Here is a 55,139-nt window from a genome sequence, read left to right as displayed (position 1 = left end):
CGGGCTCGCGGCAACGGCAATGATCACGTGATCGAACAGGCGCGAGGCGCGTTCGACCAGATCGCCATGGCCCTTGGTAATAGGGTCGAAGGTACCTGGGTACAACACTCGGTTCATCGCGTCGTCCTGGCGGGAATCCGTTGGGGAGTCGGATGGTATCGCAGCCTTCCCGGTCGGCCAAGTCGCCTGTTGGATAAGAAAGCACTATAGACGATAGGAATTATCGTCATTTTCATGGATTTTTTAAACGTTCGGCCAGGGATGTCGCCAGTTGCGCCGTCAGTCCATAGACCGACAGCTGCGGATTGGCGCCAATGCTGGTGGGGAACAGCGAGCCGTCGTGGATCGACAGATTGCCCAGTTGATGATGCCGGCCGAGGCTGTCGGTCACCGCGTTTGTCGGGTCTTCACCCATGGCGCAACCGCCCATCACATGGGCACTGCCCAGGCGTGTGCGATACAACTCCAGGCTCAGGCCATCGATCAGCGTGCGGGCTTCGGCGAGTGTCTTCACGTAACTGGCATCGGCGTGCATCGGCATGATTGCCTTGGCGCCACCGGCAAACTGGATCTCGGCCATGGTATGGAACGCCCGGCGCAATCCATCCCAGGCGTAAGGCGAGAGCTGATAATCCAGCACCGGTGTGTCATCGCTGCGCAATTCGACGCTGCCACCGGGGCTGTCCGGGTGAAAACCGTCCCGCAGTAACGCCAGCATGGCGTGGGTATGCGGCAGATTGGCCATGTGCTGCGAGTTTTCCTGGCCGAAACCACCGAGCAACGTCGTGGCCAGCGCCGGGTGCAGGGGTGGGACTTCCAGTTTGAAGGACATCTTGCCGGTGGTGCCGTCCTGCCATTGGAAATGGTCGGAGTAAATCGACTGCGGCGCGCCGTAGAACGGGTTGACCACTTCGTCGAACAGCGCGGCGGACATGTTCACCGGGTGCAGGAAGGTGCGTTTCCCCAGGCGCTTGTGCGGGTCGGGTGCCCCGGAGCGCATCAGCAAGGCCGGGCTGTTGATGCCGCCACCGGACAGCACGAAATGCCGCGCCTTGACCGTGATGGTGCGCCCGGTCGGTGCGACGCAGTGTTCATCCATCGCAGAACATTGCAGGCCGGTGACCTTGTCACTGCTGATCGTGAGTTTTTCGGCGCGGGCCAGGTAAAGCAGTTCACCGCCTTTTTCCAGGGTCGCCGGAATGGTGGTGACCATCATCGATTGCTTGGCGTTGGTCGGGCAGCCCATGCCGCAGTAGCCGAGGTTCCAGCAGCCGCGAACGTTGCGCGGGATGACGTGCCATGAGTAATTCAGTGCTTCGCAGCCCTTGCGGATTACATCGTTGTTGGCGTTGGGGGGCACCATCCACGGCGCGACACCGAGGCGTTGCTCCATTTTTTCGAACCACGGCGCCATTTCCGCCGGGCTGTGGCCCTTGACGTTGTGCTCTTTGGCCCAGTGTTCCAGGGTCGGCTCCGGAGTGCGGAAACTGGAGGTCCAGTTGATCAGCGTGGTGCCGCCCACCGCCCGGCCCTGGAGGATGGTGATCGCGCCGTCTTTGCTCATGCGGCCGATGCCTTCCTGATAGAGGCTGCTGTAGGCCTGGTCTTCGAGCAACTTGAAGTCGCTGCTGGTCTTGAGTGGGCCTTCTTCGATCAGCAGCACTTTGTAGCCGGCCGCGCTGAGAATTTCGGCGGTGGTGCCGCCACCGGCTCCGCTGCCGATGATCGCCACGTCCGCTTCGAGTGTCAGGTCCTGGGTCAGTTGCGAGCCGTTGTAGGTTTTCCAGCCTCGGGCCATGCCTTCGCGGAACGGATCAGGTACGGGCATCTTCGGGTTCTCTTTTTATTATCGGGGTACACGGTCAAGTGTGGGAGCGAGCCTGCTCGCGATAGGGGCGACTCGATTTCAGACTGTTGGCGGCCCGGGATACCCGCAATGCGCCCACGATTCCTTGCGGCCGTACCAGGCCATCATCACCAGTTGCAGCAGGGAACTGTGGCCCATGCGCAGCAGGCTCAACGAGCTGTTTTCCCAGCGGTCCAGAAACTGCCGGGTATCATCGGCGCTGGCGTTTTCCCAGCTGCCCCAGATCCCGGTCAGCGGTCCGCGGGTCACGGCCATGCCCAGTACATCGAACAGTTGCCTGGTCAGCTTGAGCATTTCCGGTGACAAGTGAGCGAGGTTGTAATCCAGGCTTTTCAGTGTGCCCTCGACAGCCTCGGGCATCCGTTCGGCGGTCACGGCACCTTCGAGCATGACCGGTATCAACGCCCGCAAAAACAGCAGGTCGCCGCTGCGTAACGTGACGAAACCATTGGCCGGGACGCTCGACGAGCAACCGCTGAGGCTGGCTCCGAGCCCGGCGGTGGCGAGGAATGCTGTGGCGCCGAGGCTGAATTTAAGTAGCCCGCGCCGTGACAGCGCGGGTGTATCGGACAGGCTGGGGTTCATTATTGTTATTACCCGACGGTGAGATCGTTAGCGGATGAACAGCTTCTGGATCAGCTTCTGGATCGATTTGCCATACGGCGGGTAAATCAGTTTCGCCGCGTTGAAGCGCTGCTTGATCAGCACGCCCTTGGCCTTGCTGAAGGTCAGGAACCCTTCATGGCCATGATAATGACCCATGCCCGAGGCACCGATACCGCCGAACGGCATGTCGTCCTGGGCGACGTGCAGCAGCGTGTCGTTCAGGCACACGCCACCGGAATGTGTTTCGTGCAGAACGCGCTGTTGTTCGCGCTTGTCGTAGCCGAAGTAATACAGCGCCAGTGGGCGAGGGCGCTGGTTGATGTAGGCAAATGCCTGGTCCAGATCCTTGTACGGCACGATCGGCAGCAGCGGCCCGAAGATTTCGTCCTGCATCACCGTCATCTCGTCGGTGACATTGAGCAGCAGGCTATGGCTCATGCGTCGGCCCTGGCTCTGGTCGAACAGCGGCATCAGCAACGCACCCTTGCTGGTGGCATCGCTGACGTAGCCGTTTAGGCGCGCCAGTTGTCGCTCATTGATGATCGCGGTGTAGTCCGGGTTGTCGGCCAGCGTCGGATAAAACCCGCGGACGGCTGTGCGATAGGCTTCGACGAAACCTCCGACGCGATCCTCCGGCACCAGTACGTAGTCAGGGGCCACGCAGGTCTGGCCGGCGTTCAAGGTTTTGCCGAAGGCGATGCGCTCGGCGGCGTCCTTGAGCGGCACGTCACGGGAAACAATGGCCGGGGACTTGCCGCCCAGTTCCAGGGTTACCGGGGTCAGGTTTTCCGCGGCGGCGCGCATGATGTGTTTGCCGATGCTGGTGGCGCCGGTGAACAGCAGGTGATCGAACGGCAGGCGTGAAAACGCCACGCCCATATCAGCCTCGCCCAGGACCACGCAAACCAGGTCTTCGGGGAAGATTCGCGCCAGCAGTTGCTTCATCAGCAGGCCGGTCGCGGGGGTCGACTCACTGAGCTTGAGCATCACCCGATTGCCCGCCGACAGCGCGCCGACCAGCGGGCCGATGGCCAGGTACAGCGGGTAGTTCCACGGCACGATGACCCCGACCACGCCCAGCGGTTGGTAAACGACTTTGGCCGAAGCCGGCTGGAAGGCGGCACCGACCTTGCGCCGCGACGCTTTCATCCAGCCTTTGAGGTGTTTGCTGGCGTAATGGATGCCGTGCAGGCTGGGCATCAGTTCGGCGAGCAGGGTTTCATCGGCGCTGCGATGGCTGAAGTCCTGGCTGATCGCATCGATCAGGGCCTGGCGTTCCTTGTTCAACAAATCCTTCAGCGCCTTGAGCCATTGTTGGCGCTGCGCGGCGGGTGGCATCGGGTTGGCGGCGTAGGCGGCACGCTGGGCGTCGAACAGGGCCTGAAGCTCTTCCAGCGGCTGCTGTAGTTTCTGCAGGTAGGAAATTTCAGCAGTCATGGTCGGCTCCGGATTTATTGTAATGAGGCATTTTTTAGAGTCTATGCTCTAAAAAGTCAAATGACATCCTGAAACAGCTTTGTTTTATCCGCTCGCGGATAGATCTAAGATGCCCGTCAACGCACTCTGAATTAAAGCTCAAGCCATGGCCCCACGGATCAAAACCAGCGAGCGCATCGTGCAGAACAGCCTGGAGCTGTTCAATCAACAGGGCGAGCGCAGCATCAGTACCAACCACATTGCTGCCCACATGGAAATTTCCCCGGGCAACCTGTACTACCACTTCCCTAACAAGCAGGCGATCATCGCTGTGCTGTTCAGCGAGTACGAAAGCCTGGTGGACAGCTTCCTGCGCCCGCCCCAGGGCCGTGCTGCCACGGTGGAAGACAAACGCTTCTACCTCAAGGAGCTGCTGGCGGCGATGTGGCGTTACCGGTTTCTGCATCGCGATCTCGAACATTTGCTCGACAGCGATCCGGACCTGGCCGACCGCTATCGACGCTTCTCCCAGCGCTGCCTGATCCAGGGTTCGGCGATCTACGAAGGTTTTGTCGCCGCCGGCATCCTGAAGATGGACAAGGTGCAGATCGAATCCCTGACCCTCAATGCCTGGATCATCCTCACGTCCTGGGTGCGCTTCCTGTGCACCACGCGGGAGAATTCCAGCCACCTCAGCGAGCAGGCCATTAAACGCGGGGTGTATCAGGTGCTGGTGCTGGAGGCCGGGTTCGTCACGGATGAGGCCCGCGATGCGGTCAACGCCTTGTTCGAAGAGTTTTACGTGCCCCTGGCCCAGGCGCTTGAGGAAGTGTCGTAGGATCGAAGTCCGATAAAAATCACAGGAGCCTGTTATGCCCATTGCGCAACTGATCACCCCGCAAGCACTGGACCTGAAAAAGGATCAGCCGGGGCTGGTGATTCTGGATTGTCGTTTTGCCCTCGAAGACCCGGATTACGGTCAGCGCAGCTATGCCGAAGGGCACATTGTCGGTTCGAGCTATGCCGACCTTGAGCGTGATCTGAGTGGCGCTGTGGTCAAGGGTGTGACCGGACGTCATCCGTTACCCGAACCGGCGCAACTGATCGAGCGCCTGCAAGCCTGGGGTATCAACGCCGACAGCGAAGTGGTTCTGTATGACGACGGTCCGGGTGCCTATGCGGCGCGGGCCTGGTGGTTGCTGGCATGGCTGGGCAAGCGCGATGGCGTATTCATCCTCGATGGCGGGCTCAAGGCCTGGCATGCGGCGGGGTTGCCGTTGAGCCTGGATACGCCGGCGATCACCCGTGGTTCCTTCACCGGCAGTCCTGACACGGCGTTGCTGATCAGTGCCGAGCAGTTGCAAAAGCGCCTCGCCCGGCCGGAACTGACCCTGCTCGATGCCCGCGCACTGCCGCGTTTCAAGGGTGAAGTGGAGCCGATCGATCCGGTGGCCGGGCACATTCCCGGCGCCCAGTGTGCGGCGTTTACCGACAACCTGGGCAGTGACGGGCGCTTCCTGCCGGCCGATCAGCTCAGGCAGCGTTTCGCTGCGAAACTGGGTGATCGTTCGCCGACCGATTTGGTGGCGTACTGCGGCTCCGGCGTGACGGCGTGCCACAACCTGTTTGCGTTGTGCCTGGCCGGTTATCCGTTGGGTTCGTTGTATGCCGGGTCGTGGAGCGAATGGATCAACGAGCCTGCGCGGGGCATTGCCACTGGCGAATGAGACAAAAGAAAAATCAAAAGATCGTCCGAACGCGGCCCGAGCCTTCGGACGATCTTTTTGTGTCTAAAGCCGGGCTGTGCGATACGCCCCCGGCCCAACCCCATACACTTGCTTGAACTGCCGGCTCAGATGGCTCTGGTCGGCAAACCCAAGTTGCATTGCGACCTCCAGCGGTAAACAACCACGTTGCAGCAACGTCCGCGCCCGGGCGATGCGCTGTTGCATCAGCCAGGTGTGCGGCGGCATGCCGGTGGCGCGGCGGAACACTCGGGCGAAATGGAATGGCGAGAGATTGACCGCCGCCGCCAGCGCCTCCAGTGAGGGCGGTGCTACCAGTTGCGCCTGCAGCAATTCCTTGGCCAGGCTCACAGCCCGGTGTTCCTTGCCGGGTTTGCCGGCATCGGGCACCGCCGCATGACGCTGCAACAGCGACAGCACCAGTTCGCGCCAGACCGTTTGTTGCTGCAATGCCGTGGCGGGGCTTTCCAGCAGGCGGTGGAGTTGGCAGAAACCGTTCACCAGATCCTGATCGCGATACAGTGTGGCACCGAAGGCCGGCAAGTGGTGGGTTGGCAATTCGAGTTCGGCCAGCAGCGAGGTTATCTGTCCGCTGTCCGGATAAAACGCCCGGTAAAGCCAGCCATCCTCGGTACCTTTATGGCCGGTGTGCAATTCATCGGGGTTGATCAGCACCAGCGTGCCGCTGCCCGCCAAGTGTTCGGCACCGCGATAACGATAACGCTGGGCGCCGGCCATGATCATGCCGATCACATAGCCGTCATGCACATGGGGCGCGAAACGATGATCGATGTAGCGGGCGGACAATAATTCGACCCCGGCCAGTGGCGCGGTTTGCCAGAAATGAATCGACTCGCCCTGATCGCTGACCATGGCTTTACTCGCGAGCCACGGCGGCCAGCCACTCGGGGATGCGCCGTTCCAGGTAGTAACCCGGTTGCCTGAGCGTGCCGTCTACGAAACCGACGTGCCCGCCCTTGGCTTGCAGTTCAAATTGCGTACAGGCGGACAATTCATCGACGTGCGGCAGGCTGTGGGGAAATACGAAGGGGTCGTCGGCCGCCTGAATCATCAGGGTCGGGGTGCGAATTTCGCCGAGGAAGTAGCGGCTCGATGCGCGGCGATAGTAATCCTCGGCATCGACAAAGCCGTTCAGCGGTGCGGTAACCCGGCCATCGAAATCCCAGAACGTGCGCATGTTTTCCAGCGAGCCAAGTGCGGCCAATGCGGCCAGGCCATCCTCGTGTCCGTCATGCTGGAACTGCCGCTGTTTGTTCTTGATGTAGGCGAGCATCTCGCGCATGAAATGCGCCTGATAGACCTTTGAGAAACCCTGGTCGATACGGTCGGCGCACTGGTCCAGGCGGAACGGCACCGACACCGCCACGGCGCCCATCAAGTCGCTGTCGCTACCGGTTTCGCCCAAATGCTTGAGCAGGATATTGCCGCCCAATGAGTAGCCGACAGCATACAGCGGAGCGAGAGGCCGTTTGGCCCGCAAGTGTTTGATGGTTTCGGCCAGGTCTTCGCTGGCACCGGAATGGTAGCTGCGCGGCAACAGGTTGGGTTCGCCCGAACAGCCGCGCCAGTTCAGCGCAACGCTGGCCCAGCCTCGGTCGCCCAAGGCTTTTTGCATGCCGGCGACATAAGGCGAATTCGAGGAGCCGGTGAGCCCGTGCAACACGAGCACCAAGGGTGCATCGGCGCTGTGCGGGCCGTGCCAGTCGAGATCGAGAAAATCGCCGTCTTCAAGCCAAAGACGTTCGCGTTCGCGGCCGATGTGCACGGTTTTACGCCACAGAGGCCCCCACAAGGTTTGCAAGTGCGGATTGCCGATGCCAAAGGCGGGGGTAAAGGACGGCGGTGAGGCCAGTGCGGGGTGCGGTTGCACAGTCATTCTCGGTGGAAGTGTTCATGAGTCTGCCCGAAGACGCGGCGCGGCAGCGCTGCGACCGCGTCATCATGGCTGTCTAACTTGCCACAATCTCGCCAGGTGCGCGACACATGGAATTGGTTGTGCTTTCGCTTGGAGCCGGCAGCGGTTGTTGATCTGTCTTCGGCCCCAGGATGACAACGCGCCATTGGTCGGCGTGGTAATGCCGGTTGAGTGCGTTTTTGATTGATACAAGGTTCAGCTTCAAGGCTGCTTGCGTGGCAAAGTCGAGGTCCAGTGGCAGATTGTGAGCGCTGATGGCGTACAACTGTCTCAGAATCTGCGCATTGGTAGCGCTGTTCAACGGCGCGCTACCGGTCAGTTGCTGTTGGATGTCTTCGAGTTCCTGTTGGGTCGGCCCTTGGGCGAGGAAGTCGGTGAACATCGTCTTGATATGGGTCAGCACGGCATCGGCCTGCTCTGGTCGGGTCTGCAATTCAATGGTCAACAATCCTTGTGCCTGAAGGGCTGAAAGGTCGGCTTCAACGTGGTATGTCAGGCCTCGGCGTTCACGCAATTCATTGGTCAGTCGGTTGGTGAAAATCCGCATGGCCATCTGTAGCACGACGTAGTCCGGACTGTTTCGCAGGACACTTGGCTGGGCAAGGCGCAGGTAAGCCTGGGTCGATGGTCGATCAACGCGCAGCAGACTTGGAGCGGCTGGACTTGTCACTGGCTGGATCGCGGCAGTGGCCGGTCCCGGGGGCAAGGCCGCGGATATCTGCGCACCGATGCGTTGGGCTTCTTCCTCAGTGAGGTCGCCGACCAGTGTGATCTGGGCATTGCCCGCGGTATAAGCCTTGCGATAAAAGTCTTGCACCTGGGTGCGGGTGATGGAGGCAAGCCCGGCCCGGGTTCCGTAGAAGGACTGAGCATAGCCGTGGTCGGGATACAGCTGGCCGAGATTGGCTTCTCGGGCTTGAGCGGCATGAGACTGATCTTCACGGTCCAGCAAGAACTGCAATTGGGATTTCACTGTAGGCAGGGACTCTTGCGGCAACAGCGGCTTGCCGAGTAATTGGGCAAACAGTTCCAGGGCTGGAGCGCGCCGGGCTTCGTCGCTCAGGCTGCGCAGGGAAAAAAGGGTCCGATCCTGGCTGATACCCATACCCAACCTGGCACCCAGATTATCGAACGTCGCCAGTATGGCATTGACGTCCTTGCCAGCCACACCCTCATTCAAAAGGCTGAAGGTCACCGCTGCCAGGCCGGGTTGATGCGGGGTTTGGGCGCTGCCTGCGGCAAAACTCACCAGGGCATCGAACATCGGCAGGCCAGGGGTGCGGATGAACAGGATCTTCGTTCCACTGAGCGTTTTGTAACCCTTGATCGACAGCGCGCGGTGGATCGTCGGAGACTGTGGTTCGTTGAGCGATTGCAGCACTGGTTTCTGGGGCGCCGTGGTTGCAACGGCAGGGGCCTGTGCGCTCAACAGCATGCCGGCCAGGATCAATCCATTGATGAGGCCTTTGAGCTTATCCATTGTTTTTCTCCGGCAGGATTTTCGCGGTACTCAGGCGCTCACGCGTCAGGTAAGTCTTTGCGACTTGTTGAATATCCAGGGGAGTGACCTTGTTCAGCTCATCCGTATCCTGATCGGCCAGCCGCCAGTCCAGGCCGATGGTTTCCAGCAGGCCCAAGGTGTTGGCCTGTCCTTCCAGATCATCCTGCGCATAAACCGAGTTAGCGATCACAAGGTTTTTCGCACGCTCCAGTTCTGCCGGTTCCGGTGCCTTGCTCTTCAGTGATTCGATCACTTGCCACAGTCGGGCGAGGGCTTCGTCAGCGTCATTGAGCTTGTCCGGGTTGAGCTGGGTGCTGATGGTCAGCAACGAATCGCCGCGATTGAAGGCGTCGTACTCTGAGTCGGCCTCAGTGAATATCGCCTCGCTCAGTTGCAGTTGCTGTTTGATCCGCGCGCTATTGGATCCGGCCAGTAACATATCGAGCAAGCGCAGGGCATGGGCGGTCCGACGATCCAGTGCCGTGGTCAGACTGGGCGCGTTGAAACTCATGATCAGGCGTGGGGACGCTACCGGCGCGCGCAGGGTCAGTGACCGTTCACCGGCAGAGGCCAGTTCGACGGGGGCTGGCGCCATGGGTGTTGCGCGCCGCTCAAGGTGGCCGAAGTGCTGCTGTGCCAAGGCCTTGATCCGCTCAGGTGCAACATCGCCAACGACCACCAGCGTCGCATTGTCCGGCGAATACCAGGCCTGATACCACTGCTGTAATTGCACGGCGTTCATGCGTTGCAGATCGTGCATCCAGCCAATCGTCGGGGTGCGGTAGCCGCTGGCCGGGTGGGCGATGCTGTTCAGTCGTTCGTGAGCCAGCGCGATGATTTCATCATCAACGCGCATCCGACGCTCCTCCTGAATGACCTTGAGCTCCGGTGTGAAGTCCTGTGCATTCAGCTCGGCCGTACTCATCAGATCGGCCAGTATTTCGAACGCGACGCCAGTGCGGCCGGAAGGCAGTGTCTGGTAAAAAACCGTGAAATCAGTGCCGGTAAATGCGTTTTGGCTGGCGCCCAATTTCTCCAGTATCGCCTCGAACTCTCCGGCGCAGGCCTTGCTGCTGCCTTTGTAGACCATATGTTCGAGGGCGTGGGACAGGCCGGACTGGCCGGGCGGTTCGTAGCTTGAACCGGCCTTGATCCAGAGTTGGGCGGTGACGATGGGGGTGCGGTGGTCCTCGCGCACGACAACCTTGAGACCGTTGTCCAGTACGAAGTCTTGCGTCGCTGGGGGTGTCGCCGCGCTGGCAATGAGCGGTAGCCAGGCGATAAAGGGCAGCATAAACAGGCTGCGGGAGATGTTCATCCGTGTTCATCCTCAGTGGTTTGCAGGTAATTGCGCAAGCCACTGTGGATGATCCGTAAGGATGTCAGGCGGTAACTATGTAGTGCACCTCACAACCAGGCTGGGGCAGTCGTCTCGCTGAAATGTCAGGCGCTGCGCTGCCACAACGAGTAATACACGCGTCCGGATTTCTGCTCCCGGTGCAGGCGCCAGTTCTCCGGCAGGCCCAGGGTCGACGGCGCCGACTCGCTTTCGGTGTACACCCAGGCGTCTTCGGCCAGCCATTGGCGCTCTTCGAGCAACTTGCAAACGGCGGGCAGCAGGTTCTGGTTGAACGGCGGGTCGAGGAACACCAGGTCGTAGGCCGTCGCGGTCTGGGTTTCCAGGTAGCGCAGGGCATCGGCGGTCTGGACCTGGCCGTTGGTGCACCGCAACGTCCCCAGGTGCTCTTTCAGGCTGGACACCGCGATACTGCTGGCGTCCAGCGCCTGACCCATGGCTGCGCCACGGGACAGGGCTTCGAGGAACAGCGCGCCACTGCCGGTGAACGGGTCGAGCACCTTGGCGCCCGGCACGTAAGGCGCGAGCCAGTTGAACAGGGTTTCACGCACGCGATCCGGCGTCGGGCGCAGGCCCGGGGCGTCGGGGAAGCTCAGCTTGCGGCTGCGCCATTCGCCGCCAATGATGCGCAGCTGGTTCACGCCGTTGTGGACGTTTCTGGCGGGTTTTTTTGGACTTGCCATTAATGCTCCGGAACCCCGAGCGGTTGCTCGGAAGGTTTGTCAGTAGGGGCCGGTAACGGCTTTTGCGGCACGGTCGGGCCAACGCTGACGATGACCAATTTTTCCGTGCCCAGGTGTTTGTTCATGGCGGCTTTGACCTGCTCGACGGTCAAGGCCTGGGACTGTTGCATGAAATCTTCCAGATGACTCAACGGCAGGTTGTAGAAACCGATGGCGCCCAGTTGGCCGACGATATCGGCGTTGCTCGCGGTGGACAGCGGGAAACTGCCGGCCAGCTCGCGCTTGGCGTCGTCGAGCTCTTTTTCGGTCGGGCCGGTTTCAAGGTAGTCGGCCAGTACATCCTGCACCAGTTTCAGGGTGCCTTCGCTCATCTCGGCGCGGGTCTGCAGGTTGATCATGAACGGGCCGCGCGCCTGCATCGGGGTGAAGCCCGAATACACGCCGTAAGTCAGGCCACGCTTCTCGCGCACTTCGCTCATCAAGCGGGTACCGAAGCCGCCGCCACCGAGAATCTGGTTCCCCATGGACAACGCTGCGTAGTCCGGGTCGTCGCGGTCGATGCCCAATTGCGCGAGCATCAGGTTGGTCTGCTTGGACGGGAACTCGATATGGCCGACGCTGGCCTTGGGCTCGACCGGTTGCGCGATTTTCGGCAAGGCCGGACCTTTGGGCAGGGCACTGGAAACCTGCGCGGCAATCGCGTCGGCTTCTGCACGGGACAGGTCGCCGACCAGCGCGATCACCACGTTACCGGCGGCGTAGGCTTTCTCGTGGAAAGCACGCAGTTGGGCCACGGTGATCGCCGGGACGGTTTTCGCCGTGCCGTCGCTGGCGTGTGCGTACGGGTGATCACCGTACAAGCGGTTCATCAGTTCCAGGCTCGCCAGTTTGCCCGGGTTCTGTTTCTGGTACTCGAAACCGGCAAGCAACTGGTTCTTGATGCGGGCCAGCGAATCGGCAGGGAAAGTCGGCTTGCCGATGACTTCGGCGAACAGCTTCAGGGCCGGCTCGCGCTTGTCCTTGGCACTCAGGCTGCGCAGCGAAGCGATTGCCATGTCCTTATAAGCGCCGTTGCCGAAATCGGCACCCAGGCCTTCGAAGCCCTGGGCAATGGCACCGACGTCTTTGCCGGCCACGCCTTCGTTGAGCATGGCGTTGGTCAACACCGCCACACCCGGTGCGTCGCCGTCCTGGCTACTGCCGGCGGCGAAGATCAGGCGCATGTCGAACATCGGCAACTCATGGGCTTCGACAAACAGCACCTTGGTGCCTTCGGCGGTGTTCCAGGTCTGCACGTCCAGCTTGCGGTGGTCCGGTGCCTTGCCGTTGAGCTCGGTCAGCGACTGCAGTTTCTGGCTGGCCTTGGCCTTGTCCAGGGCTTCGCTGGCATTGGTTTCGCCAGGGCGCGACAAATAGAACGCGGCGGAGCCGATAACGGCGACGGCGACCAGGCCGATCAGGGCCAGGCGGGAGGGTTTACGCTCACTCATGAGTCGTCTCCAGAGGCAGTACATGGGCGACGCTGAGACGTTCGCGGGTGAAATACAGCTTGGCGGCTTTCTGGATATCTTCCGGCGTGACGCTTTCCAGGTCGGCCAGTTCGGTGTCCATCAACTTCCATGACAGACCGACGGCTTCCAGTTGGCCGATGGCGGTGGCCTGGCTGGTGATCGAATCGCGCTCGAAGACCAGGCCGGCGATGACTTGTGCGCGTACGCGTTCCAGTTCTTCAGCGGTTGGCGCCGTGGTCTTCAGCTGGTCGAGCAGCTTCCACAAACCGGCTTGCGCCTGGGCGATGGTCTTGTGTTTCTGCGAGTTTGGCGATGCCGACAGGGTGAAGAGGCTGTCGCCACGGGTGTAGGCGTCGTAACTCGACGAGCCGCCGGACACCAGTTCTTCTCCGCGCTCCAGTTGCGTCGGGATGCGTCCGCTGTAGCCGCCGTCGAGGAGTGCCGAGATCAGGCGCAGGGCATTGACCAGACGCTCGTCTTCGGCGGTGGCGATGCTCGGCACGTTGAAGGCCAGCATCAGGCTAGGCAGTTGGGTCTGCACGTGCAGGGTGATCTGGCGCTCGCCCGGTTCGGCCAGTTCCAGCGGTTTTTTCGCGGCGGGCACTTCACGCTTGGCGATCGGGCCGAAATAGCGTTGGGCCAGGGTTTTGACTTCGTCCGGGGTGACATCGCCAACCACCACCAGCGTGGCGTTGTTGGGCACGTACCAGGTTTCGTACCAGTGGCGCAGCTCTTCGACTTTCATCCGCTCAAGGTCGGCCATCCAGCCGATGGTCGGCGTGTGGTAACCGCTGGCCGGGTAGGCCATGGCCTTGAAGCGCTCGTAGGCCTTGGACATCGGCTTGTCGTCGGTGCGCAGGCGACGCTCTTCCTTGATGACCTCGATTTCCTTGGCAAACTCGTCGGGCGGCAGGCGCAGGCTGGCCATGCGGTCGGCTTCCAGTTCGAAGGCTACGCCCAGGCGATCCCGGGCCAGCACCTGGTAATACGCGGTGAAGTCGTCGCTGGTGAATGCGTTCTCTTCGGCGCCGAGGTCGCGCAGGATCAGCGAGGCTTCGCCGGGGCCGACTTTCTCGCTGCCCTTGAACATCATGTGTTCCAGCGCGTGGGACAGGCCGGTATTACCCGGCGTCTCGTAGCTGGAGCCGACCTTGTACCAGACTTGGGAAACCACCACGGGCGCTCGGTGGTCTTCACGCACGACCACCTTCAGGCCATTGTCGAGGGTGAATTCGTGGGTGGGTTGCGGGTCGGCAGCCAGGGCCGAAAGGGGCAGGCAAACTGTGCTGAGCAGCAGGCCAGCGGCGCGGCGGGCAAGAGCATTCATTCGTTTTCAAACCTTTGGGGCTGCCCGCTTGTTCTTAGCGTCAGCGGGCGAGAGGGTGCTAGGATACTGATCCGTTTTAGCGGCGGCCACGCCTATCAGGCCTTTATGCTTGATCAGGTTGAATGGGTTTGCGACGGAAGGTGGATATTTATCAACTGAATTCCGCGTTTTCGCCGATTTTGCTGCTTTAGTCCTATGAGAAATCGATTGCTTGGGGTGCCGTTGAGCACTTCGACAAAATGTTGCGCGTGAACAAGCTGGGTCAATCGCAGTCTGTTCTGCATCGAATATTTATTTGCCGGGGCGCCATTGGCGCGTCGCTACCGTGAGATAGCCGTCCTCCATGTTTGGTTCCAACGACGACAAGAAGACCCCAGCTGCGGCTGGCGAGAAAAAAAGCCTGTTCGGATGGCTGCGCAAAAAGCCGCAGGAACCCGTCGTCGAACAGCCACAAGCCATTCCTGAACCAGCGCCGACGCCGGTCCCGGTAATAGAAGAAGCGCCCGCGCCGGTTGTTCTGCCGATTGCCGAGCCATTGCTGCAACCCAAGGTTGAAGCCGCTCCCGAACCCGTCAGCGAAATCGTCACCGAACAGCCACTGGCCCCGACAGCCGAACCGTGGTTGACCCTGCCGGTAGCCGAAGAGCCCGTGGCATTGGTCGAAAATGACCTGGCTCCTCACGTGACGCCACCGATTCCGGCTCCGGCAGCGTTTACACCGGCACCGATTCATGTGCCTGTGGCCGAAGCGATTGTTGAACCAATCGTCGTGGCCGAGCCTGTTCCCGTTGTCAGCCAGCCAGAGGTTCCGGTATTCGTTGCTCCGGTTGCTCCGGTTGCTCCGGTTGCTCAAGCGCCTGCACCCGCTCCGATTCCTGAGCCGATCGCCGCGCCCGTCGAACCCCCGGTAGAAACCGTGCGCACCGAAGAAACCAAAGCCGGTTTCTTCGCCCGTCTCAAGCAGGGCCTGTCCAAGACCAGCGCCAGTATCGGCGAAGGCATGGCCAGCCTGTTTCTGGGCAAAAAGGTCATTGATGACGAACTGCTCGAAGACCTCGAAACCCGTTTGCTGACCGCCGATGTTGGTGTCGAGGCCACCTCGGTGATCATTCAGCGTCTGACGCAGAAGGTTGCGCGCAAGGAGCTGGCCGATGCCGATGCCCTGTACAAATCCCTGCAAGCCGAGCTGGCGGCGATGCTCAAACCAGTCGAACAGCCGCTGAAAGTCACCTCGCAGAACAAGCCGTTCGTGATTCTGGTCGTCGGCGTCAACGGTGCCGGCAAGACCACCACTATCGGCAAGCTGGCGAAGAAACTGCAGCTGGAAGGCAAGAAAGTCATGCTCGCCGCCGGCGATACCTTCCGTGCCGCGGCGGTGGAGCAATTGCAGGTCTGGGGTGAGCGCAACAAGATCCCGGTGATCGCGCAGCACACTGGCGCCGACTCGGCCTCGGTGATCTTCGATGCCGTGCAGGCCGCCAAGGCCCGTGGCATCGATGTGCTGATCGCCGACACCGCCGGTCGCCTGCACACCAAAGACAACCTGATGGAAGAACTGAAAAAGGTTCGCCGGGTGATCGGCAAGCTCGACGCCGACGCACCTCACGAAGTGCTGTTGGTGCTTGACGCTGGCACCGGCCAGAACGCCATCAACCAGGCCAAACAATTCAACCAGACCGTCGAACTGACCGGCCTGGCGCTGACCAAGCTCGACGGCACCGCCAAGGGCGGGGTGATTTTCGCCCTGGCCAAGCAATTCGGCCTGCCGATCCGCTACATTGGCGTCGGCGAAGGCATCGACGATTTGCGTACCTTTGAAGCAGAACCCTTTGTCCAGGCATTGTTTGCCGAGCGGGAGCGTTCATGATTCGTTTCGAACAGGTCGGTAAGCGCTACCCGAACGGTCACGTCGGCTTGCATGAGCTGAGCTTTCGAGTCCGTCGTGGCGAATTCTTGTTTGTCACCGGCCATTCCGGTGCCGGTAAATCCACACTGTTGCGCCTGTTGCTGGCGATGGAGCGCCCGACCAGCGGCAAGCTGCTGCTCGCCGGGCAAGACCTGAGCACCATCAGCAACGCGCAGATACCTTTCTTGCGCCGGCAGATCGGAGTGGTTTTCCAGAATCACCAGTTGCTGTTCGATCGCACGGTGTTCAATAACGTCGCGTTGCCTTTGCAGATCCTGGGCCTGTCCAAGGCCGAGATCGCCAAGCGCGTGGACTCGGCACTGGAGCGCGTGGCACTGTCGGATAAAACCGACTTGTACCCGGGCGACCTGTCCACCGGTCAGCAGCAGCGAGTCGGCATCGCCCGCGCCATCGTCCACCGTCCGGCCTTGCTGCTGGCGGATGAACCGACTGGTAACCTCGACCCGCGTCTGGCCGCCGAGATCATGGGTGTGTTCGAAGACATCAATCGCCTGGGTACCAGCGTGCTGATCGCCAGTCACGACCTGGCCCTGATCGCCCGCATGCGCCACCGCATGCTGACCTTGCAACGTGGTCGATTGATCGGCGACGGGGAGGCCGCGGTATGAGTGCAACACGTAGCCCCAAGGTTTCCGAGCGTGTGGCCCCGAAGGCCGCCGATCCGCAGCCGCAAAAGAAAAAACGCGATGATGACGACGGTCCGGACTTTGCCACGTTGTTCCGTGCCTGGATCGAAAGCCATCGCGCCAGTCTGGTGGACAGTCTGCGCCGCCTGGGCAAGCAGCCCATCGGCAGTTTTTTCACCTGCATGGTGATGGCGGTGGCCCTGAGCTTGCCCATGGGCCTGTCACTTTTGCTAAGTAACGTCGAGCGTCTGGGCGGTTCCTGGCAGCGCGCGGCGCAGATTTCCCTGTATCTGGACCTTGAGGCCAAGCCGGCGGAAGGTGAATCGCTGCGCGATCAGATCAAGGGCATGCCTGGCGTGGCCGATGCCGAATACGTTGGCCGGGAGCAGGCGCTGGAAGAGTTCCAGCAACAGTCCGGGCTGGGCGAGGCGCTCAAGGAGTTGCCGGAGAACCCGCTGCCAGGCGTGGTGCTGGTGACGCCGAACGAAGTCGACAAGCCGGCTCTTGAAGCATTAAGACAAAAACTATCCGAGCTGCCGAAGGTACAACAGGCGCAACTTGATTTAGTCTGGGTCGAGCGTCTGGCAGCCATCCTCAAGCTGGGTGACCGTTTTGTCTTCGGTCTGACCGTGCTTCTGGTTTCTGCATTACTTTTGGTGATAGGCAATACCATTCGTCTTCATATTGAAAACCGCCGCATAGAGATAGAAGTGATTAAACTGGTCGGCGGCACTGACAGCTATGTACGCAGGCCCTTTCTGTATATGGGCGCACTGTATGGCTTCGGTGCGGGGATTCTGTCCTGGGGCGTACTGGCGTTCGGCCTTGATTGGCTGAACGACGCGGTGGTGGGGCTGGCCGGTTTGTACGGCAGTGATTTTGCGCTGGCTGGAGTGCCAGTTGCCGACGGTCTGTCTCTCTTGCTTGGCGCGGTGCTGTTGGGGTATATCGGTGCATGGATTGCAGTCGCACGCCACCTGAGGGAGCTTGCGCCTAAGTAGTATCATTTTGCTCGTATTGACCTTTCAGCGTTTTTAGGTTTTGGGAACTTGTCTTTCGGTTTCCGGTCAATTTTCGCAGTGCTGAACTGCACGAGTTTGTAAGTCGGAGGTTTTTTCGTATGACCAATTCTTTGCAACCTGCATATGCTCTGGTCCCGGGTGCGAACCTGGAGGCCTATGTGCACACCGTCAACAGCATTCCACTGCTGTCGCCGGAGCAGGAGCGTGAACTGGCCGAGAGTCTCTATTATGAGCAGGATTTGGGGGCGGCTCGGCAGATGGTGCTCGCCCACCTGCGTTTTGTCGTACATATCGCCCGTAGCTATTCCGGCTACGGCCTGGCTCAGGCTGACCTGATCCAGGAAGGCAACGTCGGCCTGATGAAGGCCGTGAAACGCTTCAACCCGGAAATGGGCGTGCGCCTGGTGTCCTTTGCCGTGCACTGGATCAAGGCGGAAATCCACGAATTCATCCTGCGCAACTGGCGCATCGTGAAGGTCGCGACCACCAAGGCCCAGCGCAAGCTGTTCTTCAACCTGCGCAGCCAGAAGAAACGCCTGGCCTGGCTGAACAACGAGGAAGTCCATCGCGTAGCGGAAAGCCTCGGTGTAGAGCCTCGGGAAGTGCGCGAGATGGAAAGTCGCCTGACCGGCCATGACATGGCCTTCGACCCGGCTGCCGAAGCGGACGACGACAGTGCATTCCAGTCGCCGGCCAATTATCTGGAAGACCACCGGTACGACCCGGCCCGTCAACTGGAAGATGCCGACTGGAGCGACAATTCCAACCACAACCTGCACGAAGCGTTGGAAGTGCTGGACGACCGCAGCCGTGACATCCTCTACCAGCGCTGGCTGGCGGAAGAAAAAGCCACGCTGCACGACCTGGCGCAGAAGTACAACGTGTCGGCCGAGCGTATTCGTCAGCTCGAGAAGAGCGCGATGAACAAGCTCAAGTTGTCGATCGCTGCTTAACTGGCGACCTGGCAATAAAAAACGCCCCGATCATTGATCGGGGCGTTTTTATTTGAAAATCAAAAGATCGCAGCCTTCGGCAGCTCCTACATAGGATCGCGTACCCCTGTAGGAGCTGCCGAAGGCTGCGATCTTTTGTTACTGCGCCCAAGGTGCCCGACGCGAATCGTTCAGCCCGACCAGATAGCTGTCCCCGCCCAACTGACTCATCTGCTGTCGAATCCAGCCAGCTCGGCGCGAAACGTAAGAAGTCGGATGGCCGGCACTCCAGACCCGCGGGTTGGGCAGGACGGCGGCGAGCAGGCTCGACTGCTGACGGCTGAGGCCTTTTGCACTCACGCCAAAGTGATGCCGGGCGGCCGCTTCGGCACCAAACACGCCGTCATCCCACTCGACGCTGTTGAGGTACACCTCAAGAATTCGCTGCTTGGGCCAGAACACTTCGATCAATCCGGTGAACCAGGCTTCCAGGCCTTTGCGCAGCCAGCTGCGGCCAGACCACAGGAACAAGTTTTTCGAAACTTGCTGACTGAGGGTGCTGGCGCCACGGATCGAACCGCCGCGCTCGTTATGGGCAAACGCCGCCTGAATCGCGCCGATATCGAAGCCCCAGTGCTCCGGGAATTTCTGGTCTTCGCCGGCAATCACCGCGACTTTCAGGTCATCGGAGATCTCATCCCAGGGTTTCCAGGTCCGTTGCAGGTCGATGGGTTCGCCATCGAACCAGGACTCGATCTTGCGCTCGACCATCAGCGTCGTCCCCGGTGGCGGCACCACGCGAAAGATCAGCACCAGCAATACGCTGCCACCCATGAACCAGAGCACGGCCTTGGTGAAATGACGGAAATAGATACGCAGCATAGAGATGGCTTGGCCGAACCCGTTGAGCGGGCCATTATACAGACCCTTTGGATCGAAACTGACTGGAGTTCTGCATGCTGCGTGGCTTTCTGATGCTGGCCGCTTTTTTCGGTTTCACCGGTGTCGGCCTCGGCGCCTTTGCCGCCCATGGCCTGAAAAACCGCCTGAGTGCCGAGTACATGGCGATTTTCCACACGGGCGTCACCTATCAACTGGTGCATACCCTGGCATTACTGGGTGTCGCATTCCTGTCCACGCAGATTCCCGGCCGCCTGATCACCTGGGCCGGCGCGTCGTTTGCCATCGGTATCCTGTTGTTCTCCGGCAGCCTGTACATCTTGACGCTGACCGGCATCAGCAAGCTCGGCATCATCACCCCGTTCGGTGGCCTGGCCTTCCTGGCGGGCTGGTTTTGCCTCGGACTCGCCGCCTGGCGGTTGAGCTGACCCTGTAGGAGCTGCCGCAGGCTGCGATCTTTTGATCTTAAAAAATCAAAGTCAAAAGATCGCAGCCTGCGGCAGCTCCTACAGGATCGAGTTTCAAGACGAATGGCTTGGGTCGGCCTGACTGATCGGGCTAGAATGCCTGCCCCTAAAAATGATGGCGGCATCCGGCATGCGCATTCAGTTGAACGGCGAATCCTTTGAACTGCCCGACGGTGAAACCGTTGCGGCCCTGCTGAACCGTCTGGACCTGACCGGACGCCGGGTGGCGGTGGAACTCAATCTGGATATCGTCCCGCGCAGTCAGCATGCAGACACCGCGTTGAACGACGGCGACAACGTCGAAGTGGTGCACGCCATCGGCGGCGGCTAGTAGCCTCGGCCGCGTGGCCACAGAATTCTGCAAGTACCTCACCCCTACAGAGGATTTCCCATGAGCATCGTTCGCAGCGACAAGCCTTTCGTCCTGGCCGGTCGTACTTACCAGTCGCGTTTGCTGGTCGGTACCGGCAAGTACCGTGACATGGAAGAAACCCGCCTGGCAATCGAAGCCTCAGGTGCCGAGATCGTCACTTTCGCCGTGCGCCGCACCAACCTTGGCCAGATCGAGGGCGAGCCGAACCTGCTCGAAGTGCTGTCGCCGGATCGCTACACCTTCCTGCCGAACACCGCCGGTTGCTACGACGCCATCGAAGCCGTGCGCACCTGCCGCTTGGCCCGTGAGCTGCTCGATGGCCACAACCTGGTGAAGCTGGAAGTGCTGGCCGACCAGAAAACCCTGTTCCCCAACGTGATTGAAACCCTCAAGGCCGCCGAAACGCTGGTCAAGGAAGGCTTCGACGTGATGGTCTACACCAGCGATGACCCGATCATCGCCCGGCAACTGGCGGAAATCGGCTGCATCGCCGTCATGCCGCTGGCTGGTCTGATCGGTTCGGGCCTGGGGATCTGCAACCCGTACAATCTGCAAATCATCCTGGAAGAAGCCAAGATTCCGGTGCTGGTGGATGCCGGTGTCGGTACTGCGTCCGACGCCACCATCGCCATGGAGCTGGGCTGTGATGCAGTGCTGATGAACTCGGCCATTGCCCACGCCCAGCAGCCGGTCATGATGGCTGAAGCCATGAAACATGCGATCGTCGCAGGCCGCCTGGCTTACCTCGCCGGCCGCATGCCGAAAAAACTCTATGCCAGCGCCTCTTCGCCGCTGGATGGTCTGATCAAGTAAGAGCCATTGATGACTGAATCGAACGACACGCCAATCCAGACGGAAGAAGGCGACGAGCGCCAACACCGCCGCATCAAGAGCTTCGTGATGCGCGCCGGGCGCATGACCGAAGGCCAGCAAAAGGGCCTGGAGCAGGGCACTCCGCTGTTCGTGCTGCCGCTGGCAGACGCGCCAGTGGATTTCGACCAGGTGTTCGGTCGCTCGGCACCGCGCTCGCTGGAAATCGGTTTCGGCATGGGCCATTCGTTGCTGGAAATGGCAGCGGCTGCGCCGGAGCAGGATTTCATCGGCGTCGAGGTTCACCGTCCGGGTGTCGGCGCGCTGCTCAATGGTGTGCTGACGCAAGGCCTGACCAACCTGCGGGTCTACGATTGCGATGCGATCGAAGTGCTCAACCGCTGCGTGGCCGATAACAGCCTCGATCGCTTGATGCTGTTTTTCCCGGACCCGTGGCACAAGAGCCGTCACCACAAGCGCCGTATCGTTCAGGCGTCCTTCGCCGAGTTGGTGCGCAGCAAGTTGAAGGTCGGTGGCATTCTGCACATGGCCACCGACTGGGAACCGTACGCCGAATACATGCTGGAAGTGATGAGCGTCGCGCCGGGCTACCGCAACCTCGCTGAAGACGGCAAGTGCGTTCCGCGCCCGACCGAGCGGCCGATCACCAAGTTCGAACGCCGTGGCGAACGTCTTGGGCATGGCGTGTGGGATTTGAAGTTCGAGAAGCAGTCGTAGGAGCAGCCGGTCGACGCTCGATTGCTCGCGAAAAACTACAGAACAACGCGGGGCTTCAGATGCCCCGCGTTTTCGTTAACGATCATCGCTAGCAAGCTCGCTCCTACAGTGGTTTTGTGGCGTATTTGGGATCAGCGGCGGTCTGCCACGACGCCAATCAGCACCAACACCACCAGCAACACCGGCGCCAGGCTGTAGTTGTTGAACTGGCTCAAGCCGCGCACGACCCATGGCGTGGCGTAGATCAGCGCCGCACCGCTGCCGATCATGCACAGCAGGGACATCAGTGGCACGCGCAACGCGCCGGCGATGCTGCCCAGACGCTGCTCGACCCAGCCTTTGAAATCCGCACCAAACAGCACCAGCAGGCAGCCCACCAGGGCCAAGGCGATTTCCGAGAGGTTGCTGCGGCTCCAGCGAGACACGGTGGCAAGCAGGTCGAGTACCAAATCCATTCGATTTCCTTATGTCAGAAATTTCTGCAGCAAGTCGTTGAGGAAGAGTTGTCCGCGCATCGTGGCTACCAGACGTGACGGTTCGACCTGCAACAGGCCGCTTTGTTCGGCTTCACGGCGGCCTTCAGCAAGGCTTTTCAGCGTCATGCCGGTACGTTCCGGGTACAGCCGCGATTCGACGCCTTCAGTCAGGCGCAGCGCGTTCATCAGGAATTCGAACGGCATTTCATCGTTGCCCAGCGCTTTCTCGCCAGCCAGGAAGCTCTTAGCCGGATTCAGGTAATCCTTCGGCAGACGGGTCTTCCAAGTGCGAATGATGCGCCCGTCCGGATGGCTGAGCTTGCCATGGGCGCCGGCGCCGATGCCAATGAAGTCGCCAAAACTCCAGTAGTTGAGGTTGTGGCGCGCCGGGCGACCGGGCAGGGCGTAGGCCGAGACTTCGTATTGCGCGTAACCATGTTCAGCCAGCAGCGCTTGTCCGGCTTCCTGGATGTCCCAGAGCGTGTCGTCTTCCGGCAGCGTCGGCGGCTGGTTCCAGAACACCGTGTTCGGTTCCAGGGTCAGTTGATACCACGACAGGTGTGTCGGTTTCAGGGCGATGGCTGTGCGCAGGTCCGCCAGGGCATCGTCCAGGGACTGATTCGGCAAGCCATGCATCAAGTCCAGGTTGAAGTTGTCGAACCCGGCCTGCCGCGCCATGCCGGCGGCACGTACGGCTTCGTCGCCGTTGTGGATCCGCCCCAGGGCCTCGAGCTTTTCTTGCTGAAAGCTCTGGATGCCGATCGACAGGCGATTGATCCCCAGTTTCCGGTACGCCACGAACTTGTCTTGCTCGAACGTCCCCGGATTGGCTTCCAGCGTGATTTCGATGTCGCTGGCAAACGGGATGCGTTGTTCGACGCCTTTGAGCAAGCGACCCAGCGAATCAGCGCTGAACAGGCTTGGTGTGCCGCCACCAAAGAAAATCGAGCTCAGCTCACGACCATAAACGGCGTGCAGGTCCTGATCGAGATCGGCCAGCAAGGCGTCGACGTACTCTTCTTCCGGCAGCACGGGGCTGGCGGTGTGGGAGTTGAAGTCGCAATAAGGGCATTTGCGCACGCACCACGGGATATGGATATACAGCGCCAGCGGCGGCAGCACAGACAGGGCTGCCCGAGGCGATTGTGCATCGCCGCCGAAGATCAGCGGCGACGCGGATGATTCACGGGTCATTTCAAGCCCAGACGCTGGCGCAGCAGATCCATTGCACGGGCGCGGTGGCTGATCTGGTTCTTGTCGCTTGGGCTAAGTTCGGCGCTGGAGCAATCACGCTCAGGCACCCAGAACAGCGGATCGTAGCCAAAACCGTGTTCGCCGCTGGCCTGGGTCAGGATTCGCCCGTGCCACAAACCTTCACAGAGGATCGGCAGCGGATCATCGGCGTGGCGCACCAAGGCCAGCACGCATACGAACTGCGCGCCACGTTCGGCTTCGGGTACGTCTTTCAACACGTCGAGCAACTTGGCGTTGTTCGCCGCATCGCCCTTGCCGTCGGCATAACGCGCCGAGTAGATGCCTGGCGCGCCGCCCAGGAAATCCACCGCCAGCCCGGAATCGTCGGCCAGCGCCGGCAGGCCGGAAATGCGCGCGGCATTGCGGGCCTTCAGGATGGCGTTTTCGACGAACGACAGGCCGGTTTCTTCAGGCTCGACGCTGCTGAACTCGCCAATCGAGCGCAGATGCACCGACTCGCCGAGCATGGCCTGGAGTTCCTTGAGTTTGCCGGCGTTATGGCTGGCCAATACGAGCTGCGTGAAGTTGATCATTGGCCGGGGAAGAGCTCTTGGTTGAAATTGATGGTGTTGATCTTGTCGCCGGTCTGCACCTTGATGTCGAAGGTGCGGACTTCCTGCTGATCCACTGGATATTGCGCAATGTAGTAGATCGCGCCTTGTTCGGTGATCTGTTTGAACTGCAGTGGCACGGTCTGGCTGGTCAGGTCTTTGATCGAGCCGCTCACCTGGGCCATCTGTGGCTTGCCTTCCTTGAGGACCGAAATGTTGATCACGCCCTGATTCTTGCTGCGGATCAGTTCGGCGGACTTGGCAATGTCCGGTGTCAGATAGGTGGAGTTGAAGGTGTTGTAGTGCACTGTCACGTCGCCGAAGGTTTCCTGGCGCTCGCCTTTGATGGCGTCAGCGGCCATGGCGGTGACGCTCAGGCAGGCAGTGAGTAGAAACAACGCTAGACGACCCATGATCGTTCTCCTTGAAATAGGGTGGATCAGACTGCGACCTTGTGGTCGGAAAGTCCCGGGCTGCTGACCCGGTAGATTCCGATCTCACCTAACAGATTAGGCCATAGCTTACTGGCCCACCCGTGCCGATGCTGTTGATCCACGGCAAGCCGATCAATGACCTTCGCTTCACGTTCGCGACACAAGGCTTCAAAGTCCGCGAAGGTGCAGAAGTGAATGTTCGGCGTGTTGTACCAGGTGTAGGGCAGGAACTCGGAAACCGGCATGCGGCCCTTGCTCGCCAGGTACCAGCGGCAGCGCCAGTGACCGAAATTCGGGAAAGTGATGATGCACTGCCGGCCCACGCGCAGCATTTCCTCGAGGATCTTGTCCGGGTAGTGCACAGCTTGCAGCGCCTGGGTCATGACCACGATGTCGAAACTGTTGCTGGCAAAGTTACCCAGGCCCTTGTCCAGGTCCTGTTCGATGACGTTGATGCCCTTGGCCACGCACTCGGCGATGTTGTCGGCGTCGTTTTCCAGGCCATAACCGGTGACTTGCTTGTTATCGCGCAGCCAGGTCAGCAGTTCGCCATCGCCGCACCCGAGGTCGAGCACGCGGCTGCCGGCGGGGATCCATTCCTGGATGATTTCCAGATCAGCTCTCATGGCTTTCTCACAACGTAATGCGGTTCATGTAATTGCCGAATGCCTGCAGGTAGCGCGGGATCGGAATCAGGAAGGCGTCGTGGCCTTGCGGTGCGTCGATCTCGAGGTAGCAGACGTCCTTGCGCGCGGCCATCAGCGCGTCCACCAGTTCCCGCGAGCGGGCAGGAGAGAAGCGCCAGTCGGTGGTGAACGACATCACGCAGAACTTGGCCTTGGCACCTTCAAAGGTTTTCGCCAGGTTATCGTCGAAGTTCGCCGCCGGATCGAAGTAATCGAGCGCTTTGGTCATCAACAGATACGTATTGGCATCGAAGCGTCCGGAGAACTCTTCGCCCTGATAGCGCAGGTAGCTTTCAACCTGGAACTCGACGCTGTGGAAGTCGTAGTTGAGCTTTTCGCTCTTCAGCCCTCGGCCGAATTTTTCGCCCATGGAGTCGTCGGACAGGTAGGTGATGTGCCCGACCATCCGCGCCAGCATCAGGCCGCGCTTGGGGATCACGTTGTGTTCCTGGAACGAACCGCCGTGGAATTCCGGGTCGGTGAGTATCGCCTGGCGCGCCACTTCGTTGAACGCGATGTTCTGTGCCGACAGCTTGGGTGCCGAGGCGATGGCCAGGCAGTGACGGATGCGGTCTGGGTAGGTGATGCTCCATTGCATCGCCTGCATGCCGCCGAGGCTGCCGCCGATCACGGCCGCGAACTGGGCGATACCGAGGCGATCCGCCAGGCGCGCCTGGCTGTGCACCCAATCTTCGACGGTCAACACCGGGAAGTCGGCGCCGAACGGCTTGCCGGTGTCCGGGTTGATGCTGCTCGGGCCGGTGGAACCGTTGCAGCCGCCGAGGTTGTTCAGGCTGACCACGAAGAACTTGCTGGTGTCGATCGGCTTGCCGGGGCCGATGCAGCTGTCCCACCAACCGGGCTTGCGGTCGTCGGCGCTGTGGTAACCGGCGGCGTGGTGGTGACCGGACAGGGCATGGCAGATCAGCACGGCGTTGCTCGCCGTGGCGTTGAGCGTGCCGTAGGTTTCGTAAATCAGGTCATAGGCCGGGAGCGAACGTCCGCAGGCCAACGCCAGGGGTTCGCTGAAGTGCGCCACTTGCGGTGTCACCAGACCAACAGAATCGGGGGGAAAGGCAGCTGGCATCGACCCTGCTCTCATTGAAATGAGGCGTAAGTCTAAAGATCGCTGCCCCTAGCAGCAAGCTAACCCTTGCCCACTGTAGGAGCCGGCTTGCCGGCGAACCAGATGTCACGGTGTGTCAGTCACGCCGCCTTCGCTGGCAAGCCAGCTCCTACAGTAGGTTCAGCGTTCCAGTCCGGGCAAATCCGGCAGCTTCTTCGGTGAACAGATCCGCACCCGTTTCTGCCGGTTCAACTCACCACTGATCAGGCTGACCTGGCTCTTGGACACGCCAAAGGCCTTGGCCAGAAACGCCATCAGATAGGCGTTGGCCTTGCCCTCGACTGGCGGCGCGGTCAGGCGAATCTTCAGGCGATCGCCGTGCAGCCCGCAAAAATCATCACTGCGGGCTGCCGGTTGCAGGTGACACTCCAGAATCAGGTCGTCACCGTCCCAACGAAAGTAGCTCATCAGATCAGGCCGAGCAGCCCCTGCGGCATGAAGGCAAAGTACGCAAGGCGCGGGATCAGCCAGCTTTGCAGCAACTGGATCACAATGAACGCGAAGATCGGCGAGATGTCGAGACCACCCAGGTTAGGGATGATCCGGCGGAACGGTGCAAGGACCGGCTCAGTGATCTGAGCGACCAGTTCTGCGCCAGGGTTATGGCTGCCCGGTGCAACCCAGGACAGAATCACACTGATGATCATCGCGTAGAACAGAACATTCAAAAACAGCGAGAAAAGGGCGATCAGAGCCCAAGGCACCAACAGCAGCAAGTCGACCTCGAAGCCTTTGAGCAGCAGGATAACCGCCATCAGCACTATCTGCACGATCAGCGCCAGTACCAGTGACGACATGTCCAGCCCGAACATGCTCGGGATGACCCGGCGCAGAGGCTTGAGCAGTGGTTGCGTGGCCTTGACGATGAACTGGCAGAGCGGGTTGTAGAAATTCGCCCGAACCAGTTGCAGGATGAAGCGCATCAGTACGATCAGCAGGTACAGGCTGCCAAGGGTTTTAATGATGAAAATGGCAGCGTCATTGAGTCCAAGCATCGTTGATTCCTTTGTAAGAGCTGATTAGCGACCGAGTTGCTCAGCCATCTCGGCCGAGCGATGCGCGGCAGCACTGAGTGCTTGTTCGACCAGGGCTTCAAAACCATTGGCTTGGAACGACTTGATTGCAGCTTCCGTGGTGCCCGCAGGCGAGGTGACACGGCGGCGCAACTCGGCGGCGTCGACGTCGCTGGAGACCGCCATGTGGGCGGCGCCCAAGGCGGTTTGCAAGGTCAGTTGCGCGGCGATGTCCGCCGGCAGGCCGAGTTTCACACCGGCGGCGGTCATGGCCTCGATCAACAGGAAGAAATACGCCGGGCCCGAGCCGGAAACGGCGGTGACGGCGTCCAGTTGCTGCTCTTCATTCAGCCACAGGGCGATGCCGACGGCGGACAGCAGTTCCTGGGCCTGCTGACGCTGTTCGGCTGTCACCTCGGCTGTTGCGAACAGGCCGCTCGCGCCCTGACGCACCAGCGCCGGGGTGTTGGGCATGCAGCGCACGATCGGCTGGGCGCCGAGCCAGTTGTTCATGCTGGCGCAGGTGATGCCCGCGGCAATCGAAACCACCAGTTGATTGGGCTTGAGGCTTGGGCGAATGGCTTCGCAAACGGCTTTCATCGCCTGGGGTTTGACCGCCAGGACAACGACGTCGGCGCCATCAATGGCCTGGGTGTTGTCGGCGAAGGTTTCGATGCCATGTTCAGCGCTCACGCGGGCGCGGGTTTCTTCGCCCGGATCGCTGGCGCGGATCTGTGCGGCTTCCAGACCCTTGGCCCGCAGGCCGCCGATCAGGCTGGCTGCCATGTTGCCGGCACCGATAAAGGCAATACGCATTTTGCTCATGTCAGGTCCTTATAAAGAGAGGTGTCGGCCATGGCTCATGGCTGGCCGTGCATTTGTGAAGAGCCGCGAGCGCCAAACAGGGCGGTACCGATCCGCACCCAAGTGGCACCCTGGGCAATGGCTGACTCGAGGTCGTGGCTCATGCCCATGGAAAGTGTGTCGAGCGGCAGGTTCAGGCTGGCTTGCAGGCTTTGCACGGCAGCGAAAGCGGCATCCTGGGCAGCGCGATCTTCAGTCGGCTCGGGGATTGCCATCAGCCCGCGCAGTTTCAGGCGCGGCAGGTCGCTGATGGCGTTGGCCAGGGCCGGCAGGTCAGCCGGGGTGCAGCCGGATTTGCTGGCTTCACCGCTGACATTGATCTGAATGCAGATGTTCAGGGGCGGCAAATCTGCGGGACGTTGTTCGGACAGGCGTTGTGCGATTTTCAGACGATCCACGGAATGCACCCAGTCGAAGTGCTCGGCGATAGCACGAGTCTTGTTCGATTGAATGGGGCCGATGAAGTGCCAGATCAAGGGCAGGTCGGCCAGTTCGAGCTGCTTGCCCAGCGCTTCCTGCAGGTAGTTCTCGCCAAAGTCGCGCAGGCCGGCGGCGTAGGCTTCACGTAGGTCTTGTGCGGGTTTGGTCTTGCTCACGGCCAGCAGATGGACGCTGTTTTCACCGCGGTTGGCGGCGAGTGTTGCGGCATGGATGCGCGAACTAACTTCGAGAATGTTGTCTGCTATGGTGGACATCAAGAGGCGCCAGCGGTCTGAAGGTTCGCGGCATTCTACTGGAATTGAGGGGCGCTATGGATATCACCGAACTGCTGGCATTCAGCGCGAAACAGGGCGCATCCGACCTGCACCTGTCTGCCGGCCTGCCGCCGATGATTCGGGTTGACGGTGATGTGCGGCGCATCAATCTGCCGGCCCTGGATCACCAACAGGTGCAGACGCTGATCCATGCCATCATGAATGACGCCCAGCGGGTGGATTTCGAGAAACATCTGGAAACCGATTTTTCCTTTGATGTGCCCGGTGTGGCGCGCTTTCGGGTCAATGCGTTCAATCAGAACCGTGGCGCGGGCGCTGTGTTTCGTACCATCCCGTCGAAAGTGCAGGGCATGGACGAACTGGGCATGGGGGACGTGTTTCGCAAAATGACCGACGCGCCCCGTGGCCTGGTGCTGGTGACTGGCCCGACCGGTTCCGGCAAGTCCACCACGCTGGCGGCGATGATCGATTACCTCAATTCCCATCGCCATCACCACATCCTCACCATCGAGGACCCTATCGAGTTTGTCCATGAGCCGCGCAAGTGCCTGATCAACCAGCGTGAAGTCCATCGCGATACTCGCAGCTTCGCCACCGCCTTGCGATCGGCACTGCGGGAAGACCCGGATGTGATTCTGGTGGGCGAGATGCGCGATCTGGAGACCATTCGCCTGGCGTTGACCGCCGCCGAAACCGGTCATCTGGTGTTCGGCACGCTGCACACCACGTCGGCGGCGAAAACCATCGATCGTGTGGTGGACGTGTTTCCGGGGGACGAGAAGTCGATGGTGCGATCGATGCTCTCCGAGTCGCTGCTGGCGGTGGTGTCCCAGACCCTGGTGAAGAAGATCGGCGGCGGGCGCATCGCGGCCCACGAAATCATGCTGGGGACGTCGGCGATCCGGAACCTGATCCGCGAAGACAAGGTGGCGCAGATGTACTCGGCGATTCAGTCGGGAGGGGCGCTGGGCATGCAGACGCTGGATATGAGCTTGAAGGACCTGGTGACCAAGGGCTTGATCAGTCGTGACCATGCGCGGGAGAAGGCGCGGTCACCGGATGGGTTTTGATGGCCCTGAAAGCAAAAGATCGTCCGAACGCGGCCCGAGCCTTCGGACGATCCTTTGATCTTGCTTTAATCAGCGCTGAACAACCCGCAACTGATTCGGCTCTTTCGGCAGAACCCGCTTGGCAACCACGTAGTGGTTTTCCCAGTACGGTTTATTCAAAGTGTCGATGGACACCGACTTGCCGCGACGTGGCGCGTGGATGAAGCGATCGTTGCCCAGGTAAATGGCGACGTGATTGACCCGACGGCTCTTGATGTTGAAGAAAATCAGGTCGCCCGGCTTCAGGTCGTTGCGATCGACTTTTTCCCCATGACCGCTGGCCATGGCATTGGAGGTGCGTGGCAGGTCGAACGTAGCGTCGTTGAACGCGTACTTCACCAGGCCGCTGCAATCGAAGCCTTTGCTTGGGCTGCTGCCACCCCAACGATAGGGAGTGCCAAGGACGTTCACGGCGCGGCTCAGCACGTCGCTGCTTTCCTTGGTGCCCATCGGTGGAACCAGGCCGCTTTTGCTGCTGGCCAGGCTTGGAGCATATTTAGCGGATTTTTTGTCTTTGCTCGAAGGAGCAGAGGCATGGGATTTTGGGGTGTAACCATTAACGTTAGGAAGACGTTGCTCACGATTGGTGGCGTGGGCGGCCAGTGGCATCAAAAGGCAAATGGTTAGCCATGTCTTGAAAAATGAACGCATTAGGCAAGGCTCTTAATAAGTTAGCGCGCAACTTTATAACAGCTTTTTTGCTGCCTCCGAGGCCGTTGGTCGATTCAATTCGGGGGGCAATGGTGGCAAAAAAGCGGCAAAATGGCGCAATTGTCGGACAGAAGTCCGGTGTTACAAGGCTTTGACGGGAGTGACGGTAGCATTTGCCATACGTCGGATGCCTGTAAAAAAGTCACAAAGAATTAAAGAATATTTATCTATCGTGTGAATCGAGGCCATTCATGAACCCCTATCAACAGGCTGTCCAGCAGCAAGACACCCACAGCAAAGTGATCGGTTACCTGCTGTGGATTTTCGGTTTTACCGGCGCTCACCGCTTCTATTACGGCAAGCCGGTGACCGGGACGATCTGGTTCTTCACCTTTGGCTTGCTGGGGATCGGTTGGCTGATCGACATCTTCCTGATCCCGTCCATGGACCGTGAAGCGGACCTGCGGTTCACCGCCGGGCCGATCGAATACAACGTGGCGTGGATTCTGCTGACGTTTCTCGGGGTGTTTGGCGTGCACCGGATGTATCAGGGGAAATGGATCAGTGGGTTGCTGTACTTGCTGACGGGCGGGTTGTTCTTTGTTGGCGTGCTGTATGACTTCTGGACGTTGAATGATCAGGTGTCGGTGCGTAATGCGCAGAGTCGTTGATTAAATGTGGCGAGGGGGCATGCCCTCTCGCCACAGGGTTTTACGTCTGGTGGCTGATCCTGCTATTCGTCTGCTTGAGTCATAGCCTGTGAATAACTATTGAAATGCTTTTAGCAGTTGAAGTTGAAGTGTTGCAAATGCAATTGTACTGATGCTGTATAAAGTTGAAATGATGAGGTGGTTTGGAGTAGCCCAGTAATTTATGCTGTCAGCGAGAATCGCAAGTGATGCAAATGCAGTTATCAACGCTGATGCTTTTATTAAGGTTCCGTTCGTGCGGTGTGTGCGGGCTTTTTTGTATAAGAGTATTTGCATTAGATGAAGTGTAAGTAATGTTAAGCCTGCAATCAGGATTGCACCTATTGGTATTCCAATTGAGTCTCGATCTATGTTGTAAATGCCTGTGCTCAAATTATTTTCTAAAATAAATATTGCTACACTGGAGGTGATCGCTAAAAGCACTGGGTAGATGTAGTTCAGGTGTTTGTAGAGAGGCTTCATGTTGGCTCTTCCTGAATGCAGAAGCTCATAAGTAAAGGCTTTTATACCGTTTTTCATTCTAGCCAATCATGGAGCATATCCATTTCGGCTGGGGAGATGACGGGGCCGTCGCACAGTGGCAGTGAGTAAGTTTGCCCGTCGTTGGTGATGATGGCTTCACCTGCGCCCTGCCAATCTGCAGTCCCATAGGTTCCCCAAGTGAACCCAGGATTAACTGTAAAGCCGCCTGAATTTCCCGTTGCTCCTTGTTTTTATAGTCTTTGTGTTCAGGGGGGGTGTAGTGATTTTTCCTTGTGCTGTATTTGTACTAAATGATGGATTTTGAATCTGCACTCAATAACTTTGTAGGATGTTTCTGTATGTTGTGAAGTTCTTTTCGTGCAGATGGTGAGAAGTCAGAAGCATCTGTTCATTGGATAGTTTTATTTACCATCGCTTGTAGAAATATTCTTGATGCGGATGTGCTGTTTGGGGAAAGGCAGTGGAGGAAGGGCAGGAGGGCTACATGACTTCTGGACGTTGAATGAACAGGTTTCTGTGCGTAACGCGCAGAGACGATAAGCGAAGATCAAAAGATCGCAGCCTGCGGCAGCTCCTACACGGGAATATGCATTTCCCTGTAGGAGCTGCCGCAGGCTGCGATCTTTTGTTTTTAAGCCTGGTGGCTGATCCGCCCATCCACCAATGTGTAACGCACCACACCCGGCAGGCTGTGGCCAAAGAACGGGCAGTTTTCGCCCTTGGACAGCCAGCTTCCACCCGCCACGGTCGAGGCCGCCGGGTCGAACAGCACGATGTCCGCCGCACCACCCACCGCCAGTTTGCCTGCCGGCAGGCGCAAGGCCTCGGCAGGGCCGGCGCTCAGGCGTTTGAGCAACGTCGGCAGGTCCAGCAAGCCATCTTCGACCAGGGTCATTGCCAGTGGCAGCAGCAGTTCAACGCTGCTGATGCCTGGCTCGGTCGCGCCGAACGGTGCCAGTTTGGCGTCACGCTCATGGGGTTGGTGATGGCTGGAGATGGCCGAGATCACCCCCGATTTCACCGCTGCGCGCAGGCCTTCGCGGTCGGCGCGGGTGCGTAGCGGCGGTTGGACGTGATACAGGCTGCTGAAGTCGATCAGCGCTTCGTCGGTAAGGATCAGCTGGTACAGGGCGACATCCGCGGTCACCTTCAGGCCTCGGGCCTGGGCCTGGGCGATCAATTCAACACCGCGGGCGCTGGTGAGCTGGCTGAAGTGTGCGCGCACGCCGGTCTGTTCAACCAGCAGCAGATCGCGGGCCAGGGCGACGGTCTCGGCACTTTCCGGAATGCCCGGCAAGCCCAGGAAGCTGGCGGTCGGGCCTTCGTGAGCCAGGCCACCCTCGGCCAGGTCGTGATCCTGGGAGTTGAAAATCACCGTCAGGTCGAAGGTCGCTGCGTAGTCCAGCGCCCGGCACAGGGTGCGGGTGTTGCGGAAACTCTCCAGGCCATTGCCGAAGGCCACGCAACCGGCATCGCGCAGAGCGACGAGTTCGGCGAGCTGTTCACCGTCCAGGCCTTTACTCAGGGCGCCAATCGGGAAGACTTTGGTGTTGCCGGCCTCGCGGGCACGGTCGAGGATCAGTTCGGCCACCGCGGAAGTGTCCAGCACCGGTTTGGTCTTCGGCGGGCAGCACAGGCTGGTCACGCCGCCAGCCGCCGCTGCGCGGGTTTCGCTGACGATCGAGCCTTTGCGACTGTAACCCGGCTCGCGCAGGGCAACGTTGAGGTCTACCAGGCCGGGAGCGGCCACCAGGCCTTTGGCGTCGATTGTGTCGACGGCGACAAAACCGGCTGGCGCAGCGCCAAGGGCGACGACTTTGCAGGCTTCAATGTGGATATCGGTCACTTGATCCAGGCCACTGGCCGGATCGATCACGCGGGCGCCGAGAATGCTGAGCTTCACTGGGCGTTCTCCTGCTCGAATTGGCGCTGGGCAGTCTGCCCGCTCATGGCCATGGACAGCACGGCCATACGAATGGCGATCCCGTAGGTCACCTGGTTGAGGATCACCGAATGCGGGCCGTCGGCCACTGCCGACTCGATTTCCACGCCACGGTTGATCGGCCCCGGGTGCATCACGATGGCATCGGGCTTGGCACCGGCCAGGCGCGCGGTGGTCAGGCCGAACAGGCGATAGAACTCGCCTTCGCTCGGCAGCAGGCCGCCGGTCATGCGTTCACGCTGCAGGCGCAGCATGATCACCACGTCGACGTCTTTCAGGCCTTCGGTCATGTCGGTGTAGACCTTCACGCCATACTGCTCGATGCCGATCGGCAGCAGGGTTTTCGGCGCGATCACGCGGATGTCCGGGCAACCGAGGGTTTTCAGGGCCAGCATGTTCGAACGCGCGACCCGCGAATGCAGGATGTCGCCGACGATGGCCACCGAAAGGTTTTCGAACCCGCCCTTGTGCCGGCGGATGGTCAGCATGTCGAGCATGCCCTGGGTCGGGTGCGCGTGCCGGCCGTCGCCGCCGTTGATGATCGCCACTTGTGGGCAGACATGCTCGGCGATGAAGTGAGCGGCACCTGAATCACCGTGGCGCACGACGAACATGTCGGCGGCCATGGCTTCCAGGTTGCGCAGGGTGTCGAGCAGGGTTTCGCCCTTGCTCGCCGACGAGGTGGACACGTTGAGGGTGATCACGTCCGCCGAGAGCCGCTGGGCCGCCAGTTCGAAGGTGGTGCGGGTGCGGGTCGAGTTCTCGAAGAACACGTTGCACACGGTCTTGCCGCGCAGCAACGGGACCTTCTTGACGGCCCGGGCGCCGACTTCGAGGAAGGAATCGGCGGTGTCGAGGATTTCCGTCAGCAGCTCGCGGCGCAAACCGTCGAGCGAGAGGAAGTGGCGCAGCTGGCCCTGATCATTGAGCTGCAGCGGGCGCTTGGTTTCTAGAGGCGTCATCGCAAGGGGGACTCTCAATAGGGCGAATTAAAGGGCGAGGTCTTGCAGTTCGAGCGCGAGCTCGGGGCCGGACAGCTTCACCCGTTCGTGGGCCGCCAGCGACAGGGTGGCGCCCACCACGTTCGGGCGGATCGGCAATTCGCCGGCGTCCAGATCCAGCAGGCACACCAGCGTCACGCTGGCCGGGCGGCCGTAGTCGAACAGTTCGTTCATGGCGGCGCGGATGGTCCGGCCGCTCATCAGTACGTCGTCGATCAGTACCAGGTGCTGGCCTTCGATCTCGAACGGCAGCGCCGAAGGGCGAACCTGCGGGTGCAGGCCGTTCTGGCTGAAATCGTCGCGGTAGAAGGACACGTCCAGGGTGCCGAGGGGCTCATCGCTGCCCAATTCCTTGAGCAGGGCTTGGGCCACCCAGACGCCGCCGGTACGGATGCCGATGAAACGCGGGTCGCTGATGCCACGGTGCTCCAGGTGGGCCTTCAGGCGCGTGGCCATCTGGCTGATCAGTTCGGCGGGATTGGGCAGGCTCATGGTTGCTCCTTCTTGGGCCCGAGCCGGCTTGTGCGCAAGGTGGCTCGGGTTGTTGTAGCTAATAGAGGCGCGTAGCGGCTCTTCAGGATTCGAACAGTGCGCCATTCTCGTCGAGCCAGCCTTGCAGCAGCAGGGCGGCGGCGATGGCATCGACCGGGTTGTCGCGGTAACTGCCTTTCTGGCCGCCACGAGCCAGGCGTTCACCCTTGGCCTCGAAGGTGGTCAGGCGTTCATCGTGGGTATAGAAGGGCAGGTTGAAGCGGCCGTTCAGGCGCCGGGCGAACTTTTCCGCGCGGGCGCACATGTCACTGGGGGTGCCGTCCATGTTCAACGGCAGGCCGACCACCACGGCATCGGGTTTCCACTCTTTGATGAGGGCTTCGACCTGGTTCCAGTCAGGAATGCCGTTCTGCGCTTTCAGCGTGCACAGCTCGCGGGCCTGGCCGGTCACCACCTGGCCGACCGCAACACCAATCTGTTTGGTGCCGTAGTCGAATCCGAGAATCAGTCGCAGGGCCATCAGGCGTGCCCCGCCTGGCTGGTCAGCAGGCTGAGGTTGATGCCCAGGTGCTTGGCCGCCGCTTCCAGGCGCAGTTCGCTGCTGGTGTTGAACAGGATGTCGGCGTCAAACGGGCAGGTCAACCAGGCGTTCTGCGCGAGTTCGGCCTCCAGCTGCCCGGCTTCCCAGCCGGCATAGCCGAGGGCGATCAGGCTTTTTGCCGGGCCGACGCCGTCAGCGATGGCGAACAGTATGTCCTGGGTGGTCGACAGGGATAACTCGTCTTCCAGATCAACGGTTGCCTGGAAAGTCAGCCCCTTGGGGTGCAGGACGAAGCCGCGATCGGTCTGCACCGGGCCGCCGATAAAAATCGGCACATGCTGGCAGAGCGCAGGCGGTTCGATATCCGGGCGCAATTGCTCAAGGATATCGGCCAGGTTCAGCTCTTGCGGACGGTTGACCACCAGCCCCATGGCACCATTGGCCGTGTGCTCGACGATGTAGGTCAAGGTGTGCGCAAAGTTCGGGTCGGCCATGTGTGGCATGGCGATCAGGAATTGATGCTTGAGGTAGCGGCGATCTTGAAGGCRCCTTCGCTGGCAAGCCAGCTCCTACAGGGGATATGCCGGTCAATTGCTGGAGAGCCTGTCCCCACGGGCAAACTTCCAGGTGCGGATGATCTCCAGCCGGTCAATATCCGACAAATCCCCGGTAAACGGCGCAAACGGTGCCGCCAGCCGGACGATCCGTTGCGCCGCCTGGTCCAGCAGCGGCTGGCCTGAGGACTCCAGCACCAGCACTTCATACAGCGAACCGTCGCGATTGATCGACACCATCAGGCGCAAGTTGCCGTAGATCTGTTTGCGCCGCGCTTCGTCAGGGTAATTGAGGTTACCGATGCGCTCGACTTTCTTGCGCCATTCGTCTTTGTACCAGGCGCCCTTGTCGCGCATGGTCGATGCTGCGCTCAAGCGGTGGATGCGCGGGCGCTTGGCGTACAGCTGTTGTTCGGCGGCCAGTTCCGCTTCGAGGCTGGCGATGTCGCTGGACAGTTGCTCACTGTCGAACGTCGGTGCCTGGACCTGGGATTTGACCTCGGTCTTGGGCTCCTCGGTCTTGGCGGGGGCTTTTTTCGGTTTCGGTGCCACGGTGGTCACGGCAGCCTTGGGCGAAGCTTCCTGCGTTTCAGGCTTGGCGGCCGGCGGTGGCGTGACCTTTTGCACCTTGTTGTCCTGGAACGGCGCGACCTCGGTGGTCTTGGGAATCGCCTTTTTATCCAGGGTGCCGCTGCCTTGCTGATTCTGCTGGGCGAGGAAGTCGGCCTTTTCAGGCTTCTTTTCGCTTTTGAAGGTGGCGAGGGTGATTTCCAGGGTTTTGCTGATCTGCTTGGGCTCGACCACTGCAAACCCGACACCCAACAGCAAGGCCAGGTGGATCAGCGCCGCCAGAAACAGGGTAAAACCGAGGCGATCGGCCGGGCGCACGCCACGGTGGGCGAGTTCGGCAGGCAGATCGGACGGGAGGGTCATGACAAGGAAACCAACATCGCGTTTTCACAGGCCGCGCATGATAACGCAATGTTGGTTTGGCTAATCAACGTGCCTTGAGCTTCTGATCGATGGCATCCATCAACAGGCCGCCGATGTCGGTGCCAAACGCATTATCAATCTCGCGAATGCAGGTCGGGCTGGTGACGTTGATCTCGGTCAGGTGCTCGCCGATCACATCCAGGCCAACGAACAACAGGCCTTTTTCACGCAGGGTCGGGCCGACTTGCGCGGCGATCCAGCGGTCTTTGTCGGTCAGCGGGCGGGCTTCGCCACGGCCGCCGGCGGCGAGGTTGCCACGGGTTTCGCCCTTGGCCGGAATCCGCGCCAGGCAATAATCCACAGGCTCGCCGTCAATCATCAGGATGCGCTTGTCGCCATCGACGATGGCCGGCAAGTAGCCCTGGATCATGATTTGCTGCTGGCCATGCAAGGTCAGGGTTTCGAGAATCACCGAGAGGTTCGGGTGGCCGGCGGTGTGGCGGAAAATCGAGGAACCGCCCATGCCGTCCAGCGGCTTGAGAATCACATCGCCATGGTGGTCGGCGAATTCGCGCAGGACGTCCGGGCGACGGCTGACGATGGTCGGCGGCGTGCACTGCGGGAACAGCGTGGCGAACAGCTTTTCGTTGCAGTCGCGCAGGCTTTGCGGCTTGTTGACCACCAGCACGCCAGCGCGCTCGGCCTGTTCCAGCAAATAAGTGGAATAGACGAACTCCATGTCGAACGGCGGATCCTTGCGCATCAGGATCACGTCCAGATCGCTCAGCAGCGCGTCGCTTTCGGCGCCCAGTTCGAACCACTTTTCCGGGTTGGCGAACACCTGCAGCGGACGCATCCGCGCCCGCGCCTGGCCATCGCCCTGATACAGGTCGCGCTGCTCCATGTAGAACAGCTCCCAGCCACGCTTTTGCGCGGCCAGCAGCATGGCCAGCGAGCTATCCTTTTTATAGGAAATGCTGGCGATAGGGTCCATGACAATCCCGACGCGAACGCTCATTGGGTTTTCCTCGAAAATTGGCTACCGGATCGGTATGAAAAAAGTGGCGTCAGAGTGGCGCTGAGTGTGTTCCCGGTCAAGGAAAAACCACCTTGCGGGTCGGCCGATAGATTGGTTTTGGAGACTGTGCTAAAAAGGCTGCCATGTCGTGCCGGCCCTTGAGCATCAAGGGTTTCGAGCCGCGTTAACCGGCAAACGGACAATTTGTTTCGCAAAGGCGACGGTAGAGCATTTTATGGAACAGCACCCCAGCGCCTTGAAGGTCATGGTGATCGACGATTCGAAGACGATCCGTCGCACCGCCGAAACGCTGCTCAAGAACGTGGGTTGTGAGGTCATCACGGCCATCGACGGTTTTGATGCCCTGGCCAAGATTGTCGACAACCATCCCGGCATCATCTTTGTCGACATCATGATGCCGCGCCTGGATGGCTATCAGACCTGCGCCCTGATCAAGAACAACAGCGCGTTCAAGTCCACGCCGGTGATCATGCTGTCGTCCAAGGACGGGCTGTTCGACAAGGCCAAGGGGCGTATCGTCGGCTCCGACCAGTTTTTGACCAAGCCTTTCAGCAAGGAAGAATTGCTTGATGCGATCCAGGCCCATGTTCCTGGCTTCGCCGCCGTTTTGCCGCAGTAGGACACGCACAGTGACGCTCGGCCATCGGGCCCGGCGTCGACAAGAATGGGGAAGACCATGGCACGTATTCTGATCGTCGATGATTCGCCGACCGAAATGTACAAACTGACCGGCATGCTGGAAAAGCACGGTCATGAAGTGTTGAAAGCCGAAAACGGCGCCGACGGTGTGGCCCTGGCCCGCCAGGAAAAACCCGACGCGGTGCTGATGGACATTGTCATGCCCGGCCTCAACGGCTTCCAGGCGACCCGTCAGCTCACCAAGGATCCGGAAACCGGACACATCCCGGTGATCATCATCACCACCAAGGACCAGGAAACCGACAAGGTCTGGGGCACGCGCCAGGGCGCCAAGGATTACCTGACCAAGCCGGTCGATGAAGACACCCTGATCAAGACCCTGAATAACGTGCTGGCCGGTTGATCGTCAGGTCATGAACGAGTCGCTGACGGCTTTTGAACTGCTGCTGCAAATCGACCGGCGATGTCGTTTGCTGGCGGCGGACTTGCCGTCCCAGCCACCCCGGCGGGACAGCTGGAGCGGCATCGGTTTTCGCCTGGGCGAGCACTGGTATGTCGCGCCCATGAGCGAAGTCAGCGAAGTCCTGCACGAACCGCGCTTCACTCAGCTACCGGGGGTCAAACCCTGGGTCAAGGGTGTCGCCAACCTGCGCGGGCGTTTGCTGCCGGTCATGGACTTGTGCGGTTTCTTCGGGCACGAGCTTTCGGCGGTGCGCCGGCAGCGGCGGGTGTTGGTGGTGGAACATGAAGAGGTGTTTGCCGGGTTGTTGGTCGATGAAGTCTTCGGCCTCCAGCACTTTGCCCAGGACAGCCTGGAGCCGGTGCCGGCAGACCAGCTGCACGGGCCAGTGGCGGCGTTCGTCAAAGGCCGGTTTCAGCGCGAGCAGTGTTGGCAGGTGTTCAGCCCGTTTGCGTTGGCGCAGTCCCAGGGGTTCATGAACGTCGCGGTGTAAACACGGACCTTTGTAGGAGCGAGCTTGCTCGCGATGGTGGATCAGTCGACACCCATGTAGCTGACGCTCCATCGTCGGAGCGCCGCCCGGAGCAAGCTCGCTCCTACAGGGATTTCGGCAAGCTGCCCAAAAGTGGGTAAACAGGCGAGGACCGATGATAAAAGCAAAAGCAGGCAAGCCAATGGAAGGGTCGCGCAGCCGGTCGCAGATTATCGTGCTGTTCATCGCGCTGATCGTCTTCATCATGCTTCTGTTCGCCAACTTCGCGTACCTCAACACCCAGGCTACCTACGACAAACAGTACATCGGCCACGCGGGCGAACTGCGCGTGCTGTCCCAGCGTATCGCCAAGAACGCCACCGAAGCCGCCGCCGGCAAGGCTGCCGCGTTCAAGTTGCTCAGCGATGCGCGCAACGATTTTGCCCAGCGCTGGGGTTACCTGAAGAAAGGCGACCCGGCCACCGGCCTGCCGCCGGCCCCTGCTACCGTGCGTCCGGAGATGCGCGCGGTGCAACAGGACTGGGAGCGCCTGCTGAAAAACACCGATGCGATTCTTTCCAGCGAGCAAACCGTACTGTCGCTGCATCAGGTCGCCGCGACCCTGGCCGAAACCGTGCCGCAGTTGCAGGTCGAGTACGAAAAAGTCGTCGAGATCCTCCTGCAACGGGGCGCCCCGGCGGCCCAGGTGGCCATGGCCCAGCGCCAGTCGCTGCTGGCCGAGCGGATCCTCGGCGCGGTCAACACGGTATTGGCCGGCGACGAAAATTCACAGCAGGCCGCCGATGCATTCGGGCGTGACGCAACGCAGTTTGGCAAGGTGCTCAACGGCATGCTCCAGGGCGACCCGGCGCTCAAGGTCAGCCAGGTCGAGGATCGTGACGCCCGTGCGCGTCTCGCGGAAATCTCCGAGCTGTTCGAATTCGTATCGGGTTCGGTGGACGAGATCCTCGAAACCTCACCGGAGCTGTTCAAGGTCCGCGAATCGGCCTCGAACATTTTCAGCCTGTCGCAAACCCTGCTCGACGAAGCCTCACACCTGGCCAGCGGGTTCGAAAACATGGTCGGCGGGCGCACCACCGACACCATAGGCGGTTATGTGCTGGGCTTGCTGGCGCTGGCTTCGATCATCCTGATCGGCATGGTGATGGTGCGCGAAACCAATCGTCAGTTGCACGAAACCGCCGAGAAAAACGAGCGTAACCAGAACGCGATCATGCGCTTGCTCGACGAGATCGAAGACCTGGCCGACGGCGACCTCACGGTGACGGCCTCGGTGACCGAAGACTTTACCGGCACCATCGCCGATTCGATCAATTACTCCGTCGACCAGCTGCGCGATCTGGTCGCGACCATCAACCTCACCGCCGGCCAGGTCGCCGCCGCCGTGCAGGAAACCCAGGCCACCGCCATGCATCTGGCCCAGGCGTCGGAACATCAGGCCCAGCAGATTTCCGAGGCATCCATGGCCATCAACGACATGGCCGAGTCCATCGACCAGGTGTCGGCCAACGCAGCGGAATCTTCGGCGGTTGCCGAACGCTCGGTGGAAATCGCCAACAAGGGCAACGAGGTGGTGCACAACACCATCCACGGCATGGACAACATTCGCGAGCAGATTCAGGACACCGCCAAGCGCATCAAGCGCCTGGGCGAGTCGTCCCAGGAAATCGGCGACATTGTCAGCCTGATCGATGACATTGCCGACCAGACCAACATCCTTGCCCTCAACGCGGCCATCCAGGCGTCCATGGCCGGTGACGCCGGTCGCGGTTTCGCCGTGGTCGCCGATGAAGTGCAGCGCCTGGCCGAGCGCTCATCCGCTGCCACTCGGCAGATCGAAACCCTGGTGCGGGCGATCCAGACCGACACCAACGAAGCGGTCATCTCCATGGAACAGACGACGACCGAAGTGGTGCGCGGCGCCCGTCTGGCGCAGGATGCAGGTGTGGCCCTGGAAGAAATCGAAGGCGTGTCCAAGACACTTGCGGCGTTGATCCAGAGCATTTCCAATGCGGCGCAACAGCAGACGTCGTCGGCCGGTCAGATTTCCCTGACGATGAACGTGATCCAGCAGATCACCTCGCAAACCTCATCGGGTTCCACCGCCACTGCCGACAGCATCGGCAACCTGGCGAAAATGGCCAGTCAATTGCGTCGTTCGGTGTCCGGTTTCACCTTGCCGGCGGCCAAGGCGCAGGCTGTGGACAAAGCGTGAATCGCCCGCAGGTAGAACTATGGTGACTGAAGTGGTTATGGGTGATCGGCACGACTATGTGGCCCTCGAATGGGTCAAGGGCGAGATTGCCGAAACGCTGAAACAGGCTCATCACGCGATCGAAAACCTGCTCGATGACCCGCAGGCGACGCAAGCGCTGGATGCAAGCCTTTCGTGCATCCATCAGGTCCACGGCAGTTTGCAGATGGTCGAGTTCTACGGCGCGGCGTTGCTCGCCGAAGAAATGGAGCAACTGGCCATGGCCTTGCAGGGCAGCCGTGTCAGTCATCGCGACGAGGCGTTGCACCTGTTGATGCAGGCCCTGGGACAGCTGCCGATCTACCTCGACCGGGTGCAAGGCGCGCGCCGCGACTTGCCACTGGTGGTGTTGCCCCTGATCAATGACCTGCGCAGCGCCCGTGGCGAAAGCCTGTTGTCGGAAACCAGTCTGTTCAGCCCGCAATTGCCCGAGTTGCCAGCGCTGGACGCAGAAACGCTGGCACAGCTGGAGCCGGCCGAATTGCCCAATGTGCTGCGCAAACTGCGGCAGATGCTGCAAATGGCGCTGGTCGGTTTCCTGCGTGAACAGGACCACGACACCACCCTCGATTACCTGGCCAAGGTCTTCACCCACCTCGAAGCACTGTGCGCCAATGCACCCCTGAGCCCGTTATGGCAGGTGGCATCGGCGCTGGTCGAGGGCATGCAGGGCGGTGCGATCGCCAACAGCCCGGCCTTGCGCAGCCTGTTCAAGGATGCCGACATGGAGCTCAAGCGCCTGCTCGACGACGGCATGCACGGCATCAACCAACCGGCCCCGCCTGAGCTGCTCAAGAGTTTGCTGTTCTACATTGCCAAGGCCGAACATCCCACCGGGCAGATGCTGACCATGAAAGAACGCTACTCACTGGACGACGCGCTGCCCGACAGCGCGATGGTCGATGAAGAACGCGCGCGGCTGGCCGGTCCCGACCGTGACGCCATGCGCTCGGTGCTGGCAGCGCTGTGCGAAGAGTTGGTGCGGGTCAAGGAGCGTCTGGATCTGTTCGTGCGCAGTGACCGCCAGCACACCGCTGACCTCGACAGCCTGCTGGCGCCGCTGCGGCAAATCGCCGACACCCTGGCGGTCCTGGGCTTCGGCCAGCCGCGCAAGGTGATCATCGATCAATTGGCGGTGGTGCTCAGCCTCGCCCAAGGCCAGCGCGAACCCAACGATGCCATCCTCATGGACGTTGCCGGGGCCTTGTTGTACGTCGAAGCGACGCTGGCCGGCATGGTCGGTACCGTGGAGCCGGAGAGCCCGGATGACAACCGCCTGCCGACCACCGACCTGACGCAGATCCATCAGATCGTGATCAAGGAGGCCCGCATCTGTTTGCTGCAGGCCAAGGACATGATCGTCGACTACATCGACGCCGATTGGGACCGCCAGCATTTGCAGGCGCTGCCGGCCTTGCTGACCCAGGTGCGCGGCGCGCTGGCGATGATCCCGCTGGGCCGGGCGGCGAGCCTGGTCGAAACCTGCAATCACTTTATCCGCGAGCACCTGTTGCTCGAACCGGGTCAACCGGGCTGGCAGGAACTGGACAGCCTGGCCGACGTGATCACCAGCATCGAGTACTACCTCGAGCGCCTCAGCGATGATCCGCAAGCGCAGGGTGAAAACCTGCTCGATGTCGCGGAAAAAAGCCTGGCCAGCCTCGGGTTTTTCCCCAGTGAGCAGCATGTGCCCGTGCTTGATGATGTGCTCAACCCGAGCGAAGCGCAGGTCATGCAGATGATGCAGGAGCTGGATGATCCGCAGATCGTCCAGACCCTGGCCGACGTGCTTGCCAGCCCGGTTTCGAGCCTGAACCCACCCGCCCTGAACACTCCGGGCAGCCTGCTGCCGCCGCCAGCAGGCGAAGAGCCGGTGGACGAGGAACTGCGTGAGGTGTTCCTCGAAGAAACCGACGAAGTCCTGGAGATCCTGCGCGAGTACTTGCCGCGCTGTTCGGTCAACCCTGACGACCGCTCGGCCCTGAGTGAGCTGCGCCGTGCCTTCCATACCCTCAAGGGCAGTGGCCGCATGGTGCGCGCTCTGGTGCTGGGCGAGCTGGCCTGGGCCGTGGAAAACCTGCTCAATCGCGTACTGGAAGGCAGCGTGGAACCGGGCGCTACGGTGCAGCAACTGATCGGCGATGTGCTGCAGCTGCTTCCGGAACTAGTGGCTGAATACGCCGCCAATGCCCAGTGCCAGCGCAGCGATGTCGATCAATTGGCTGCCCGCGCCCATGCCCTGGCCAAGGGCGAAGAGCCGGTGTCCGATGAGGATACGCAGGACGTCGCGGCCCTCGACCCGCTGTTGCTGGAGATCTTCCGCAAAGAGGCCGAAACCCACTTGGGCAGCCTCAATCGCTTCCTTGATCAGGCCGCCGAACATGTGCCGTTGCCGGCCAGCGACGAATTGCAGCGCGCCTTGCACACCCTCAAGGGCAGTGCCTCCATGGCCGGTGTGTTGCCGATTGCCGAACTGGCCGCACCGCTGGATCAACTGGCGCGGGAATACAAGGCGCACCTGATCGCGCTGGATCTGAATGAAGTCCAATTGCTGCTGGAAGCAGAAGGACTGTTCCGCCTCGGCTTGCGCCAGCTCAAGACTGATCCGCTGGCGGAAATTCCCGGCGCCCGGGGTTTGACCGAGCGAGCCAGGGCGCTGCTGGCCGAGCGTCTGGAAAACCTCCTGAACACACCGAACACCGGGCTGCGGATCAAGCGCGACCCGCAACTGATCAACAACTTCCTCGCCCAGGGCATGGACATCCTGCTGGACGCCGAAAGCCTGTTGCAGCGTTGGCAGCAACATCCCGGCGAACGTCAGGAACTCAGCGCACTGCTGGACGAATTGACCACCCTCGGTGAAGGCGCCCATCTGGCCGACCTGCACCCGGTGGATGAACTGTGCGAAGCGTTGCTAGATCTGTACGGTGCCGTGGAAGAGAGCAGCCTGGCGGTCAGCGAGCGGTTTTTCCATGAAGCACAGGCTGCCCACGAAGCGCTGATCAACATGCTCGACGAACTGGCCGCCGGCCAGGAAGTCAGCCCGCAGCCGCAACGGATCAGGGCCTTGCGCGAACTGCTCGACGAGAGCCTCGACCCGTCGGCCATGGGCCTGATCCGCAGCGATGGCAGCCGGAGCCTGAGCATCCGCGAATTGGGCAGCGCCACTGCCGAACTCGAGCACACCGCACGCCCCCCTGTAGGAGCTGGCTTGCCAGCGAAGGACTCACCGACACTGCGTTTACCCAGTGAAAACGCGTCATCGTTAACGTCCATCGCTGCGATGCGGCGACCCGACAAGCCAGCTCCTACAGAGGAGCGTGTTGTCGGTGTAGACGATGAAATCATTGCGATCTTCCTTGAAGAAGCGGTGGATATCCTCGAAAGCGCCGGTCAGGCCTTGCAGCGTTGGTTGCGCGACCCGGACAACGCCGCGCCGCTGGTGTCCCTGCAACGGGATTTGCATACCCTCAAGGGCGGCGCACGCATGGCCGAGGTCGGGCCGATCGGCGATCTGGCCCATGAGCTGGAAAGCCTTTACCAGGGCCTGGTGGACCGTCGTTATGCCTTCAGCGATTCACTGGCGGTGCTGCTACAACAGAGCCATGAGCGACTGGCGTTGTACCTCGAACAGTTGCAGCTCAACCAGCCACTGGGCGATTCCCGTGAGCTGATCGAAGCCATTCGTGCCTACCGTCAAGGGCATGCGGGTATCGCCGAGGCGGCCCGGCAGGCGACCGGCAACGACTCGGCTGCGCACGATCCGGAATTGCTGGAGATCTTCCTCGAGGAAGGTTTCGACATCATCGAAAGCTCCGGGGCGGCGCTGGAGCGCTGGCAGGCCCAGCCTTCGAGTCGTCAGGAAGTGGAAACCCTACTGCGCGACCTGCACACCCTCAAGGGTGGTGCACGCATGGTGGAAATCGCCGCGATTGGCGATCTGGCCCATGAACTGGAGTTCCTCTACGAAGGCCTGTCCACCGGCGTGCTGCAACCGACGGAGCCGTTGTTCGCGCTGTTGCAGCGCAGCCATGACCGCCTGGCGCAGATGCTCGATGCGGCCCGCGCCGGTGAGCCGATGCCGCCGGCCGACCGTTTGATCGATGCGATCAAGAACTTCAGCCACCCGGCCGTGCCTGAAGCGCCTGTGCCGGTTGCGCCGCCGGCCACGCCCAAGGCCGAGCCGCTGGCGCCACCGTCCGATGTTGGCGCAGACATGGTCAAGGTCTCGGCGGAGCTGCTCGACGACCTGGTCAACCTGGCCGGTGAAACCTCAATCTTCCGTGGCCGGATCGAACAGCAGGTCAACGATGCGCACATCGCCCTGAATGAGATGGAGACTACCATCGAGCGGATGCGCGACCAGTTGCGCCGCCTCGACACCGAAACCCAGGGGCGAATCCTCAGCCGCCAGCAAGTCGACGCCGAACGCCTGGGCTACGAGGAATTCGACCCGCTGGAAATGGATCGCCACTCACAGTTGCAGCAACTGTCCCGGGCGCTGTTCGAATCGGCCTCTGACCTGCTCGACCTCAAGGAAACCCTCGAGCGACGCAATCACGACACGGAAAACCTGCTGCAACAGCAGGGCCGCATCAACACCGAACTGCAGGAAGGCCTGATGCGCACGCGCATGGTGCCGTTCGAACGCATGCTCCCGCGTTTGCAGCGCATCGTCCGGCAGGTGTCCAGCGAACTGGGCAAGGACGTGGATTTCATCGTCGACAACGCCGAAGGCGAGATGGATCGCAACGTTCTCGAACGCATGGCCGCGCCGCTGGAGCACATGCTGCGCAACGCCGTCGACCACGGCCTGGAGTCCGTCGAAGCACGGCTGGCGGCGGGAAAACCGGCCAAGGGCAAGATCACCCTCGATCTGCTGCGCGAAGGGGGCGACATCATTTTCGACATCCGCGACGACGGCGCCGGTGTGCCGCTGGATGCGGTGCGGCGCAAGGCGATCAAGCGCGGCCTGCTCGGCCCGGACAGTGTCATCAGTGATCACGACGTGTTGCAGTTCATCCTGCAACCGGGGTTTTCCACCGCCGAAAAAATCACCCAGATTTCCGGTCGCGGTGTTGGCATGGACGTGGTGCACGAAGAGGTGCGGCAACTGGGCGGCACCATGAGCATCGACTCGGTGCCGGGGCAGGGCGTGCATTTCCGCATTCGCCTGCCGTTCACCGTATCGGTCAATCGGGCGCTGATGGTGCAGTGCGGTGAGGACCAATACGCGATCCCGCTCAATACCATCGACGGCATCGTGCGTGTCCTGCCCAATGAACTCGAAGGGTATTTCCGTTTCGATTCGCCAACCTACGAATACGCCGGGCAACGTTACGAGCTGTGCTATCTGGGTGAGCTGCTGAAAACCAGCCCGCGCCCGAAACTGTTGGGTCAGAGCCTGCCGTTTCCGGTGCTGCTGGTGCAGTGCAACGAACGGCACATCGCGGTGCTGGTGGACGCCATGGCCGGCACTCGCGAAATCGTGGTCAAGAGCCTGGGGCCGCAGTTTGCGGCGGTGCAAGGGGTGTCCGGGGCGACGATTCTCGGGGACGGCCGGGTGGTGCTGATTCTGGATTTGCTGGCGCCGATCCGCGCCATGCAGGCCCGTGTACCCCTGCATCCGGCAGGACAAGAGGTCGAGGCCGAACCGCAGCGCCCGCTGCTGGTGATGGTGGTCGACGACTCGGTCACCGTGCGCAAGGTCACCAGCCGCTTGCTCGAACGCCACGGCATGAACGTGCTGACCGCCAAGGATGGAGTCGATGCCATGCTGCTGCTGGAAGAACACGTACCCGACCTCATGCTGCTGGACATCGAGATGCCGCGCATGGATGGCTTCGAAGTCGCGACCCAGGTGCGCAATGACGAACGTCTGCGACACCTGCCGATCATCATGATCACCTCCCGCACCGGACAGAAACACCGTGACCGCGCCATGGCCATCGGCGTCAACGACTACCTTGGCAAGCCGTACCAGGAATCGGTGCTGCTCGAAAGCATCGCCTTGTGGAGCAAGACCCATGCTTGAGCACCGCACCAGCAACCTCACCGGCCTGCTGCTGCCATTGGCCGACCGCAACCTGATCCTGCCCAACGTCGCCGTTGCCGAGCTGATCGACTACCAGCAGCCGGGGACCTTCGACCTGGACACACCGCCGTGGTACCTGGGCCTGGTGATGTGGCGCGACCGGCAGATTCCTCTGTTGAGTTTCGAGTCGGCATGTGCGCAGAAAACCGTCATCGGCGAACGTGCGCGGATCGTGATCCTCAACGCCCTCGGCGGGCGCCCCGAGCTGAAGTTCATCGCACTATTGGTGCAGGGTATTCCGCGCTCCTGCAAGCTCGACAGCCAGTTGAGTTATGTGGATGTGCCGTTGTGTGCGCTGGAGCAGGCGGCGGTGCAGGTGGGCGAGCAGGTGGCCAAGGTGCCGGATCTGTTGGCGCTGGAGGCGTTGTTGGTGGATGCCGGGTTAATCAACTGATCCTGATTCAGCGGTGATCTGACCGACCTCTTCGTCGGATCGCCGCCCGGAGCAAGCCCGCTCCTACAAGGTTTTGTGTGCACCGCAGAGCCACTGTAGGAGCGGGCTTGCCCGCGAAGGCGTCAGTCCAGACAACCATTACCCTGAGCGTAACGATCCACCGCTCTGCTTGATTGATACCCCCACCCAACACTCCTAAGGTGACCCCACGACAGCGAACCCGTGGAGTGGTCATGACAACAACAATATCCCCCGACTCGCGATGGACGCGGCGGCGCAGCGAAAAGCAGCGGCGCCTCGAGCTGGTGCGAGGCCTGGCCGACGGTGTGGTGTTACCCACCGATAACATCGTCGCGGCGCTTGAAGCGCTGATCCTGCCTGGCGACCGCGTGGTGCTCGAAGGCAACAACCAGAAGCAGGCGGATTTCCTTTCCCGTTCCCTGGCCAAGGCCGACCCCGCGAAGCTGCATGACCTGCACATGATCATGCCCAGCGTCGGGCGCGCCGAACACCTGGACCTGTTCGAACGCGGCATCGCCCGTAAGCTCGACTTCTCTTTCGCCGGCACCCAAAGCCTGCGCATCAGCCAGTTGCTCGAAGACGGCTTGCTGGAAATCGGCGCGATCCACACCTACATCGAACTCTACGCGCGGCTGGTAGTGGACCTGATTCCCAACGTCGTGCTGTCGGCCGGGTTCATGGCCGACCGCGCCGGCAACATCTACACCGGGCCGAGCACCGAAGACACCCCGGCGCTGATCGAACCGGCGGCCTTCAGCGACGGCATCGTCATCGTTCAGGTCAACCAGTTGGTGGACGACGTCAGCGACCTGCCGCGGGTCGACATCCCGGCATCCTGGGTCGACTTCGTGGTGGTGGCCGACAAGCCGTTCTACATCGAACCGCTGTTCACCCGCGACCCTCGGCACATCAAGCCCGTGCACGTGCTGATGGCGATGATGGCGATCCGCGGCATCTACGAAAAACACAACGTTCAGTCGCTCAACCATGGCATCGGTTTCAATACCGCTGCCATCGAACTGATCCTGCCGACCTACGGCGAGTCCCTCGGCCTCAAAGGCAAGATCTGCCGCAACTGGACCCTCAACCCGCACCCGACCCTGATTCCCGCCATCGAAAGTGGGTGGGTCGAAAGCGTGCATTGCTTCGGCACCGAACTAGGGATGGAGAACTACATTGCGGCACGGCCGGATGTGTTCTTTACCGGGCGCGACGGCTCCCTGCGTTCCAATCGGATGTTCAGCCAACTGGCCGGGCAATACGCCGTGGACCTGTTCATCGGCGCCACGCTACAAGTCGATGGCGACGGTCATTCTTCCACCGTGACGCGCGGACGCCTGGCCGGTTTCGGCGGGGCACCGAACATGGGCCACGACCCGCGCGGTCGTCGCCACGGCACTCCGGCCTGGCTCGACATGCGCAACACCGATGTGGCCGAGCCGATGCTCGAACGTGGCAAAAAGCTCGTGGTGCAGATGGTCGAAACCTTCCAGGAGGGCGGCAAACCGACTTTCGTTGAAACCCTCGATGCGGTCGATGTGGCGAAGAAAAGCGGCATGCCATTGGCGCCGATCATGGTCTACGGCGACGACGTGACCCACCTGTTGACCGAAGAAGGCATCGCCTACCTGTACAAGGCGCGCTCGCTGGAAGAACGCCAGGCGATGATCGCCGCCGTCGCCGGGGTGACCGCCATCGGCCTGCGCCACAACCCCAAAGACACCGCGCGCATGCGCCGCGAAGGCCTGATCGCCTTGCCCGAAGACCTCGGCATCCGCCGCACCGACGCCACTCGCGAATTGCTCGCGGCGAAAAGCGTGGCCGATCTGGTGGAATGGTCCGGTGGCCTCTACAACCCGCCCGCCAAGTTCAGGAGCTGGTAATGCACGCACTTAACCTGCAACCAAAAAACCTGAGCCTGGCCGAACGGCTGGCGGACCTGGCGGTGGACGCGCTGATCGACGAGGCTGATTTGTCGCCGAAACCGGCACTGGTCGACCGTCGCGGCAATGGCGCCCACACCGATTTGCACTTGGGGTTGATGCACGCGTCGGCGTTGTCCTTGTGGCCGGCCTTTAAAGAAATGGCGGAAGCCGCCATCGAGTTCGGCGAGGTCGGATTGCCCCTGCGCGAAGCCGTGGGCCGCATCGGTCGCGAAGGCGAGCAAGTGATGCTCGACACCACCGGCGGCGTGAACACCCATCGCGGGGCGATCTGGGCCTTGGGCCTGTTGGTCACGGCCGTGGCGCTGGAACCTCAATCTTGCAGCGCCAATAGTGTGGCGTTACGGGCTGCGCGGTTGGCTTTGCTCGACGACCGTTTTGCACCACGTCCGCTCAGTCACGGTGCGCAAGTCGCCCAACGCTACGGCGCTCGCGGTGCCCGTGAAGAAGCGCAACTGGGATTTCCGGCGGTGACCCAACGTGCTCTGCCACAACTTCTGCGCAGCCGCGCCGCCGGTCATGGCGAACAGAGCGCCCGGCTCGATGCGCTGCTGGCGATCATGACGAATCTGGCCGACACCTGTGTGCTTTACCGCGCGGGCGAAGAGGGGCTGAACACCATGCAGCGGGGCGCCCGGGCGGTGCTCGACGCGGGTGGCAGTGCCAGCCTCGCCGGACGTCGCCGCCTGCATGAGCTGGACCAACAACTCATCGCGTTGAATGCCTCGCCCGGCGGTGCTGCCGACTTGCTTGCAGCCTGCCTGTTCATCGACCGTATCGAGTCGGACGACGGCCTCATCCTCTGCCATTCAAGAAGGGAAGCGTTTTGATGGAAACTTTATCCTTTGAATTCCCCGCCGGGCAGCCACCACGCGGCCGCACACTGGTGGGTTGTGTCGGCTCGGGCGATCTGGAAGTGCTGATCGAGCCGGGTCTGGCCGGCAAGCTGACGATCAACGTGCAGACCTCGGTCAATGGCAGCGAACAACGCTGGCAGCATCTGTTCGCACGGATGTTCGACGGCCAGACGCCGCCGGCGATGGCCATCGACATCCACGATTTCGGTGCGACACCCGGCGTGGTGCGCCTGCGTCTGGAACAGGGCTTCGAGGAGATCGGCCATGACTGACAGCGCATCCCTGCTCAACAAGCACAGCTTCGTCGAACTCGGTGCCCGGCAACGGGCCAAGGCCCTGCTCGACGCCGGCACCTTCCGCGAACTGCTCGACCCCTTTCAACGGATCATGTCGCCGTGGCTGTCGCGCCAGGGCGTGGTGCCGCAAGCCGACGACGGCGTGGTGATCGCCAAGGGCAATCTCGATGATTTGCCGGTGGTGATTGCGGCCATTGAAGGCGCATTCCAGGGTGGCAGCCTGGGTGAAGTTGGCGGAGCAAAAATTGCCGGTGCACTGGAACTGGCCGCTGAGGACAATCGCAACGGCATCCCGACCCGCGCCTTGCTGCTGCTGGAAACCGGCGGCGTACGCTTGCAGGAAGCCAACCTCGGCCTGGCGGCGATTGCCGACATCCACGCGGCGATTGTCGACTTGCAGCAATACCAGCCCGTGGTCGGTGTGGTGGCGGGCAGCGTCGGCTGCTTTGGCGGCATGTCGATTGCCGCCGGGTTGTGCAGTTATCTGTTGGTGACCCAGGAAGCGCGACTCGGCCTGAACGGCCCGCAGGTGATCGAGCAGGAAGCCGGACTCGAAGAATACGATTCCCGCGACCGCCCCTTTATCTGGAGCCTGACCGGTGGTGAGCAGCGTTTCGCCAGTGGTCTGGTGGATCGTTACGTCGATGACGATGTGGCGCAGATTCGCCAACAGGTGGCTGAGTTGCTCCAGCAGGGTTTGCCTGCACAGCCGCGCAGCCAGCAGGCCGAGTTGTTCCTGCAACGCCTGGCGCGTCTGGATGCCGAACCGCAAATCGAGCCTTCTGTGGTTCGCGATCTGTACCAAGGAGAACACCCATGAGTTCGTATTCCCTGCGAGGCTTGAACTGGTTCAACGCCTTGAGTGCCGGGGCGAAAGCGGTCGAAGGTTTGCCGGCTTCGCTGAAGGTCGCGGACGGTTCGCTGGGCGATCAGCCTGTGCGCTTCATCGCGGTGGTGGCCGACCCGGAAAACCGCTTCGTCCGTGCGCGCAACGGCGAGGTGGGGTTGCTCGAAGGCTGGGGCCTGGCGAAGGCGGTAGATGAGGTGATTGCCGCCGATGCTGACAAAACGCAGAAGCGCGCAGTGATCGCCATCGTCGACGTGCCGAGCCAGGCTTACGGTCGACGCGAGGAAGCCCTTGGCATTCATCAGGCGCTGGCCGCTGCGGCGGGCAGTTATGCCCGTGCCCGTCTGGCCGGTCATGCGGTGATCGGTTTGCTGGTGGGCAAGGCAATGTCCGGGGCATTTCTGGCCCACGGCTATCAGGCCAACCGCTTGATCGCCCTGCGCGATCCGGGTGTGATGGTGCACGCCATGGGCAAGGCGTCGGCGGCACGGGTGACCTTGCGCAGCGTCGAAGAACTCGAAGCCCTGGCCGCCAGCGTGCCGCCGATGGCCTATGACATCGACAGCTATGCCAGCCTCGGGCTGCTGTGGGAAACCTTGTCGGTGGAACTGATCGAGCAGCCGACTTCGGCGGATCTGGCGCGGGTGATCGAGTGCCTGGGTCAGGCGATAGGTGATGTCGCCGAGAAGGGCGCTGATCTCAGCGGTCGCCTCGGTGCGGCCAACCGTGCGGCGTCGAGCAAGGTTCGCCAATTGCTGAGAGCGCAGTGGTGAATGCGCTTCTGGCTCACGACCTGCTGTGGGGCATGACCCCGCAGCAGTTGCCTGTGGATGCGCCTGCCTGGGTGATCGAGGCGATCAGTGCCAGTCAGCCGGTGGTGGTCCGTCGCGCCTTGAGCGCGTCGGGGCGGGTGGCGGTGGGCGTGCGCGGGCCGTTGCGCGAACAGCGATTTGCGGCGGTGATGGAAGTCGCTGCCATCACGCGGCGGGTGCGGCCGGAAGAGCTGTGCCATGTTCAAGGCCCGCGCGATTTCCCGGCGCTGCGCGCCTTGGCGCAACTGCGCTCGCACCTCGATGACAGTGGCTGGGTCTGGGGTGTCAGCGGCAGCGCCGGGTTCGAGTTGGCCAGTGGATTTTCCGCTTTGCATGAGGGCAGCGATCTCGATCTGATCCTGCGTACGCCGCGCCCGTTGAGTCGTGTCGACGCCCAGGCGTTGGTGGCCATTCTTGATGCAGTCGTGTGCCGCGTGGACCTGCAATTGCAGACTCCGTCGGGCGCCGTTGCCTTGCGCGAATGGGCCGGTACTTCGTCGCGGGTCCTGCTGAAAAATGCCACCCAAGCCACTCTGGTTACCGACCCGTGGAATCCACAGGAGCAAGCAGCGTGAGCCGCTTGCTGGTGTTCCCCGGTCAGGGCGCACAACAACCCGGGATGCTGGCGGGTTTGCCTCGGGAAACGTTGAACGAGGCGAGCGATCTGCTCGGTGAAGATGTGACGCAACTGGATTCTGCGGAGGCGTTGCAGTCGACGAGGGCGGTTCAGCTTTGCCTGCTGATCGCCGGTGTCGCCGCTTCACGCCAGCTGGGCTTGACCCCGGACTACGTGGCCGGCTTGTCGATCGGCGCTTACCCGGCCGCGGTGGTGGCCGGTGCCTTGAGTTTCAGCGATGCGCTGCATCTGGTCAGTCTGCGCGGTGAGCTGATGCAGCAGGCTTATCCACAAGGCTACGGCATGACCGCGATCATCGGTCTGGACCTGGCCACGGTGGAAGGATTACTGGCCCGGGTGTACCGAGCAGAAATGCCGGTTTATCTGGCCAATATCAACGCCGATAACCAGGTGGTGATTGCCGGTAGCGACGCGGCGATGAAAGTGGTGGCGGAGTTGGCGAAAGGTTGCGGGGCTGGCTTGGCCAGGCGTCTGGCAGTGAGCGTGCCGTCCCACTGCCCATTGCTTGAGGTGACCGCGCAACGGTTGGCCGAAGCCTTCGCCAAGGTGCCGCTGCAAACCCCGAAGATCGGCTACCTGAGCGGCAGTCGCGCGCGTCCGCTGATCAAGCCTGAAGCCTTGCGTGACGACCTGGCCTTCAACATGTGCCGCATCGTCGACTGGCGCGGCACGGTACAAAGCGCTTACGAGCGCGGCGTACGTCTACAGATTGAACTGCCGCCCGGCGCGGTGTTGACCGGGCTGGCGCGCCGGGTGTTCGAGCAGGGCACCGTGATTGCCTTCGACGGTGCCCGGCTCGATACCTTGCAGGCGCTGATGCGTGAGGAGGGAAGTCGCCACTCCTAAAACCGACTCAGGGGGCGTTCTCAATTAGTTTCACCACCGCGCCGGGTCTGCTGTTGTGCAGGGCAAGGCGCGAGAAGCGTGGTTTGGTCATTCCAAATAAGCTTCGAGCAACGCAGCCCTGCACAACAGCAGGCCCGGCCCTTCGGGTTGTGCCTTAAAGCGGGCCAGGCTGCGTTGCAGGCCTTGGAAAGGGAACAACCATTCCCAGCGGCCTGCGCCCCTGCGCC

General features: G+C 61.2%; 56 protein-coding genes (1 of these 56 running past the window's edge). 25 read left to right on the top strand and 31 right to left on the bottom strand.

What is annotated here, in order from left to right; translation table 11 throughout:
- From coaD to AC1DWG_RS29295, 4 genes are all read right to left on the bottom strand, one after another.
- A protein-coding gene (coaD, locus tag AC1DWG_RS29310) for a pantetheine-phosphate adenylyltransferase (RefSeq protein ID WP_223455913.1) crosses the window boundary here: on the bottom strand, positions 1–117 show its 5' end (the start). 363 nt of this gene lie to the left of the window's left edge; the window shows 117 of its 480 coding nt (coding positions 1–117); its start codon is at positions 115–117; its stop codon lies beyond the left edge, outside the window.
- 115 nt (positions 118–232) lie between these two features.
- Positions 233–1,828: a GMC family oxidoreductase gene (locus tag AC1DWG_RS29305; protein ID WP_477762947.1), complete on the bottom strand. Its 1,596-nt coding sequence runs from the start codon at positions 1,826–1,828 to the stop codon at positions 233–235.
- Positions 1,829–1,906: 78 nt separating this feature from the next.
- A complete protein-coding gene (locus tag AC1DWG_RS29300; protein WP_477762946.1) occupies positions 1,907–2,452 on the bottom strand; it encodes a twin-arginine translocation pathway signal protein in 546 nt (181 codons plus the stop codon).
- A 27-nt stretch (positions 2,453–2,479) separates the two neighbouring features.
- Positions 2,480–3,910, bottom strand: a complete 1,431-nt coding sequence (locus AC1DWG_RS29295) for a coniferyl aldehyde dehydrogenase (RefSeq protein ID WP_477788708.1) — start codon at positions 3,908–3,910, stop codon at positions 2,480–2,482.
- Positions 3,911–4,055: 145 nt separating this feature from the next.
- Here AC1DWG_RS29295 and AC1DWG_RS29290 point away from each other — a divergent pair, with 145 nt between their 5' ends.
- Complete coding sequence (locus AC1DWG_RS29290) at positions 4,056–4,727, top strand: TetR/AcrR family transcriptional regulator (protein ID WP_223546881.1); 672 nt, start codon at positions 4,056–4,058, stop codon at positions 4,725–4,727.
- A gap of 34 nt (positions 4,728–4,761) precedes the next feature.
- Positions 4,762–5,616, top strand: a complete 855-nt coding sequence (locus AC1DWG_RS29285) for a sulfurtransferase (RefSeq protein WP_477762944.1) — start codon at positions 4,762–4,764, stop codon at positions 5,614–5,616.
- 63 nt (positions 5,617–5,679) lie between these two features.
- On the opposite strand, the gene AC1DWG_RS29280 is transcribed toward AC1DWG_RS29285, so the two are convergent.
- From AC1DWG_RS29280 to AC1DWG_RS29250, 7 genes are all read right to left on the bottom strand, one after another.
- The gene (locus AC1DWG_RS29280; protein ID WP_477762943.1) at positions 5,680–6,507 is read right to left on the bottom strand and encodes an AraC family transcriptional regulator; all 828 of its coding nucleotides are present in this window, start codon (positions 6,505–6,507) and stop codon (positions 5,680–5,682) included.
- 4 nt (positions 6,508–6,511) lie between these two features.
- Positions 6,512–7,531, bottom strand: coding sequence for a hydrolase (locus AC1DWG_RS29275; RefSeq protein ID WP_477753574.1), 1,020 nt, complete (start codon positions 7,529–7,531; stop codon positions 6,512–6,514).
- 73 nt (positions 7,532–7,604) lie between these two features.
- Positions 7,605–9,050, bottom strand: coding sequence for a M16 family metallopeptidase (locus tag AC1DWG_RS29270; protein WP_477762941.1), 1,446 nt, complete (start codon positions 9,048–9,050; stop codon positions 7,605–7,607).
- Positions 9,043–10,389: a M16 family metallopeptidase gene (locus AC1DWG_RS29265; protein ID WP_477762940.1), complete on the bottom strand. Its 1,347-nt coding sequence runs from the start codon at positions 10,387–10,389 to the stop codon at positions 9,043–9,045. Before AC1DWG_RS29265 ends, AC1DWG_RS29270 begins: the two co-directional genes overlap by 8 nt.
- A gap of 125 nt (positions 10,390–10,514) precedes the next feature.
- Positions 10,515–11,111, bottom strand: coding sequence for a 16S rRNA (guanine(966)-N(2))-methyltransferase RsmD (gene rsmD, locus AC1DWG_RS29260; protein WP_007987844.1), 597 nt, complete (start codon positions 11,109–11,111; stop codon positions 10,515–10,517).
- The gene (locus AC1DWG_RS29255) at positions 11,111–12,601 is read right to left on the bottom strand and encodes a M16 family metallopeptidase (protein WP_477762939.1); all 1,491 of its coding nucleotides are present in this window, start codon (positions 12,599–12,601) and stop codon (positions 11,111–11,113) included. Before AC1DWG_RS29255 ends, rsmD begins: the two co-directional genes overlap by 1 nt.
- Positions 12,594–13,949, bottom strand: a complete 1,356-nt coding sequence (locus tag AC1DWG_RS29250; protein WP_477788707.1) for a M16 family metallopeptidase — start codon at positions 13,947–13,949, stop codon at positions 12,594–12,596. Before AC1DWG_RS29250 ends, AC1DWG_RS29255 begins: the two co-directional genes overlap by 8 nt.
- Before the next feature lie 343 nt (positions 13,950–14,292).
- On the opposite strand from AC1DWG_RS29250, the gene ftsY reads away from it, so the two are divergent.
- The 4 genes from ftsY (at position 14,293) to rpoH (ending at position 18,477) form a co-directional block, all read left to right on the top strand.
- Positions 14,293–15,816, top strand: coding sequence for a signal recognition particle-docking protein FtsY (gene ftsY, locus AC1DWG_RS29245; RefSeq protein ID WP_477762937.1), 1,524 nt, complete (start codon positions 14,293–14,295; stop codon positions 15,814–15,816).
- Positions 15,813–16,484: a cell division ATP-binding protein FtsE gene (ftsE, locus tag AC1DWG_RS29240; protein WP_007975383.1), complete on the top strand. Its 672-nt coding sequence runs from the start codon at positions 15,813–15,815 to the stop codon at positions 16,482–16,484. The genes ftsY and ftsE overlap by 4 nt, the downstream gene beginning before the upstream one ends.
- Positions 16,481–17,503 carry a permease-like cell division protein FtsX gene (ftsX, locus tag AC1DWG_RS29235; protein WP_477753581.1) on the top strand — a complete coding sequence of 341 codons (1,023 nt, stop codon included), beginning with the start codon at positions 16,481–16,483 and terminating at the stop codon, positions 17,501–17,503. Before ftsE ends, ftsX begins: the two co-directional genes overlap by 4 nt.
- 119 nt (positions 17,504–17,622) lie before the next feature.
- A complete protein-coding gene (rpoH, locus tag AC1DWG_RS29230; protein ID WP_007975386.1) occupies positions 17,623–18,477 on the top strand; it encodes an RNA polymerase sigma factor RpoH in 855 nt (284 codons plus the stop codon).
- A gap of 138 nt (positions 18,478–18,615) precedes the next feature.
- On the opposite strand, the gene mtgA is transcribed toward rpoH, so the two are convergent.
- Entirely contained in the window at positions 18,616–19,338 is a 723-nt protein-coding gene (mtgA, locus tag AC1DWG_RS29225) for a monofunctional biosynthetic peptidoglycan transglycosylase (RefSeq protein ID WP_477762936.1), read from the bottom strand.
- Positions 19,339–19,412: 74 nt separating this feature from the next.
- On the opposite strand from mtgA, the gene AC1DWG_RS29220 reads away from it, so the two are divergent.
- The 4 genes from AC1DWG_RS29220 to trmB all read left to right on the top strand — a co-directional run bounded on the left by AC1DWG_RS29220 (position 19,413) and on the right by trmB (position 21,744).
- On the top strand, positions 19,413–19,784 hold the full coding sequence (locus AC1DWG_RS29220; protein WP_477753583.1) for a DUF423 domain-containing protein: 372 nt from the start codon (positions 19,413–19,415) through the stop codon (positions 19,782–19,784).
- A 169-nt stretch (positions 19,785–19,953) separates the two neighbouring features.
- Positions 19,954–20,154: a sulfur carrier protein ThiS gene (gene thiS, locus AC1DWG_RS29215; protein WP_477762935.1), complete on the top strand. Its 201-nt coding sequence runs from the start codon at positions 19,954–19,956 to the stop codon at positions 20,152–20,154.
- Between the two features lie 60 nt (positions 20,155–20,214).
- Complete coding sequence (locus AC1DWG_RS29210; RefSeq protein ID WP_007975390.1) at positions 20,215–21,009, top strand: thiazole synthase; 795 nt, start codon at positions 20,215–20,217, stop codon at positions 21,007–21,009.
- Between the two features lie 9 nt (positions 21,010–21,018).
- Positions 21,019–21,744, top strand: coding sequence for a tRNA (guanosine(46)-N7)-methyltransferase TrmB (gene trmB / locus AC1DWG_RS29205; protein ID WP_477762934.1), 726 nt, complete (start codon positions 21,019–21,021; stop codon positions 21,742–21,744).
- Between the two features lie 131 nt (positions 21,745–21,875).
- On the opposite strand, the gene AC1DWG_RS29200 is transcribed toward trmB, so the two are convergent.
- The 10 genes from AC1DWG_RS29200 to AC1DWG_RS29155 all read right to left on the bottom strand — a co-directional run bounded on the left by AC1DWG_RS29200 (position 21,876) and on the right by AC1DWG_RS29155 (position 28,843).
- A complete protein-coding gene (locus tag AC1DWG_RS29200) occupies positions 21,876–22,199 on the bottom strand; it encodes a DUF3392 domain-containing protein (RefSeq protein WP_007987827.1) in 324 nt (107 codons plus the stop codon).
- Positions 22,200–22,208: 9 nt separating this feature from the next.
- A complete protein-coding gene (gene hemW, locus AC1DWG_RS29195) occupies positions 22,209–23,414 on the bottom strand; it encodes a radical SAM family heme chaperone HemW (protein ID WP_477762933.1) in 1,206 nt (401 codons plus the stop codon).
- Entirely contained in the window at positions 23,411–24,007 is a 597-nt protein-coding gene (gene rdgB / locus AC1DWG_RS29190) for an RdgB/HAM1 family non-canonical purine NTP pyrophosphatase (RefSeq protein ID WP_477752504.1), read from the bottom strand. Before rdgB ends, hemW begins: the two co-directional genes overlap by 4 nt.
- Positions 24,004–24,438: a DUF4426 domain-containing protein gene (locus AC1DWG_RS29185; protein ID WP_477752503.1), complete on the bottom strand. Its 435-nt coding sequence runs from the start codon at positions 24,436–24,438 to the stop codon at positions 24,004–24,006. Before AC1DWG_RS29185 ends, rdgB begins: the two co-directional genes overlap by 4 nt.
- A 26-nt stretch (positions 24,439–24,464) precedes the next feature.
- Entirely contained in the window at positions 24,465–25,085 is a 621-nt protein-coding gene (gene metW / locus AC1DWG_RS29180) for a methionine biosynthesis protein MetW (protein WP_007975398.1), read from the bottom strand.
- 7 nt (positions 25,086–25,092) lie between these two features.
- The gene (gene metX / locus AC1DWG_RS29175; protein WP_008046479.1) at positions 25,093–26,232 is read right to left on the bottom strand and encodes a homoserine O-succinyltransferase MetX; all 1,140 of its coding nucleotides are present in this window, start codon (positions 26,230–26,232) and stop codon (positions 25,093–25,095) included.
- A 159-nt stretch (positions 26,233–26,391) separates the two neighbouring features.
- Positions 26,392–26,679, bottom strand: coding sequence for a DUF167 domain-containing protein (locus tag AC1DWG_RS29170; protein ID WP_008019963.1), 288 nt, complete (start codon positions 26,677–26,679; stop codon positions 26,392–26,394).
- On the bottom strand, positions 26,679–27,266 hold the full coding sequence (locus tag AC1DWG_RS29165) for a YggT family protein (RefSeq protein WP_477752502.1): 588 nt from the start codon (positions 27,264–27,266) through the stop codon (positions 26,679–26,681). The genes AC1DWG_RS29170 and AC1DWG_RS29165 overlap by 1 nt, the downstream gene beginning before the upstream one ends.
- Before the next feature lie 24 nt (positions 27,267–27,290).
- Positions 27,291–28,109, bottom strand: a complete 819-nt coding sequence (gene proC / locus AC1DWG_RS29160; RefSeq protein WP_477762932.1) for a pyrroline-5-carboxylate reductase — start codon at positions 28,107–28,109, stop codon at positions 27,291–27,293.
- A 35-nt stretch (positions 28,110–28,144) separates the two neighbouring features.
- Positions 28,145–28,843, bottom strand: coding sequence for a YggS family pyridoxal phosphate-dependent enzyme (locus AC1DWG_RS29155; RefSeq protein ID WP_477752500.1), 699 nt, complete (start codon positions 28,841–28,843; stop codon positions 28,145–28,147).
- 56 nt (positions 28,844–28,899) lie between these two features.
- On the opposite strand from AC1DWG_RS29155, the gene AC1DWG_RS29150 reads away from it, so the two are divergent.
- The gene (locus tag AC1DWG_RS29150) at positions 28,900–29,934 is read left to right on the top strand and encodes a type IV pilus twitching motility protein PilT (protein ID WP_477752499.1); all 1,035 of its coding nucleotides are present in this window, start codon (positions 28,900–28,902) and stop codon (positions 29,932–29,934) included.
- A gap of 69 nt (positions 29,935–30,003) precedes the next feature.
- Here the strand turns inward: AC1DWG_RS29150 and AC1DWG_RS29145 are convergent, their stop codons facing one another.
- A complete protein-coding gene (locus tag AC1DWG_RS29145; RefSeq protein ID WP_477752498.1) occupies positions 30,004–30,624 on the bottom strand; it encodes a C40 family peptidase in 621 nt (206 codons plus the stop codon).
- Positions 30,625–30,875: 251 nt separating this feature from the next.
- Here AC1DWG_RS29145 and AC1DWG_RS29140 point away from each other — a divergent pair, with 251 nt between their 5' ends.
- Complete coding sequence (locus tag AC1DWG_RS29140; RefSeq protein WP_477752497.1) at positions 30,876–31,295, top strand: NINE protein; 420 nt, start codon at positions 30,876–30,878, stop codon at positions 31,293–31,295.
- Positions 31,296–31,391: 96 nt separating this feature from the next.
- Here the strand turns inward: AC1DWG_RS29140 and AC1DWG_RS29135 are convergent, their stop codons facing one another.
- The 8 genes from AC1DWG_RS29135 to gshB form a co-directional block, all read right to left on the bottom strand.
- On the bottom strand, positions 31,392–31,796 hold the full coding sequence (locus AC1DWG_RS29135) for a hypothetical protein (RefSeq protein WP_477762931.1): 405 nt from the start codon (positions 31,794–31,796) through the stop codon (positions 31,392–31,394).
- A 652-nt stretch (positions 31,797–32,448) separates the two neighbouring features.
- The gene (locus tag AC1DWG_RS29130; protein WP_477788706.1) at positions 32,449–33,720 is read right to left on the bottom strand and encodes a dihydroorotase; all 1,272 of its coding nucleotides are present in this window, start codon (positions 33,718–33,720) and stop codon (positions 32,449–32,451) included.
- Positions 33,717–34,721, bottom strand: a complete 1,005-nt coding sequence (locus AC1DWG_RS29125; protein WP_007939362.1) for an aspartate carbamoyltransferase catalytic subunit — start codon at positions 34,719–34,721, stop codon at positions 33,717–33,719. The genes AC1DWG_RS29130 and AC1DWG_RS29125 overlap by 4 nt, the downstream gene beginning before the upstream one ends.
- 27 nt (positions 34,722–34,748) lie before the next feature.
- Complete coding sequence (gene pyrR / locus AC1DWG_RS29120) at positions 34,749–35,252, bottom strand: bifunctional pyr operon transcriptional regulator/uracil phosphoribosyltransferase PyrR (RefSeq protein WP_448109664.1); 504 nt, start codon at positions 35,250–35,252, stop codon at positions 34,749–34,751.
- Positions 35,253–35,334: 82 nt separating this feature from the next.
- Positions 35,335–35,772, bottom strand: a complete 438-nt coding sequence (ruvX, locus tag AC1DWG_RS29115) for a Holliday junction resolvase RuvX (protein WP_057398155.1) — start codon at positions 35,770–35,772, stop codon at positions 35,335–35,337.
- On the bottom strand, positions 35,772–36,359 hold the full coding sequence (locus AC1DWG_RS29110) for a YqgE/AlgH family protein (RefSeq protein ID WP_477788710.1): 588 nt from the start codon (positions 36,357–36,359) through the stop codon (positions 35,772–35,774). Before AC1DWG_RS29110 ends, ruvX begins: the two co-directional genes overlap by 1 nt.
- 21 nt (positions 36,360–36,380) lie before the next feature.
- Positions 36,381–37,280 (bottom strand): TonB family protein, encoded by a 900-nt coding sequence (locus AC1DWG_RS29105; RefSeq protein WP_477752493.1) that lies wholly within the window; start codon positions 37,278–37,280, stop codon positions 36,381–36,383.
- Between the two features lie 64 nt (positions 37,281–37,344).
- Positions 37,345–38,298: a glutathione synthase gene (gene gshB / locus AC1DWG_RS29100; RefSeq protein WP_477762929.1), complete on the bottom strand. Its 954-nt coding sequence runs from the start codon at positions 38,296–38,298 to the stop codon at positions 37,345–37,347.
- Between the two features lie 235 nt (positions 38,299–38,533).
- Between gshB and pilG the strand changes: the two genes are divergently transcribed.
- The 13 genes from pilG (at position 38,534) to mdcH (ending at position 54,912) form a co-directional block, all read left to right on the top strand.
- Positions 38,534–38,938 carry a twitching motility response regulator PilG gene (gene pilG, locus AC1DWG_RS29095; protein ID WP_090451937.1) on the top strand — a complete coding sequence of 135 codons (405 nt, stop codon included), beginning with the start codon at positions 38,534–38,536 and terminating at the stop codon, positions 38,936–38,938.
- Positions 38,939–38,995: 57 nt separating this feature from the next.
- Positions 38,996–39,361, top strand: a complete 366-nt coding sequence (gene pilH, locus AC1DWG_RS29090; RefSeq protein WP_007897961.1) for a twitching motility response regulator PilH — start codon at positions 38,996–38,998, stop codon at positions 39,359–39,361.
- 10 nt (positions 39,362–39,371) lie between these two features.
- Positions 39,372–39,911 carry a chemotaxis protein CheW gene (locus tag AC1DWG_RS29085; protein WP_477752492.1) on the top strand — a complete coding sequence of 180 codons (540 nt, stop codon included), beginning with the start codon at positions 39,372–39,374 and terminating at the stop codon, positions 39,909–39,911.
- Between the two features lie 154 nt (positions 39,912–40,065).
- Positions 40,066–42,126, top strand: a complete 2,061-nt coding sequence (locus tag AC1DWG_RS29080) for a methyl-accepting chemotaxis protein (protein WP_477762928.1) — start codon at positions 40,066–40,068, stop codon at positions 42,124–42,126.
- A gap of 37 nt (positions 42,127–42,163) precedes the next feature.
- On the top strand, positions 42,164–48,199 hold the full coding sequence (locus AC1DWG_RS29075) for an Hpt domain-containing protein (RefSeq protein WP_477788709.1): 6,036 nt from the start codon (positions 42,164–42,166) through the stop codon (positions 48,197–48,199).
- Complete coding sequence (locus AC1DWG_RS29070) at positions 48,192–48,653, top strand: chemotaxis protein CheW (RefSeq protein WP_477759746.1); 462 nt, start codon at positions 48,192–48,194, stop codon at positions 48,651–48,653. The genes AC1DWG_RS29075 and AC1DWG_RS29070 overlap by 8 nt, the downstream gene beginning before the upstream one ends.
- Positions 48,654–48,886: 233 nt before the next feature.
- Entirely contained in the window at positions 48,887–50,557 is a 1,671-nt protein-coding gene (gene mdcA, locus AC1DWG_RS29065) for a malonate decarboxylase subunit alpha (RefSeq protein ID WP_007987781.1), read from the top strand.
- A complete protein-coding gene (locus tag AC1DWG_RS29060) occupies positions 50,557–51,447 on the top strand; it encodes a triphosphoribosyl-dephospho-CoA synthase (RefSeq protein ID WP_477762927.1) in 891 nt (296 codons plus the stop codon). The genes mdcA and AC1DWG_RS29060 overlap by 1 nt, the downstream gene beginning before the upstream one ends.
- Positions 51,447–51,746 (top strand): malonate decarboxylase subunit delta, encoded by a 300-nt coding sequence (locus AC1DWG_RS29055; protein WP_477762926.1) that lies wholly within the window; start codon positions 51,447–51,449, stop codon positions 51,744–51,746. The genes AC1DWG_RS29060 and AC1DWG_RS29055 overlap by 1 nt, the downstream gene beginning before the upstream one ends.
- A complete protein-coding gene (locus tag AC1DWG_RS29050; protein WP_477762925.1) occupies positions 51,739–52,590 on the top strand; it encodes a biotin-independent malonate decarboxylase subunit beta in 852 nt (283 codons plus the stop codon). The genes AC1DWG_RS29055 and AC1DWG_RS29050 overlap by 8 nt, the downstream gene beginning before the upstream one ends.
- On the top strand, positions 52,587–53,390 hold the full coding sequence (gene mdcE, locus AC1DWG_RS29045; RefSeq protein WP_477762924.1) for a biotin-independent malonate decarboxylase subunit gamma: 804 nt from the start codon (positions 52,587–52,589) through the stop codon (positions 53,388–53,390). The genes AC1DWG_RS29050 and mdcE overlap by 4 nt, the downstream gene beginning before the upstream one ends.
- Positions 53,384–54,004 carry a malonate decarboxylase holo-ACP synthase gene (locus AC1DWG_RS29040; protein WP_477788705.1) on the top strand — a complete coding sequence of 207 codons (621 nt, stop codon included), beginning with the start codon at positions 53,384–53,386 and terminating at the stop codon, positions 54,002–54,004. The genes mdcE and AC1DWG_RS29040 overlap by 7 nt, the downstream gene beginning before the upstream one ends.
- Entirely contained in the window at positions 54,001–54,912 is a 912-nt protein-coding gene (mdcH, locus tag AC1DWG_RS29035) for a malonate decarboxylase subunit epsilon (protein WP_477788704.1), read from the top strand. The genes AC1DWG_RS29040 and mdcH overlap by 4 nt, the downstream gene beginning before the upstream one ends.
- Positions 54,913–55,139: the final 227 nt, after the last annotated feature.

The organism is Pseudomonas sp. P4_B3 (assembly GCF_056402295.1).
Note: the sequence above shows the minus strand (reverse complement) of the source record. Positions and strands in the feature narration are given on the sequence as shown.

What these genes read in the sequence shown, in the direction of transcription:
- AC1DWG_RS29290 (WP_223546881.1), top strand. Translation starts at nt 4,056, where the DNA reads ATGGCCCCACGGATCAAAACCAGCGAGCGCATCGTGCAGAACAGCCTG.
- proC (WP_477762932.1), bottom strand. Translation starts at nt 28,109, where the DNA reads ATGAGCAAAATGCGTATTGCCTTTATCGGTGCCGGCAACATGGCAGCC.
- AC1DWG_RS29280 (WP_477762943.1), bottom strand. Translation starts at nt 6,507, where the DNA reads ATGGTCAGCGATCAGGGCGAGTCGATTCATTTCTGGCAAACCGCGCCA.
- rpoH (WP_007975386.1), top strand. Translation starts at nt 17,623, where the DNA reads ATGACCAATTCTTTGCAACCTGCATATGCTCTGGTCCCGGGTGCGAAC.
- AC1DWG_RS29255 (WP_477762939.1), bottom strand. Translation starts at nt 12,601, where the DNA reads ATGAGTGAGCGTAAACCCTCCCGCCTGGCCCTGATCGGCCTGGTCGCC.
- AC1DWG_RS29140 (WP_477752497.1), top strand. Translation starts at nt 30,876, where the DNA reads ATGAACCCCTATCAACAGGCTGTCCAGCAGCAAGACACCCACAGCAAA.
- AC1DWG_RS29055 (WP_477762926.1), top strand. Translation starts at nt 51,447, where the DNA reads ATGGAAACTTTATCCTTTGAATTCCCCGCCGGGCAGCCACCACGCGGC.
- AC1DWG_RS29155 (WP_477752500.1), bottom strand. Translation starts at nt 28,843, where the DNA reads ATGTCCACCATAGCAGACAACATTCTCGAAGTTAGTTCGCGCATCCAT.
- AC1DWG_RS29050 (WP_477762925.1), top strand. Translation starts at nt 51,739, where the DNA reads ATGACTGACAGCGCATCCCTGCTCAACAAGCACAGCTTCGTCGAACTC.
- AC1DWG_RS29080 (WP_477762928.1), top strand. Translation starts at nt 40,066, where the DNA reads ATGATAAAAGCAAAAGCAGGCAAGCCAATGGAAGGGTCGCGCAGCCGG.
- AC1DWG_RS29200 (WP_007987827.1), bottom strand. Translation starts at nt 22,199, where the DNA reads ATGGATTTGGTACTCGACCTGCTTGCCACCGTGTCTCGCTGGAGCCGC.
- metX (WP_008046479.1), bottom strand. Translation starts at nt 26,232, where the DNA reads ATGCCAGCTGCCTTTCCCCCCGATTCTGTTGGTCTGGTGACACCGCAA.
- AC1DWG_RS29210 (WP_007975390.1), top strand. Translation starts at nt 20,215, where the DNA reads ATGAGCATCGTTCGCAGCGACAAGCCTTTCGTCCTGGCCGGTCGTACT.
- AC1DWG_RS29150 (WP_477752499.1), top strand. Translation starts at nt 28,900, where the DNA reads ATGGATATCACCGAACTGCTGGCATTCAGCGCGAAACAGGGCGCATCC.
- AC1DWG_RS29220 (WP_477753583.1), top strand. Translation starts at nt 19,413, where the DNA reads ATGCTGCGTGGCTTTCTGATGCTGGCCGCTTTTTTCGGTTTCACCGGT.
- pilG (WP_090451937.1), top strand. Translation starts at nt 38,534, where the DNA reads ATGGAACAGCACCCCAGCGCCTTGAAGGTCATGGTGATCGACGATTCG.
- AC1DWG_RS29300 (WP_477762946.1), bottom strand. Translation starts at nt 2,452, where the DNA reads ATGAACCCCAGCCTGTCCGATACACCCGCGCTGTCACGGCGCGGGCTA.
- AC1DWG_RS29135 (WP_477762931.1), bottom strand. Translation starts at nt 31,796, where the DNA reads ATGAAGCCTCTCTACAAACACCTGAACTACATCTACCCAGTGCTTTTA.
- metW (WP_007975398.1), bottom strand. Translation starts at nt 25,085, where the DNA reads ATGAGAGCTGATCTGGAAATCATCCAGGAATGGATCCCCGCCGGCAGC.
- mdcA (WP_007987781.1), top strand. Translation starts at nt 48,887, where the DNA reads ATGACAACAACAATATCCCCCGACTCGCGATGGACGCGGCGGCGCAGC.
- AC1DWG_RS29295 (WP_477788708.1), bottom strand. Translation starts at nt 3,910, where the DNA reads ATGACTGCTGAAATTTCCTACCTGCAGAAACTACAGCAGCCGCTGGAA.
- AC1DWG_RS29285 (WP_477762944.1), top strand. Translation starts at nt 4,762, where the DNA reads ATGCCCATTGCGCAACTGATCACCCCGCAAGCACTGGACCTGAAAAAG.
- pyrR (WP_448109664.1), bottom strand. Translation starts at nt 35,252, where the DNA reads ATGAGCCTGCCCAATCCCGCCGAACTGATCAGCCAGATGGCCACGCGC.
- AC1DWG_RS29060 (WP_477762927.1), top strand. Translation starts at nt 50,557, where the DNA reads ATGCACGCACTTAACCTGCAACCAAAAAACCTGAGCCTGGCCGAACGG.
- ruvX (WP_057398155.1), bottom strand. Translation starts at nt 35,772, where the DNA reads ATGGCCCTGCGACTGATTCTCGGATTCGACTACGGCACCAAACAGATT.
- AC1DWG_RS29105 (WP_477752493.1), bottom strand. Translation starts at nt 37,280, where the DNA reads ATGACCCTCCCGTCCGATCTGCCTGCCGAACTCGCCCACCGTGGCGTG.
- AC1DWG_RS29265 (WP_477762940.1), bottom strand. Translation starts at nt 10,389, where the DNA reads ATGAACATCTCCCGCAGCCTGTTTATGCTGCCCTTTATCGCCTGGCTA.
- AC1DWG_RS29275 (WP_477753574.1), bottom strand. Translation starts at nt 7,531, where the DNA reads ATGACTGTGCAACCGCACCCCGCACTGGCCTCACCGCCGTCCTTTACC.
- AC1DWG_RS29270 (WP_477762941.1), bottom strand. Translation starts at nt 9,050, where the DNA reads ATGGATAAGCTCAAAGGCCTCATCAATGGATTGATCCTGGCCGGCATG.
- AC1DWG_RS29170 (WP_008019963.1), bottom strand. Translation starts at nt 26,679, where the DNA reads ATGAGCTACTTTCGTTGGGACGGTGACGACCTGATTCTGGAGTGTCAC.
- AC1DWG_RS29075 (WP_477788709.1), top strand. Translation starts at nt 42,164, where the DNA reads ATGGGTGATCGGCACGACTATGTGGCCCTCGAATGGGTCAAGGGCGAG.
- hemW (WP_477762933.1), bottom strand. Translation starts at nt 23,414, where the DNA reads ATGACCCGTGAATCATCCGCGTCGCCGCTGATCTTCGGCGGCGATGCA.
- AC1DWG_RS29305 (WP_477762947.1), bottom strand. Translation starts at nt 1,828, where the DNA reads ATGCCCGTACCTGATCCGTTCCGCGAAGGCATGGCCCGAGGCTGGAAA.
- AC1DWG_RS29125 (WP_007939362.1), bottom strand. Translation starts at nt 34,721, where the DNA reads ATGACGCCTCTAGAAACCAAGCGCCCGCTGCAGCTCAATGATCAGGGC.
- mtgA (WP_477762936.1), bottom strand. Translation starts at nt 19,338, where the DNA reads ATGCTGCGTATCTATTTCCGTCATTTCACCAAGGCCGTGCTCTGGTTC.
- thiS (WP_477762935.1), top strand. Translation starts at nt 19,954, where the DNA reads ATGCGCATTCAGTTGAACGGCGAATCCTTTGAACTGCCCGACGGTGAA.
- AC1DWG_RS29250 (WP_477788707.1), bottom strand. Translation starts at nt 13,949, where the DNA reads ATGAATGCTCTTGCCCGCCGCGCCGCTGGCCTGCTGCTCAGCACAGTT.
- ftsX (WP_477753581.1), top strand. Translation starts at nt 16,481, where the DNA reads ATGAGTGCAACACGTAGCCCCAAGGTTTCCGAGCGTGTGGCCCCGAAG.
- AC1DWG_RS29145 (WP_477752498.1), bottom strand. Translation starts at nt 30,624, where the DNA reads ATGCGTTCATTTTTCAAGACATGGCTAACCATTTGCCTTTTGATGCCA.
- AC1DWG_RS29165 (WP_477752502.1), bottom strand. Translation starts at nt 27,266, where the DNA reads ATGCTTGGACTCAATGACGCTGCCATTTTCATCATTAAAACCCTTGGC.
- AC1DWG_RS29070 (WP_477759746.1), top strand. Translation starts at nt 48,192, where the DNA reads ATGCTTGAGCACCGCACCAGCAACCTCACCGGCCTGCTGCTGCCATTG.
- AC1DWG_RS29085 (WP_477752492.1), top strand. Translation starts at nt 39,372, where the DNA reads ATGAACGAGTCGCTGACGGCTTTTGAACTGCTGCTGCAAATCGACCGG.
- ftsY (WP_477762937.1), top strand. Translation starts at nt 14,293, where the DNA reads ATGTTTGGTTCCAACGACGACAAGAAGACCCCAGCTGCGGCTGGCGAG.
- rsmD (WP_007987844.1), bottom strand. Translation starts at nt 11,111, where the DNA reads ATGGCAAGTCCAAAAAAACCCGCCAGAAACGTCCACAACGGCGTGAAC.
- mdcE (WP_477762924.1), top strand. Translation starts at nt 52,587, where the DNA reads ATGAGTTCGTATTCCCTGCGAGGCTTGAACTGGTTCAACGCCTTGAGT.
- gshB (WP_477762929.1), bottom strand. Translation starts at nt 38,298, where the DNA reads ATGAGCGTTCGCGTCGGGATTGTCATGGACCCTATCGCCAGCATTTCC.
- trmB (WP_477762934.1), top strand. Translation starts at nt 21,019, where the DNA reads ATGACTGAATCGAACGACACGCCAATCCAGACGGAAGAAGGCGACGAG.
- AC1DWG_RS29185 (WP_477752503.1), bottom strand. Translation starts at nt 24,438, where the DNA reads ATGGGTCGTCTAGCGTTGTTTCTACTCACTGCCTGCCTGAGCGTCACC.
- rdgB (WP_477752504.1), bottom strand. Translation starts at nt 24,007, where the DNA reads ATGATCAACTTCACGCAGCTCGTATTGGCCAGCCATAACGCCGGCAAA.
- ftsE (WP_007975383.1), top strand. Translation starts at nt 15,813, where the DNA reads ATGATTCGTTTCGAACAGGTCGGTAAGCGCTACCCGAACGGTCACGTC.
- pilH (WP_007897961.1), top strand. Translation starts at nt 38,996, where the DNA reads ATGGCACGTATTCTGATCGTCGATGATTCGCCGACCGAAATGTACAAA.